Consider the following 55,997-nt stretch of genomic DNA (forward strand, 5'->3'; position numbering starts at 1 on the left):
TCTCCATGCTGGAAAGCCTGGTGGAGTGGATGGGCTACCCGCTCTACTACGCCTACGACGGCGCCCCGCCGCCGCCGCGTGCCGGTGCCGCCCACGCCACCATCTACCCCTACGGCCCGTTCCAGGTGGGCGACGGCGGCACCATCATGCTCGGTCTGCAGAACGAGCGCGAGTGGGTGCTGTTCTGCGAGAAAGTGCTGAAGCAACCCGAGCTCGCCCGTGACGAGCGCTTCGTCAGCAACGCGCTGCGCTCGGAGCATCGGACCGAACTGCGTGGGTTGATTCTCGACTGCTTCGCGCACCTGAGCTCGGAAGAGGTGATCGCAAGGCTGGATGGCGCGCCGATCGCCAATGCCCGGGTCAACGACATGCAGGCTGTCTGGAGCCACCCACAACTCACCGCGCGGCAAAGCTGGGGGGAGGTCGACAGTCCCGCCGGCAGGCTGCCGACCTTGCTGCCGCCAGGCCGAAACAACGCCTTTCAGCCGCGCCTGGATCCCGTACCGGCGCTGGGCGAGCACAGCGAGGCGCTGCTACGCGAGGTCGGCTACACCGACGCGGATATCCAGCGTCTGCGTGCCGCAAACGCGATCTGACAGGAGCTTTGACATGAATTCATCAATCATTCGAACAGCTCTCTTCGTTCCGGCATCGCGGCCGGAACGCATTCCCAAGGCCTTGGCTGCCGGAGCCGACGCGGTCATCGTCGACCTTGAGGATGCCGTGGAGGAAGCATTGAAGGAGCAGGCACGGGCTCATCTCGACGCGTTTCTCAACGCCTCGCCAGAAGCCCTTGTTCTGGTGCGAATCAACAGTGCCGGTCATCACGGCCATGATGCCGATCTGGCACTGTGTCGGCGCCATGCGGGCATAGCTGCAGTCTTGTTGCCTAAGGTTGAAAGCCCGGAGCAGGTGGCGAAGGTCGCCGCCACCGGGAAGCCGGTCTGGCCAATCATCGAGAGCGTCCAGGGGCTGCTGGCGTTGCAAGCCATCGCAGCGGCCCAAGGTGTCGAGCGGCTTTCGTTCGGCGCGCTCGACCTCGGCCTCGATCTCGGCCTCAGCAGCGGTACCGCGGCAGCCGAGCGGCTGCTCGATCAGGCCCGCTACGCAATCCTGGTAGCCACCCGTAGCGCTCAACTGGCGCCACCCTTGGACAGCGTTTTCCCCGTTATTGGAGACCATGAAGGGCTGCGCCAGGTAACTCGCAACGCCCGCGACATGGGCTTCGGCGGCCTGCTCTGCATCCACCCAGGCCAGGTCGGCGCGGTGCACGACACGCTGATGCCGAACCCCGAGGAACTGAACTGGGCACACCGGGTGCTCACTACAGGCGCCACTGGAAAAGGAGTCTTCGTGGTGGACGGCGCAATGGTGGATGCACCAGTGATCGGTCGTGCGCGTCGCCTGATCGAGAGGGCTGGAAGCGCAGCAACCTGAAAACGGAGCGGCGCCGAGGCGCCGCCCTGCCTGATTCGTTTCTGAACACCGATAAAAACAATGAGGTGAAACCCATGTTCAAGAAAACCGCCAAGGCCCTTGCCTACGCCCTTTCCATCTCCGTTGCCAGCTTTGTCCAAGCAGCCGATCCGATCGTCATAAAGTTTTCTCATGTCGTGGCAGAGAACACGCCGAAGGGCCAGGGGGCGCTGCTGTTCAAGAAGCTTGCCGAGGAGCGCCTGCCGGGCAAGGTCAGCGTCGAGGTCTATCCGAACTCGTCGCTGTTCGGCGATGGCAAGGAAATGGAAGCGCTTCTGCTAGGCGACGTCCATCTGCTGGCGCCTTCATTGGCCAAATTCGAACACTACGCCAAACCCATCCAGATCTTCGACTTGCCATTTCTATTCGACAGTCTCGAGGCGGTCGATCGTTTTCAGCAAGGTCCGCACGGCCAGGCACTTCTCAAATCCATGGAAAGCAAGAACATCCTCGGCCTGGCCTACTGGCACAACGGCATGCGTCAGATGTCGGCCAACAAGCCACTGCGTGAACCAAAGGACGCCCGCGGCCTGAAGTTCCGCGTGCAGGCCTCCCAAGTGCTGGAAGAGCAATTCAAGGCAGTACGCGCCAACCCGCGCAAGATGAGCTTTGCAGAGGTCTACCAAGGCTTGCAGACCGGCGTGGTCAATGGCACCGAAAACACCTGGTCGAACTATGAGAGCCAGAAGGTGCACGAGGTACAGAAATACATCACCGAGTCCGACCACGGGGTGATCGACTACATGGTGATCGCCAACGCCAAGTTCTGGAGCGGACTGCCGAGCGATATTCGTCAGGAGCTTGACCGGATCATGGTCGAAGTCGCAGTCGCGGTGAACGAGCAGGCGGCCGCGCTGAACCGGGAAGCCAAGGCGACGATTGCCGCCGCAGGGACCACGGAAATCATCACTCTGACTCCACAACAGCGGGCCCAATGGCGTGAAGCCATGCAACCGGTATGGAAGAAATTCGAGAACGATATTGGCGCCGACCTGATCAAGGCTGCCGAAGCCAGCAATCGCTGAGCCATAAAACCAGCGAGGCCGGCCAACCCGGCCCGCCTGGGTTCTCCTTCTTCACACTCTCACGAGCTGATGCCCATGTCTGTCCTGCGCCTGGTCTGGGACCGTTTCGAGGAGGGTTTCATCGCCTTCCTGCTGGCCACCATGACCCTAGTGACCTTCGTTTATGTGGTTCTCAACAACCTCTACACGGTTTTCTACAGCCTCGCCGAGCGCTTTCCGGCTGCAGAGGACTTCTTTTTCGCCATCGGCGACTTCATCATCAGCCTCGCCCAGGCGATGACTTGGAGTAGCGCGCTGACCAAGGCGCTATTCGCCTGGCTGATCTTTTCCGGCCTGGCGTACGGCGTGCGCACCGCCGGGCACATCGGCGTCGATGCGCTGGTGAAGCTGGCTCCACGGCACATCCAGCGCTACATCGGCATTCTCGCCTGCCTGCTCTGCCTCGGCTATGCGGCGCTGCTGACCGTCGCTAGCTACAACTGGATCTACGCGCTGTTCGTCGCCAACATCGGCGCCGAAGACCTGGGTCACATCGGTATCAAGCAATGGCATATCGGCATGATCGTGCCCTTCGGCTTCCTCATGGTGTTCATCCGCTTCGCGGAAATCTTCGTGCGCATCCTGCGTAACGAGCAGACCGGTCTGGGTCTGGCCGACGAAGCCGTGCAAGCCGCGAAGCTGGGCCTTGAGGAGCCGAAATAATGACGATCCTTTTCCTCTTCGTCGCACTGTTCGCGCTGATGCTCATCGGCGTGCCGGTGGCCGTGTCCCTCGGCCTCGCCGGCTCGCTGACCATCCTGCTGTTCAGTCCCGACTCGGTCACCTCGCTGGCGATCAAGCTGTTCGAGACCTCCGAGCACTACACCCTGCTGGCGATTCCGTTCTTCCTGGTGGCCGGCGCCTTCATGACCACCGGTGGCGTCGCCAAGCGCCTGATCGATTTCGCCAACGCGTCGGTCGGCCACATTCGCGGCGGCCTGGCCATCGGTGCGGTGATGGCGTGCATGCTGTTCGCCGCGCTGTCCGGGTCGTCGCCAGCCACCGTGGCGGCGGTCGGCTCCATCGCCATCGCCGGCATGGTCCGCTCCGGCTATCCGCAGGCCTTCGGCGCCGGCATCGTGTGTAACGCAGGTACTCTGGGCATCCTGATTCCGCCGTCGATCGTCATGGTGGTCTATGCCGCGGCCACCGAGCAGTCAGTGGGCAAGCTATTCATGGCCGGCGTGGTGCCGGGCATCCTGCTCGGCCTCGGGCTGATGGTGGCGATCTACATCGTCGCGGTTAAGAAAAACCTGCCGGCGATGCCGCGGGCGACCCTGCGCGAGTGGCTGTCGGCCGCGCGCCAGGCCGTCTGGGGCCTGCTGCTCATGGTGATAATCCTCGGCGGCATCTACTCTGGCATGTTCACGCCGACCGAGGCGGCGGCCGTTGCCGCGGTGTATTCGGCCTTCATCGCGCTGTTCGTCTACAAGGACATCACGCCGCGCGACTGCCCGAAGGTGCTGTTGGAGTCCGGCAAGCTGACCATCATGCTGATGTTCATCATCGCCAACGCCATGCTCTTCGCGCACGTGCTGACCACCGAACAGATCCCCCAGCAGATCACCGCCATGGTGCTCGAAGCCGGGCTGCAGCCATGGATGTTCCTGCTGGTGGTGAACATCGTGCTGCTGATCGCCGGTGCCTTCATGGAGCCTTCGGCGATCATCCTGATCCTCGCGCCGATCCTCTTCCCGATTGCCGTGCAGTTGGGCATCGATCCGATCCATCTGGGCATCATCATGGTGGTGAACATGGAAATCGGCCTGATCACCCCGCCGGTGGGCCTCAACCTGTTCGTCGCCTCGGCCGTGACCGGCATGCCGGTCACCCAGGTGATCCGCGCGGTCATGCCATGGCTGGCGTTGATGCTTGCGTTCCTGATGCTCATCACCTACGTGCCATGGATTTCGTTGGCACTGCCCAACTGGCTCGGGATGAACTGAGCCGTCCCAGAACTTCAGCCCTTCAGAGAAGTGAACTCGTGAAAATATTGGTATCCGTCAAACGAGTGGTTGATTACAACGTGAAGGTTCGCGTCAAGCCGGACAATTCCGGCGTGGACCTAGCCAATGTCAAGATGTCGATGAACCCCTTCTGCGAAATCGCCGTGGAAGAGGCGGTGCGCCTGAAGGAAAAGGGCCTGGCCAGCGAGATCGTGGTTGTTTCCATCGGCCCGAGCGCCGCCCAGGAGCAGCTACGCACCGCGCTGGCGCTGGGGGCCGACCGCGCGGTGCTGGTCGAGTGCGCCGAGGCGCTGAACTCCCTGGCCGTGGCCAAGCTGCTCAAGGCGGTGGTCGACAAGGAGCAGCCACAGCTGGTGATTCTCGGCAAGCAGGCCATCGACAGCGACAACAACCAGACCGGGCAGATGCTTGGCGCGCTGACCGGCTACGCCCAGGGCACCTTCGCCTCCAAAGTTGAAATGGCCGGCGACAAGCTGCGCGTCGACCGCGAAATCGACGGCGGCTCGCAGACCGTCGAGCTGGCGTTGCCGGCCATCGTCACCACCGACCTGCGCCTCAACGAGCCGCGCTATGCGTCGCTGCCGAACATCATGAAGGCCAAGAAGAAGCCGCTGGAAACACTGACCCCGGACGCCCTCGGGGTGTCCACCGCCTCCACCGTGAAGACTCTCAAGGTCGAGGCGCCCGCTACGCGCAGCGCCGGCATCAAGGTGAAGTCGGTGGCTGAACTGGTCGAGAAACTGAAGAACGAAGCGAAGGTGATCTGATGGCTATCCTGGTAATCGCCGAACACAACAATGCGGTCCTCGCAGCCGCGACCCTGAACACCGTGGCGGCTGCCGCGAGAACCGGTGGCGACATCCATGTACTGGTGGCCGGTAGTGACTGCGGCGCCATCGGCGAAGCTGCCGCGAAAATTCAAGGCGTAAGCAAAGTACTGGTCGCCGACGATGCCGCCTACGCCAACCAACTGCCGGAAAACGTCGCGCCGCTGATCGCGGGTCTCGCTACCGGCTACAGCCACGTGCTAGCCGCTGCGACCACCAACGGAAAGAACTACCTGCCGCGCGTGGCCGCACTGCTGGATGTCGACCAGATCTCCGAGATCGTCGCGGTGGAAAGCCCCGACACCTTCAAGCGGCCGATCTACGCCGGCAACGCCATCGCCACCGTGCAGTCGTCTGCATCGATCAAGGTCATCACCGTGCGCAGCACCGGCTTCGAGGCGGTGAATGCAGAAGGTGGCTCGGCCAGCGTCGTGCAGGTCCCCGGTACCGGTGACAAGGGCATCTCCGTCTTTGTCGGTGAAGAACTGGCCAAGTCCGACCGTCCGGAACTCACTGCCGCGAAGATTATCGTCTCCGGCGGTCGCGGTATGCAGAACGGCGAGAACTTCAAGCACCTCTACGCGCTGGCCGACAAGCTCGGCGCAGCGGTGGGCGCGTCCCGTGCCGCCGTGGATGCGGGCTTCGTCCCGAACGACATGCAGGTCGGCCAGACCGGCAAGATCGTTGCGCCACAGCTGTACATCGCTGTCGGCATCAGCGGTGCGATTCAGCATTTGGCGGGTATGAATGATTCCAAGGTGATCGTCGCGATCAACAAGGACGAGGAAGCGCCGATCTTCCAGGTCGCCGACTATAGCCTCGTGGGCGATCTGTTCGAGATCGTGCCAGAGCTGACCAGGCTACTCGGCTGACAATCCATGTGATCTAGCCTTGGCGCAGGATGTGGCGAAAGGTGATCGCGTAGCATCAGCTCGCATTCCCGGCACGCAACCAGCCCAGCATTGGGGCTGAAGGGCCTGGGTTTTCGGGTTCGACAGGCGCACTACCAGAACAACTTCAGCCGCGACGTCGATCACCTCCGGGTAAACATCGACTACACCCTCGCGCTCTGGTAAGCGATGTCAGGCCGGGCTGTTGAGCTTGGCCCGGCCTGTGACCCTGCTACGAACTCGAGTCAGAGCGCCCAGCGCAACTGCGTGGGCAGGGAGGAAGGGATTCCGCTTGGGGCGGTAGATCCGGCAGTGCAAGCACTCGCTTGAGTACCTGTGCCTCCAGCGCCGCGAGGGCCGCCCCGCCACGATTGCGCGGGCGGGGAATATCAACGATGAGGTCGAGGCCGATGCGCCCCTCCTCAATGAGAATGATCCGGTCGGCCATTGCCACCGCCTCGCTGACATCGTGGGTTACCAGCAGCACGGTGAAGCCATGCCGCTGCCACAAGCGTTCGATCAATTGCTGCATTTCGATACGGGTAAGTGCGTCCAGCGCGCCGAGCGGTTCATCGAGCAACAGCAGGCGTGGTTGGTGAATCAACGCTCGAGCCAGCGACACGCGCTGTTTCTGCCCGCCGGACAATGCCGCCGGCCAGTCAGTGGCACGCTCGGCCAACCCGACCGCCCCCAGAGCATCCGCGGCCTTCGGGCGCCAATCGCCGTTCAAGCCCAGGCCGACGTTATCGATCACCCGCTTCCACGGCAGCAGCCGCGCGTCCTGAAACATCAGACGAATGTCGTCCTGCGCAGCCCCGAGCGGACCATTACCAGCGTTCAGCGCACCATCGCTCGGCCGTTCGAGGCCGGCCAGCAGGCGCAGCAATGTGCTCTTGCCGCAGCCACTGCGGCCAACCACGGCTACGAACTGCCCGGCCGGGATTTGCAGATCGATACCTTTCAGGACAACGCGCGGGCCAAAGGCCTTGCCGATGCCTTCGATAGCCAAAGGGATGCCTGGGCGGATACTGTGCAGCGCGGTCATTGGGCACCTGCCTTTGCCTGGTAGGCCGGATGCCAGCGCAACCAGGCACGTTCCAATCCACGCGCAGCGACGTCGGCTAGTTTGCCGAGCATGGCGTAAAGCAGGATCGCCAGCACCACCACGTCGGTCTGCAGGAACTCGCGGGCATTCATCGCCAGATAGCCGATGCCGCTGTTGGCGGAGATGGTTTCCGCCACGATCAAGGTGAGCCACATGAAGCCCAGTGCGAAGCGCACACCGACCAGGATCGACGGCAGAGCGCCGGGCAGGATCACCTGGCGGAACAGCGCGAAGCCCGATAGCCCGTAGCTGCGCGCCATTTCCACCAGTGCCGGGTCGAGGTTGCGGATACCGTGGTAGGTGTTGAGGTAGATCGGGAACAGCGTGCCGAGCGCGACGAGGAAAATCTTCGCGCTCTCGTCGATGCCGAACCAGAGAATCACCAGCGGGATAAGCGCCAGGTGCGGCACGTTGCGGATCATCTGCACCGAACTGTCGAGTAGGCGTTCGCCCCATTTCGACAGGCCGGTGATGAAGCCCAGCAGCAGCCCAAGACCGCCGCCGATGGCAAAGCCGATGCCAGCGCGCCAGCCGCTGATGGCCAGGTGCGTCCAGATCTCGCCGGAGGCCAGCAGCCCCCATCCGGCCGCCATTACCGCGCTCGGAGCCGGAAGTATGCGGCTAGACAGCCAGCCGCTATCCACCGCCAGTTGCCAAGTCCCCAGTAGCGCCAGCGGTAAGGCCCACGGCGCGGCCCGCTGGGCCAGATTGTAGAAAGTCGTATTGCTCATCGCCTACCTCGAAATCCTTGTTCGCCCATAGCCATGGCCCCTTCCGTTCACGGAGGAGCGTTCGGGAGCGGGCTCGTCAACTGGCCGCAGCGGCCTTGGGCAAGATGTCACTGGAGATCATTTCGCCGAATGGGCTGACGTAGCCGCGGCTTTCAGGGCGCTGCGGCACGGCGACGTCCAGGTGCGGAAACAGCAACTCTGCCACCCGATAGCTCTCCTCCAGGTGCGGGTAGCCGGAGAAGACGAAGGTATCGATGCCCAGTGCGGCGTATTCCCTGACCCGCGCCGCTAGAGTCGGGCCGTCACCGACCAGCGCGGTACCGGCGCCGCCACGTACCAAGCCGACCCCTGCCCAGAGATTGGGGGCGACGACCAGCTTGTCGCGACGCCCCGCATGCAGCGCGGCCATCCGTTGCTGGCCGACCGAGTCGAAGCGCGCCAGCGAGGCTTGAGCCTTGGCGATGGTGCTGTCGTCCAGGTGGCTGATCAGCCGGTCGGCGGCGGCCCAGGCTTCTTCATTCGTTTCACGCACTATGACGTGCAGACGGATGCCAAAGCGCACCGTGCGCCCGTGTTGCGCAGCGCGAGCACGCACATCGGCGATCTTCTCGGCCACCGCTTCCGGCGGCTCGCCCCATGTGAGGTACAGGTCGACCTGCTCGCCGGCCAGCTCGTGGGCCGCCTCGGAGGAGCCGCCGAAATACAGTGGCGGGCGCGGCTGCTGGATCGGCGGATAGAGCAGCTTTGCACCCTTGACCTGGATGTGCCTGCCGTCGTAATCGACTGACTCACCCTCCAGTACTCGTCGCCAAATGCGGGTGAACTCTACCGAGGCTTCATAGCGCTCAGCATGGCTGAGATTGAGGCCATCTCCAGCCAGTTCGTCCGGGTCACCGCCTGTGACCAGATTGAACAGCGCACGCCCGTTGGACAGCCGATCAAGAGTTGCCGCCTGACGCGCAGCCACCGTAGGCGAGATGACGCCCGGGCGCAGGGCAACCAAGAATTTCAGCTTCTGCGTCACCGGAATCAACGAGGCAGCCACCAGCCAGGAATCTTCGCAAGAGCGTCCCGTAGGAATGAGCACGCCACCGTAGCCGAGTCGGTCAGCGGCCTGAGCGACCTGGGTGAGATAACCGTGGTCGACGGCGCGGGCGCCTTCGGCGGTGCCCAGATACTTGCCGTCGCCGTGGGTGGGCAGAAACCAGAAGATGTTCAGGCTCATGAGTATCAGCTCCGTATCGCTTTGGCCCGCCGCGGCGGGCGAGAAATGGATGACGTTTATTCCGGGTACTGCGCGATGCTCTTGGGCGCGGTCCAGATCATGTCCTGAATGACGAGCCTTTCCGGAATCAGCTTGAGCTCGGTGAAGGTGTCGGCGATGTCCTGCTGCGCACGCACCACGGCTGGGCTGATCGGCTTGGCACCGTAGCCTTGGCGAACGACGGCCTTGCGGGTGATCTCGCTGGAAAGGCCGAGCAGAGGTGCCACTTGAGCGGTCGCCTCGTCGACGTTGTCTTCGACCCAGTGACCGATATCACGGATCTCGTCGATCAGCGTGGTGATGACATCGGGGTTGCGATCAGCGAACGGTCTGGCGGCTAGATAGAACTGGTGATTGCTGACCAGACCCTGGCCGTCACGCAGTGTGCGTGCCTGCAGTTGTTCCTCGGCGGCGGCCTGGAAGGGATCCCAGATCACCCAGGCATCGACGCTGCCGCGCTCGAATGCCGCTCGGGCATCGGCCGGCGGCAGATAGACCGGCTGGATTTCGCTGTACTCGAGCCCGGCCGACTCCAGCGCGCGCACCAGCAGGTAATGCACGTTGGAGCCCTTGTTGAGGGCGATCTTCTTGCCCTTGAGTTCGCTTAGCGAGCGGATCGGCGAGTCCTTCGGCACCAGAATCGCCTCGCCACTCGGCGCCGGGGGTTCATGGGCGACGTAGAGCAGAGCGGCGCCGGCCGCCTGGGCGAACACCGGAGGGGTCTCACCGGTCACGCCGAAGTCGACGGAGCCGACGTTAAGCCCTTCGAGCAACTGCGGCCCTCCGGGAAACTCGGTCCAGCGCACCTCGAAACCCTGGTCGGCCATGCGCTTTTCCAGCGTGCCGCGGGCCTTGAGCAGCACCAGCGTGCCGTATTTCTGATAACCGATGCGCAGGACGTTGTCCTGCTTCGATTGAGCCTGAACCTGGGTGATGGCGCCGAAAGAAATGGCCGCGGCAAACAGGGCGACCAGTCCTCGACGCAAAGTGTTGGTGCGCATGGCACTCTCCTTTGCAGTCTGGATGTGGATTTACGGCCTGCTTGCCCGTTGACGGGCGAGTGAGACTGTAGAAAACCGCCGCAAGGCGGAAGTTGCGCAAGTAGCCCGGAGGCTATCCGGGAGTACGGGAGTAGATATTCAGCGTGCGCTGATCAGGCGCTCCAGCAACAGCTGCGGATCGAGCAGCGGAAATCCTCGGACAAGCGCGGCGTACGGATGCTGCTGCGACTCGTCCAGGCGCGGTTGCTTTGCATCAGCGATTGGGCTGAGGGGTGAGGCGCAGGTAAGGCTTCACGGCGCGGTAGCCTTTCGGGAAACGCTGCTTGATCTCTTCCTCGTCCTTCAGCGACGGCACGATCACAACCTCATCACCGTCCTGCCAGTTGGCCGGGGTAGCGACCTTGTGGTTGTCGGTCAGCTGTAGCGAATCGATCACCCGTAGAATCTCGTGGAAGTTGCGCCCGGTGCTCGCCGGGTAGGTGATGGTCAGGCGCACCTTCTTGTTCGGATCGATTACGAACAGCGAACGCACCGTCAGGGTGTCATTGGCGTTCGGGTGGATGAGGTCATACAGCTCGGAAACCTTGCGGTCGGCATCGGCCAGAATCGGAAAATTTACCCGGGTGTCCTGCGTCTCGTTTATGTCGTCAATCCATTTGATGTGCGAATCCACCGGATCCACCGACAAGGCGATGGCCTTGACGTTGCGCTTGGCGAACTCATCCTTCAACTTGGCCGTGAAGCCAAGTTCCGTGGTGCACACAGGGGTGAAGTCGGCCGGATGGGAGAACAGCACGCCCCAGCTGTCACCAAGCCACTCGTGGAAACGGATGCGGCCTTCACTGGAGTCCTGCTCGAAGTCGGGGGCGATGTCGCCGAGGCGGATGGTCATCTGTTTGCTCCTTTGTGATGTTGAGGCATCGGGTGGATTCACTATGCGCAGAATCGAACCGCCTTAAAAAGAATAAATAATGATTTATTTATATCTGTTTGATCTATTAAAAAAACCCAAGCGCACCCTGAAATCTCCAGACGCTCAATAGCGTCGCGACTCAGGCAGGATTGCAAGGCGTTGTGCCCGCGGCCCCCGGCCCACCTTGTTTCCCAAGGAGCAAGGTGTCATCGTCACGGCTGCCATCGAAAGCTGACCACCAGGAGAACCGCCATGTTCATCGCCATGAATCGCTTCCGGGTCAACCCCGAGAGGACGAACGAGTTCGAACAGATCTGGCTGGAACGGGAAACCCACCTGCAGGGCCTGCCCGGTTTTGTCGAGTTCCATATGCTGCGCGGCCCCAGGGAGGAAGATCACATGCTCTACGCCTCCCACACCATCTGGAAATCGCGCCAGGACTTCGAGGCCTGGACACACTCCGAGGCGTTCCGCGCCGCACACGCCAACGCCGGCCAGAGCCGCCGCGAGGGCCTTTACCTGGGCCCGCCGAAGTTCGAGGGTTTCGAGGTCATCCAGACGATCAGCGACGCGAGCGACGCCTGAACCTGGCCGTGCCCGCACGGGCGAAACGCTCCCGCCAATGCTTCGGTGACACGCCGAACCAACGGGTGAAGGCGTGAGAGAAGCCGGAGGTCTCCGGCGCGTGGATAAAGCCAACCTCCAGTAGCGACCACCGCTTTCCAGTGCGCGTCTCATGACATGCTGATCGGCCCAGGTATTACGACAATGCTGTGATGGCCCTGCCTGCGATTCTTCGAGGGAATATATCGCTTGAATCAAGAAATATTGGTGATCGACGCGGTCGCAAGGAGAACCAAGGAGAGCCGCCATGCAAGCCAGTATCAACCCAGGCAGCTGACCTGCAGGACATGGCTGATGCGTGAGCCGTCCCAGACATAGCGCAGGTGCCTGCCCTGTGTGGGGGTAGACAGGGCAGGCGGACGGAAAACCGCGGCGCATTCATGGCCTGGCGCCCGAACGCTGCGATAGAGGACGCCCCAGCTCCCCGCGTCTCTGAGTTCCCGACCGACACGCTGGGGGGCGGGGTAGCTGGCTGGGTCAGGGGAATGCAGCTCCTGTACCGACCGCACGTCATGCAGCGGTTGCACCACCTGGTTGACGTAGGTTCGCATCGTTATTTCGAGTGGCCCCTCCCCTGTTGCCGCGAGGAAGCGCTCCCGGTGAAAGCGGGTTTCGGCAATCGCTGCGCTTTCGCTGCTGGCGCAGTAATACACGCCGTAAGTGCCGTCCGTGAAGCGGCTCTGCCTCCCAATGTGAGTGAAAGCGGCCATGACCGGGCTGCTGCCGGGGCCGCTGATGCGGTCATGAGCCGGCACCCGCTCGATCACGCCGGCCTCTTCCAGCAGGCGCTCGTTGGTCAGGCTCTCGATTGCATACGCGACCTCAAGCTCTGACGGATCAAGCACATCCTCAAACAGCCGGATCGGCGGGAAGGCACTGGCGATGATGCGGTATGCCGCGCGCCAAGCGGTGTCGTGGTTCAATTCGATGGTGTCGAACGATTTCAGGCCCGCCGTGATCCCTTGCATCACCAGCCCCGTTGCGCGTCGAGATACCGGCGCACGTCGGCAAGATCGACGACCCGGCCAGCCAGCATGTAGTCCAGAGCACTGCGCCCGTTGAACGGAGCGGCGGCGTTGGGCCGCTTGATCCAGCCCCAGGCGGACTCGGGATGGTTGCTGAAAATGATGCTGAGCGCCTTGTGGATGCCCATCACATACGAGACCCGCTCAAGCGTGTCGTGAGGCAGCCGCACAGGCTCCAGCCGCTTGTACTTGTGATAGGTCGTTGTGCCGACCGAGCCGAGCAGCACGCGCTGCTGCGCCGGGGTGCAACCCCACTTGTCCGTCACGTTGAAGAAGAACTTCAGCGCCACCTTTCCAGCATCCGGAGTATTGGTCATGGCGATCTGGGCGGTCATGGGCACCTCCGCTGGAACCTTAGTCTGTGCCGTCAGTGTAATACTTTAGTGTACCAATACAAGAATATAAGCCACATGCGTAGTTCGCCCAGCCCAGCAGCGCCGACGCCCCAGTGCCGAACATCAGGCCGAACACCATTCCCACGCGACCCGGCACCGCTTCTAGGGCGTATACCGTGGCCGAGCAGCCCCCCGTTTTTTCACGACCAAAGATAGGCCCCGCATTTCGCCCGAAATGGGCCCGCTTTTCGTAGGAGCGACCCTGGTCGCGAAGGGCCCGGCGCCGGTGCCCACCCGATTCGCGAGCAAGCTCGCTCCTACGGGAGCAACTGCACGGCGGCTTTCGGGCGGGGGTTGCCGAGGCGTGTACATGTAGTTGTCGGGATTGCCGGCCAGGAAATCATCCACCTGCGCTAGCGAGTCATGGCCTGCTGGAGCGGGCCAAAGAGCAACCCTATCCATCGAGCCCTCGCAGCAAGGCCTCGTGAAACACGTCTGGCGACTCGACCTGCGGTGAGTGGCCAAGCTCGGGGAATGGCACCAGGGTTGCGTTGGGTATCATCGCGGCGGCCTGGCGACCCAGCTCGGGATAGTCGCCCAGGCGCTCGGCCACTTCCTTCGGCGCACGGTTGGCGCCCGGTGCGGTGCGGTCCTTGCCGCCGATCAACAGTACGGTGGGCACCTCGAGTTTGTCGAACTCGTGGATCACTGGTTGGGTGAAGACCATCTCGGAGGTCTGCGCCTGGTTCCAGGCCACGATTTCCTTGCCTTCACCGGCATACATCCCCGCCAGCATGGTCACCCAGCGTTCGTACTCCGGCTTCCAGTCGCCATCGTAATAGACCTTCTGCTGGTAGCCCTTGATCCTGTCGAAGTCGGTTTTCAACTCGCTCTGATACAGCTCGTCGATGGAAGCATAGGGCACGCCTTTGGCCTGCCAGTCTTCAAGACCGATGGGATTGACCAGCACCAGCTGCTCAACGCTCTCGGGGTAATTGAGCGCGAAGCGGGACGCCAGCATGCCACCCATGGAATGGCCGACCAGGGTGACCTCCTCGACATCGAGCGACTGCAGCAATGCCCGGGTGTTGTGCGCCAGTTGCGAGAAGCTGAACTGATAGCCCTCTGGTTTGCTGGAGCTGCAGAAGCCGACCTGGTCGGGTGCGATCACCCGATAGCCGTGCTCGGAGAGCACCTTGATGGTCTCTTCCCAGGTCGCTGCGCAGAAATTCTTGCCATGCATCAGCACCAGGGTGCGGCCATTGGCCTTGTCGGTCGGCGCGATGTCCATGTAGCCCATGAACAGCGGCTGGCGCTGAGACGAGAACTCATGGCGCTTGAGCGGGTGCGGGTAGCTGAACCCTTCTAGGTGTGGGCCATAGGTTGGCGGCTGCTCGGCATGCAGCGCCGGAGTCAGGACAATTCCGCTGGAGAGGATCAGGAAAGACAGACCTTTCATTACGCATCGGCTCCTTGTCGATCAAGTTGGCGTTGGGAAGCGCTGTTGCGTGCCGGCCCCTCTTGGTTACTTGATGGGCCACCGACGCATCAGCGCAGTTGCAACTATCTTGTAGTGCGAAACCGGGGCCAAAGGTTGCCTGGACTCCGACAGAATTCAGCCAAGCAGCGCTATAGGAGAGCGACAATGCTGAGCAAGAACAGGATCGGCCTGTGGTATGACGGCACCGCACTCGACTGACGGTCGAGTTCACCCTTCTGGGCCTCCCCTGCCTGGGCCTGAACGGCGGCCCGGCGTTCAGGCACAGCGAAGCCTTTTCGTTCCAGGTGGCGACCGACGACCAGGCCGAGACCGACCTCGAAGCGGCCCGCCGCAGCTGATGGGAACCGAGCGGCGATTCGCGGACCGACTGCATTCAAAGTAGCCGGCGCTACCGGTCAGTATCCGGAGTCGACGCGCAGCTGCCGCAGGCGACTGCGGGTTCGGGAAAAGTCGGTGTGCGCGCCTTCGCTGAGCAGCGTCTCGGGCGATGCCTCGCTCACCAGCAGCAGCTGGTTGCCGCCGTCATAGAGGATATCCACCAGATTCAGGAAGCGCTGCTGGACGTCGATGCCCTGCCCGTCCAGCGGCGGTACACCACTCACCGCCAGATGCCGGAAACCTTCGCTGAGCCAGAGGAAGTCAGCGCTGGCCCGGGGCAGTCGGCAGAGTTCGTCGAACGTCGCCCATGCCCGCTCGCCTTCGTGCGCCAGCAGCCGCAGCGGGCGATTGTGGACGTCCAGCGACACCTCACGTTCGGCCGCCTCGCTCAATGGCAATCCTTCGGCCACCGCATCAGCCTGAAGCTCGAACGGCGCCACCCGGTATTCACCCCAGACATGCCCCGGACGCTCGCGATAATCCTCGCCACCGTCGAGATTGACGACGGCAAAGCGCTTTTCGATCAGGGCGATGGCCGGCTCGAAACGATCGCGGTACAGCGGATTGGGACAAAGTCCGCGGGGCGGATAGTTGGACGTACAGACCAGCCCCACACCCTCCTCCACCAGGCAGGTCAAAAGCCGGCCCAGCAGCATGGCGTCGCCAATGTCGTGGACATGGAACTCGTCGAAACACAGCAGGCGGGTCTCGGCAGCGATCTCTCGGGCAACCAATGCCAGGGGATCGGCCCGGCCGGTGAGCTGGCGCAGATTCAGCTGGATCTCATGGAGAAAGGCATGGAAATGCACGCGTCGCTTGGCCACCAGGGGCGCGGCGTTGAAAAAGGCGTCCATGACAAAGCTCTTGCCACGCCCTACCCCGCCCCACAGATACATGCCGGCCGCAGGACGGCGCAGCCAGCTGCCCCGACCGCGCAGCCAGTCTTCACACCAGCCCGCCAGTTGCCTGATGGCGCCGCTCTGTGCAGGATCGGCCCGGTAACCCCGGGCCTCGAGCAGTTGATCGAAATGCTGCTCGATCCCCGGCGCGACAAGCTGCCGGGGCAACTCCCGACTGGACTTCAGCGCGTCAGAAGTCAAAGAACACCGTTTCCGACTCACCCTGCAGGTAGATATCGAACCGGTAGGCCAGCTGCCCGTTCACTTCACACCGCTTGGCAATCAGGGTGTCGCGGCGAGGAACCCACTCGATCATGTTCAGCACCGGGTCGCTGCCGTTGGCTTCAACCTCGTCTTCGAAATAGATCCGCGTATGCAGGTGAATGTTGATGCCCCGGGCGAACAGCGACACGTTGATATGTGGCGCCATCGGTGCCCCGGCGCGGTTGTTCACCACGCCGGGCTTGACGGTCTTCAGCGTCCATTCGCCAGCATCGAAGGTGGTCGCGGTGCGGCCGAAGCTGTTGAACGGCTGCTCCAGGTCGTAGCGGGTGTGGTAGCGGCCTTCGCTGTCGGCCTGCCAGAACTCCAGGAACGAGTCGCGCACCAGATGGCCGCCGCCATCGTAGACGTTGCCGATCAGGATGATGTGCTCGCCCGGCGCATCGGGCTTGGCCATTTCGTTCCAGATTTCCTGGTCACGGGGCGGGTTGCCGGCAGCGGCCAGTGCCAGGCCGATGTGTACGTAGGGGCCGGCGGTCTGGGAAGGGGTCTCCGGCAGCAGTTGAACAGGCATGGGGGTCTCCTTCTCAGCGGTTTTCAAAGTGGGTCTGGCGCTGGCCACGCAGCACGATGTCGAAGCGATAGGCCAGGCAGTCCATTGGATTGGCATTACCCATGTCCAGCCTGGCGACCAAGGTCTGGACCGCTTCGGGGTTGGCGATGGTCTTGACGATCGGGCACAGCGGGATCAACGGGTCGCCTTCGAAATACAGCTGGGTGATCAGGCGGGTCGAAATCGACGGGCCGCTGATGGAGAAGTGGATGTGCGCTGGCCGCCAGTCGTTCGGCCCGTTGCGCCACGGATAGGGGCCGGGCTTGATGGTGCGGAACATGTAGTTGCCGTCACGATCGGTCAGGGCGCGGCCCACGCCGCCAAAGTTCGGGTCCAGCGGCGCCACGTAACGATCGTTCTTGTGCCGGTAGCGGCCACCGGCGTTGGCCTGCCACATCTCCACCAGGGTATTGGGGATCGGCTTGCCGTACTGGTCCAGCACCCGGCCGGAAACGATGATCCGCTCGCCGATGGGCAGACCGCCGTTGTTGAAGTTCAGCAGCAGGTCGTTGTCATGCTCGCCGAATTTCAGGTGCGAGAAATCAGGGCCGGTGGTCTCGGAAACCGACGCCGGAATGCTGATCAGCGCCTGACGGGGCGAGCGGGCGACCGAGGTCTTGTAGTCCGGCGTGAAGGCTTTCGGATGCCAGTTGCGGTCACGGGCGACGAACAGGCTGGTGTCCAGATCGGACATGACAGTGCTCCTTGTTGGATTTGAATGAGCGCGTGCGATGCAGGCAGGGCCGAGTGTGCGTCAGGGTGCCGCAGCTGGAAATTGAAAGGATAAGAGCCATCCATAACCATATGGTTATCAAGATGTGCGGCCAGCCGATGCATTGATCAACTTCGTTCTTCGCTCGGCCGGGCTCTTCTTTCCCAGAAACGCCACCCTGGGCCGCCTACCCCATCACTGGCTTCAATAATGCCTGGGCTTCGAACAGCGGCATCAGGTAACGCAAGCGCATCTCCTCCAGGCTGACCCGTGAGGCGTGGGTTGTAAGCGAGAGTGTCGCGCGCAGCACGCCCGCGCGATCGTACAGCGGAACCGCGATCACCCGCATGCCCACCTCGAACTCCTGATCCACCAGGGCAAAGCCTTGCTCGGCGATTTCCCGCAGTCTTTTCCGAACGGCGTCCGGGTCGGTGATCGTGTGAGGCGTCAGCTGAACGAGGTCTGTCCGGGCGAAATAGTCGGCCTGGGCCTGCTGGTCGAGCGAAGCGAGCCACAGCCGTCCGCTCGCCGTGCAGTACAAGGGTACCAGCGAGCCGGGACGGATCGACATCGAGGCGATATGGCTATAGCGGCTGCGGACGATGTGGACGATGTCGTCGCCGTCACGCACCCCCACCGAGACATGCTCGCCCGTATTGCGCGCCACCTGTTCCACGATCGGCCGCAGCATGCGCGGCAGTTGCGCCGAATCGACGTAAGCCTGGCCAATACGCAATGCCCGGGCAGTGAGCCAGTAATGGCGTCCATCGGTCTCGGCAAATCCTTCATGCACAAGGGTGAGCAGAAAACGCCGGGTCGCGCTGGGTGTCATGCCGGAAAGCCGGGCCGCCAGCGGCACGCTGAGCCGGGGGCGTTGTTCGTTGAACAGCTGCATCAGCGCCAGCCCCTTTTGCAGGCCGGCAATCAAGTCCCGGTCGTGAATGCGCGGTTCTTTCATGAAGATGTCCAGTTCGCCTCATAAAGCGATTATCGCAACAAGAAAGCGATTATCAACAGATTCGCGCGCGTTTCGCTAGAGCCAGACGTGGACTGCTGCCATGCTCACCTGACAAGAACAACGCCAGGAAACCACCATGATCCGAGGCTCGACCGAACTGGTAGCCATCGTAGGCTCCCCCATCGCCCAGGTGAAATCGCCTGAGAACTTCAACGCCTGGTTTGGCCAGCAGAACCAGGACCGCGCCATGATTGCTATCGACCTGGCCCCCGACGCCCTGGAGGAATTCATTGCCACCCTGCGAGGCTGGCGCAACCTGCGTGGTTGCGTGGTCACCGTGCCCTACAAGCAGCAGCTCGCCGAATGGCTCGAGCATCTCAGCCCACGTGCGGCCGCGTTGCATTCGGTAAATGTCATCCGGCGCGAGGCGGATGGCAGCCTGAGCGGAGACAACGTCGACGGTGAAGGATTTATCAAGGCTGCCGCGCGTCAGGGTTTTGTCCCAGGAGGGCGTACCGCGCTGGTGATCGGCTCGGGCGGTGTCGGCAGTGCCATCGCCTACTCCATGGCCGAAGCAGGAATCGCCCAACTGACGGTGGTGGACGCTTCCAGGCAGCGCGCCGATTCTCTGGCCGGGATTCTGCGCGACGACTTTCCAGGGTTATCGATAAGCACCCACTACGAAACCCTGGCGGGCTTCGACCTGGTGGTGAACGCCTCGCCGGTGGGCATGGGCGACAGCGAGGAGCTACCGCTGCCCCCGGCACAACTCGACACGCTGTCGCCCGCCACGCTGGTGGCTGACGTGGTCACCCGACCCGAGATAACCCCTTTGCTCGCAGCTGCCCGCAGGCGCGGTTGCCGCATCCAGACCGGTGCCGAGATGGCCATCGCTCAGCTCGGCAACCTCGGCGCCTATCTCGGCGTCACCCCTTTGGACATTTGAGGAGCCTCTCATGTACTACGAACTTCGCACCTACACCATCAAGCCCACCCGGCTCGCCGACTGGCTGGCGCTCTACCAGAGCGATGCGCTCGCCGTGCAGACCGAGCACCTGGGCGAACTGGTGGGATTTTTCACCACGGAATTCGGCGAGGCCAATCAGGTGGTGCACATCTGGGCCTACCAAAGCCTCGATGACCGCGCGGCGCGGCGCGCACGCATGAGTGCCGACCCGCGCTGGGCAGCATTCTCGCGAAAGAACAGAGAGCTCGATGCTGTGGTGCGGCTGGAATCGCGCCTGATGAGGCCGACCGGCTTCTCTCCACTGCAATGATCGGGAGGTCGGCATGGACAGCACGGCACTGGACTGCGATGTTCTGGTCATCGGCTCCGGCGCAGCCGGCCTTGCCACAGCGGTGACCGCCGCACACCACGGACTGCAGGTGATCGTGGCGGAAAAGGCCGAGGTGCTGGGCGGCACCAGCGCCTGGTCCGGCGGCTGGATGTGGATTCCACGGAATCCACTGGCCGTTGAAGAAGGCTTTGTGGAGGAAGCGGGCGCGGCTGAACGCTATCTATGCGCCGAGCTGGGACGGGACAGGCTGGATGCCAGGCAACTCGCCTATCTGCACCACGGCCCCAGGATGGTCGACTTTTTCCGCCGGCATACCCGGGTTCAGTTCTTTTCCGGCAGCCGAATGCCGGACATGCGTGAGTCACCAGGTTTCGCCCCGGGCGGTCGCTCTCTGTGTGCGCGACCGTTCGACGGGCGTGCACTGGGGGACTGGATACACAAGCTGCGTCCTCCGCTCGATCTTATCAGCCTCGGTGGCATGGGCATCGCAGGCGGCGCCGATCTCACTCACTTCCTCAACGCCACCCGGAGGCCCCGCTCTGCAGTACATGCCGCCACGCGGCTGTACCGCCATGGGCGCGACCGGCTTCTGCGCGGACGTGGTCTGCACCTGGTCAACGGCAACGCGCTGGTGGCCCGGCTGTTGCGTAGCGCGCTGGATGCCGGCGTGACCCTGTTGACCGAACACGCAGCCATTGAACTGACCCGCTACGCAAACTCGGTCACCGGGGCGTGGCTGCAGCACCACGGCCGGCCGCTACAGGTGGTCGCCCGGCGGGGCGTGGTGCTCGCCTGTGGCGGCTATCCGCACGACAGGACACGCCTTGCGGAATTGGGCCAGCAACACCACTCGGCCGCGCCCGAGAGCAACAGCGGCGACGGCCTGCGTCTTGGCGAAGCCGTGGGTGCGCAGTTAGCCACGGATCTGGCGCAGCCCGCTGCCTGGGTGCCGGTCTCGCTGATGCCCAGGCGCGATGGCAGCACAGGCGCTTTCCCGCATCTGATGGAGCGCGCCAAGCCCGGCTTCATCGCGGTGCGCTCCGACGGTCGCCGCTTCACCAACGAAGCCGACTGTTATCACGATTTCATGCAGGATCTTTTCGCCTCGACGCCGGAAGGCGAGCAGCCCCACGCCTGGCTGATCGCCGAGGCGCCTGCACAGCGGCGCTACGGGCTCGGTGCGGCGCGCCCCTTCCCCTTTCCGTTGCGCCGGTTTCTGCGCACGGGCTATCTCCAGTGCGGCGCCACGCTGGCCGAGCTGGCCAAGCGCTGCGGAATCGATGCGCTACAGCTGCAACGCACCGTCGCCGAATTCAACCAGCACGCGCTCGTCGGAGAGGACCCGCTTTTCGGGCGCGGCGGCTCCGCCTATAACCGGGCCCAGGGGGAACCGCTGCATGGCCCGAACCCTTCACTTGGTCCGCTCACCCGCGGCCCCTTCTTTGCGGTGCGATTGCTGCCGGGTAGCCTGGGCACCTTCGCGGGCCTGCGCACAGATGCAAACGCACGGGTAATCGACCAGGGCAACCAACCCATCGCCGGATTGTTTGCAGTCGGCAACGACATGGCCAGCGTGATGGATGGCCATTACCCCAGCGGCGGCATCACTCTTGGTCCGGGCATGACGTTCGGCTACCTGGCCGGTCTGGCGCTGGCCGAACGCGAGCGGGCGTAGTCTGCAAGCGCCGCTGAACGCCCCTCGCTCGGGTGCATCCGCTTCGTGATCCTGAAAAGCATGGCCCTGCCCTGTGCAGGATCGAATCATCGCTCGTCCCGGCTCACCTGCGGCCTGGCAGGCGAGCCGGGGCTCAATTGGACTCTGTTGCGATCAAGGCTCTGCGATCCCCAGTTCTTCCGGAGAGCGCTGTGCAGCCCCTGCCCGATAGATCGACCAGGCTGTCACCGATTGCCAGCGGTTCAGGTAGGCACTCGCTTCCTCGCCGCTGAGGTTGAGCGGCCGGGCGCCAAAGCCGGCCAACGCCTGCTGGAATTCGGGCGACGCGGCAGCCTGCCGATAGGCGTCTTCCAGGGTCCGCTTGATCGCCTCGGGGGTGTCCTTGCGCACGAACACTCCCCAGAAAGTGCCCCAGGGCATGAAGGGCCGCATTTCCGGGATGCTTTCGGTGATGGCCGGCACCTCCGGGAGTTCTGGATGGCGTTCATCACTGAGCACCGCCAGGGCGCGAAGACGACCGGCCTGGATCTGCGACTTGGTCGGGCCGAGGCTGAGCGGCATGAAGTCGATATGATTGCCCATGAGTGCCGTGATGCCAGGCCCGTCCCCGCCAAAGGTCACCTCGCGTACCTTGAGTTCACGCACAGAGTTGACCATGGAGTGCACGGTGGCTGGTGCTCCGCCTACCCCGACCGTGCCCATGCGCAGCTGCCCCGGGTTGGCTCCAGCGTGGTCCAGCAACGCCTGCATGCTGTCGAAGGGGCTGTCCGGATGGACCGCAATGACCACTACGCTCTGGCCCAGAATGCTCACCGGATGCAGCACCCGGTAATCGAACTCGGCCAATCCGAGCAGGGGGTAAAGCTGGGGGTTCTCGGCGCCGTAAAGCATGGTGTAGCCATCGGCCCGCTGGCGCAGAACGTAGTCGGTGCCAATCAGACCGGTGCCTCCCGGGCGATTGCTCAGTACCAGACGACTCCCCAGGATTTTCTCGACATGCGGCGTGATTGCCCGAGCCACGCCGTCGGTGGCTCCCCCGGCACCCCAGGGCACCACTGCCTGGATATTGCGCTCCGGATATGCCGCGAGTGTCTGTGCGCCATAAAGGGCACCTGCCACCAGCGTACCGGCCAGCCATTTGTTGGTCATGCCTACCTCCAGTCTTGTTGTTGTTTGTCCTCATGACCGTACCGTCGTCGCCAGCTGTCATGCCTGCGGTCTGTATCGAGCCATGCCATTTCATGGTTGCACAAATTTCAATAAATGGAATACCGTTCCAATAACAAATCAGAACAAGATTCTGATTTCCGCCGGGCGGCTTCTCTCCGGTCAAGTGTCGTTATCGGGGCAGCCTGCGCAGACGTCCCCGGACATCGTCTTTCTCTCCAACAACAACAAGGGAAACAGCCCATGCACCAGACCTTGCAGGATTTCCAGCCGGATCAAACATTTGACATTGTGGTGGTCGGTGCCGGGGGGGCGGGCATGTCAGCCGCGTTGTTCGCAGCCCTGCGCGGCGCCAAGGTGCTGCTGTTGGAAAGCACCGAGTATGTGGGCGGCACCACCGCATTTTCCGCAGGCACCACCTGGATACCCAACAGTCAGCACGCCAGCAGCGTCGCGCCGGGTGGTGACAGCCTGGACAAGGCGCGCGGCTTTCTCGACCGTTCGGTGGGGGACTGCTCAGCGCAGGCGTTGCGTGAAACCTTTCTGCACGCCGGACCCCAAGCGGTCGCCGAGATCGAAGCACATTCGTCCGTGAAATACCGAGCTCGCCCGTTCCACCCGGACTACCTTTCGGAGCTGGAAGGCTCGACGCTTTGCGGGCGCGCGCTGGAGCCGCTGCCTTTCGATGGGCGGCTGCTGGGCAAACGCTTCGCGCTGGTCCGCCCGCCGATTCCCGAATTCACCGTGCTGGGCGGGATGATGGTGGATCGCGACGACGTCGCGCACCTGCTTGGCCTGACCAGAAAATGGGCGTCCTTCAAGTATTCTTGCAGCCTCCTCGCCCGCCACCTCCGCGATCGCCTTCGCCATCCCCGTGGTACCCGTCTGGTAATGGGCAATGCATTGGTGGCGCGGTTGCTGCATTCGCTGGATCAGCGCGAAGTCCCGATCCTGACCAGCGCCACGCTGGAGCGCATCGAGCGAGACGGCGGACGAGTCTGCGCCATCGAAGTCAGTCAGGCTGGAGTGCGGCGGCGCCTGCGCATCGAGGGCGGGCTGATCCTGGCAGGCGGCGGCTTCAATCGGCATCCCGAGCGCCGTCGGAAGCTGCTCGGTGAGATCGACCCTGGCTGGTGCCCGGCAGCGCCAGGCCATACCGGCGCGGCCCATGACTTGGCGGAAGCCGTCGGCGCGCGCTACGGGGAAAGCGGGCTGAGCAATGCCTTCTGGGCGCCCGTGTCGATCCGCAAGAGGCCTGACGGCAGCCAGGCGGTGTTTCCCCACTTCATCATGGATCGCGGCAAGCCCGGGGTAATCACCGTCGACTGGCGTGGCCGACGCTTTCTCAACGAGTCCACCTCCTATCATCTGTTCGGCCTTGGCATGCAGGCGGCGCATCGACAGGCGCCTGCGATCCCGGCGTTCCTCATCACCGATGCGGTGGGTCTGCGCAAGTACGGCCTTGGCATGGTGCGCCCGGGAGGCAGGGGCCTGAAGCCCTTCCTCCAGGATGGTTACCTCACCGCAGCCGCGACGCCTGGTGAACTGGCGAGCAAGCTGGGAATAGACCCGGCGGGTCTGGAGGACAGCCTGGCAAAGATGAACCGTTATGCCCGCGAGGGTCACGACCCAGAGTTCGGGCGTGGCAGCACCGACTACCAGCGCGCCAATGGCGACGCGACCAACCCGTTACCCAATCCCAACCTGGGTCCCATCGACAGCGCGCCCTTCTACGCCGTACGGCTCTACCCGGGCGACATTGGCGCTGCTACTGGCTTTGCCACCAACACCGAAGCTCAGGTACTTGACGCGGCCGGCGTGCCAATCGCCGGGCTGTACGCGGTGGGCAACGACATGCATTCCATCATGGGCGGCAGTTATCCCGGACCGGGCATCACGCTGGGGCCCGGCCTGGCTTTTGCCTGGGTTGCCGCAGGACATGCCGTGGCGGCTTCCAGTACGAACCGCCAACACAGACCGACCACCCAGCGCGCCAGCGTCTGATCCACACGCATACAGGTATTTCGTCATGCCTCGAGAATTGTCCCTCGCCTATCTGACCACCGAACAATCGCCCCCGCAGGCGCTGCAAACCGCGATGCGTACCGGCTACAGCTGTGCTGGCATCCGCCTGCTGCCTTCGTCACCGGGCGGCCAGGCCTATCCGCTGATGAACGATCCTCGCCAGCTCCGGGAAACCCTGGCCTGCCAGGCGGGTACCGGAGTGCGTATCGCCGATCTGGAAATGATCCGGCTGGACGAAGCCTTCAATCTTGAATCCTATCTGCGCTTTCTGGAAGTTGGCGGCCTGTTGCAGGCGCGAGCGGTGCTGGTAGCCGGGGACGACCATGACCCGTCCCGTCTCACTGCAAATTTCGCCGCCTTGTGCGAGGCCGCCCTTCCCTTCGGGCTGACCGCAGACCTCGAGTTCATGCCCTGGACCGCCGTCCCCGACCTCGCAAGCGCCTGGGGCATCGTCGAGGCTGCCAACCAGCCCAACAGTGGCGTGCTGATAGATGCCATGCACTTCGCCCGCTCCAACAGCACCTTGCAACAGCTAGCCCGTATACCCTTTCAACACCTTCATTACGCCCAACTGTGCGACGCTCCCCGAGCAGCACCAGATACGGTCGAGGGCCTGATCAATGCGGCGCGCTGCGAGCGGCTCCTGCCGGGCGAAGGTGGCCTGGCCCTGGCAGAACTGTGGAGTGGATTGCCGGCAGGGTTGCCGGTAAGCGTGGAGGTGCCCAATCACGCCGAGCGGGCCCGCCTGGGTGCCGACGGGTGGGCGCAACGGGCACGACTGGCAACCCTGGCCCTGCTCGAGGACTGCATAGCGGCATGATGCCCAAGGTCGAGTGTCGACCATTTCATCCGATTATCGCCCTATTCTTCGATCTGAGACCTTCATCCAGGCCGCCGGCCGCCAAGCCTTTTGATACTGTATTAACCAGTTAGTTACTAAAGGAGCGGTGCGGTGTCCCCTGTCATTCTCGTTCTCAACGGTCCCAATCTAAACATGCTTGGCACCCGTGAGCCTTCGACCTACGGCTACGAAACCCTGGCAGATATCGCAGAGTTGTGCCGCCGTACCGGCGAGTCCCACGGGCTGACGATCGAGTTCTTCCAGACCAACCACGAAGGCGAGCTGATCGAGCGCATCCACCATGCCCGTGGCCGCTGCGCCGGCATTCTGATCAACCCGGCTGCCTGGACCCACACCTCGGTGGCGATCCGCGATGCCCTCAGCGCAGCGGAGCTGCCGGTGATCGAAGTGCACCTCTCCAACGTGCACAAGCGCGAAGCCTTCCGCCATCACTCATTTGTCTCACCGATCGCCGTCGGGGTGATCGCCGGCCTCGGCAGCAACGGCTATCGCCTGGGCCTGGAACATTTCGCCCACCTGCTCGAAGGATTTTCCCATGAACAATAACAAGACCGCTTCCGTCCTTGCCGGCCTCATCGGCGCCGGCATCCAGCTGTCCCGTACCCCCGCGCTGCATGAACGCGAGGGCGACGCCCAGGGTATTCGCTACCTGTACCGGCTGATCGACCTGGATCAGCTCAAGCTGGACACGAACGCCCTGCCCGACCTGCTGAGTGCTGCCGAACGGATGGGATTCACCGGCCTCAACATCACTTTCCCGGCCAAGCAGGCGATCATTCCCCTGCTCGACGAATTGTCCGACGAAGCCCGTGGTATCGGTGCGGTGAATACCGTGGTCCTCAAGGACGGCAAGCGCGTCGGCCATAACACCGATGCCCTCGGTTTCGCCGAAGGGTTCCGCCGGGGTCTACCGGGGGTGGCCATCGGCCGGGTGGTGCAGATGGGTGGCGGCGGCGCCGGTGCCGCGGTGGCCCATGCGTTGCTCGCCGAGGGCGTCGAGCAGCTCAGCGTGTTCGAAGTGGAGCCGGCCCGGGCCCAGGGCCTGGTGGATAGTCTGAACGAGCGATTCGGCCAGGGTCGTGCAGTGGTTGGTCGTGACCTGGCGACTGCCATGGCCGAAGCCGATGGCCTGGTCAACACCACGCCGGTCGGCATGGCCAAGCTCCCAGGCGCCCCCTTGCCGGTCGAACTGCTGCGCCCGGCGCTCTGGGTGGCCGAGATCATCTACTTCCCACTGGAAACCGAACTGCTCAGGCATGCTCGCGCCCTGGGCTGCCGGACTCTGGATGGCGGCACCATGGCGGTGTTCCAGGCGGTCAAGGCGTTCGAGCTGTTCACCGGCGTGCAGGCCGATGCCGAACGGATGCAGGAGCATTTTCTCGGAATGTGAGGCCGGGGCCGGGGTTGCTGCTTCGGCCTTTCGCCTGGCTTTCGAGATTCGTGCCGCCACGTAAAGACTCTGCCCGGGTCAATCACGCCTGGAGGTAGCGCAGCACCGATTCGCAGATCATCGTCCTGTGGCGCTGCTTGACCGAAGGCTCATGCAGGTCGATCTGAAAGATCTCGCCGAAGGTGTGGCGGTTGGAGTTGCGGTAGAAGCAGAACGAGCTCATCAGCAGGTGAACGTCGACCGCCTGCAGGCCGGACCGGAATACCCCTTCAGCCTCGCCCCGGCGCAGAATCTGGTCCAGCAGGTGTGTGACGTTGCTGCTCATTGATCGAATGGTGTCCGATTCCTTGACGTGGTCGCCGTTGTGGATGTTTTCGATACAGACGATGCGCACGAAGCCTGGATTACGGTCGTGGTGATCGAAGGTGAACTCCACAAGTCGCCGGATGGCCACCGACGGGTCCAGCTCGCCGAGATGGAGTTCGCTCTCGGTGTGGCGAATATCTCCGTAGAGCTTTTCCAGCACCCGGAGGTAGAGCTGTTCCTTGTTACCGAAGTAGTAATAGATCATCCGCTTGGAAGTACGGGTGCGCTCGGCAATGGCATCCACCCGCGCACCGGACAACCCATACTCGACGAATTCGGCGATTGCCGCCTGGAGAATGTCCTCCCGGGTTTTTTCCGGATTGTTCTTGCGGGTTCTGCGATTGTCGGCCGGGTTCTCACCCGCCTGAGGGTCTGCGTAAGTCATTGTTGGAATCTGTCAGCCCTGGGTACGAAGAGAAACGATTATGAAGAATGGCTCCCGTACAGTGAAGACCAGTGCCTCTTCGTTCGCTCCCCAACCATTCATCGACGCGATCCATCCGAAGAACTGCCCCGAGCCTTGGCCAGCGCGGCCAGGCGCACGGCGACGTTAGCAGCCCCGTAGCCGGAGTAACCGTTCTTGCGCTGGATGATTTCAAAGAAGAAGCGGTCCTCGAATGGCTCGGTATAGACGTGAAAGAACTCGCCGCCCTGGGCGTCACGGTCGTAGAGGACGTTGTAGTACGCCAGTTCGCTGAGAAATTCGTCATCGAAGTCGAAACGCGCGGCCAGGTCATCGTAGTAGTTCAGCGGAATATCGAGCAGCGGCACGCCGGCATCCTTGGAGCGGTTCACTTCGGTGAAGATATCTTCACAAGCAAACGCAATGTGATGTACTCCAGAGCCCCGGTAGCTCGACAGCGCATGGGAGACCGCCGTGTTACGGTTTTCCGAGACATTCAACGGCAAGCGGATACTGCCACAGCGGCTGCGGACGGCACGGCTTTTCACCAGCCCGTAGGGATCGGGCAGGACGACTTCATCGTCGGCGCGAAAATCCAGTGCCGTCTTGTAGAACAGTACCCAGCTGTCGAGACTGTCGGCCGGCAGTGCCATGGCCATGTGATCGATACGCTGCAGGTTGCCCGGCTGGATCGCATCCGGTGCGAGAACGAAGTCGCTGTCGTAGATCGTATGGCCGGCTTCTCGCTGTTCCACCATGTAGATCAGGCTGCCATCGGGCGCTCGAACCGCCGGGATCTCCCGCTCGTTCGGCCCGACCAGCCCGCGATAAGGCTGAGCCTTGAAGGCCCGGGCACGCTCCAGCGCAGTAGCTTCATCGCGCACGCGAAAACCGGTGGCGCACAACGACGGGCCGTGGGCTTCGAAGAAACCATGGGCGAACGAATACGGCTCGGCATTGAGCACGATATTGACATCCCCCTGGCGCAACAGGCTGACGTTCTTCGAACGGTGCTCGCCAGCACGGGCAAATCCCAGACGTTCGAGCCAGGTACGCAGCTTGGCGGCGCAGGGCTCGTCAACGGCAAATTCGAGAAACTCCACGCCCTCGTAACGGCTCGCGGCCGGGGGGGCGAACAGCGCATCGAGATTGACCGGCGGTACGGTGTCCTGTTCGAGAATCTTGCGAGTCTTCTCCTCGAGATAGAGCAGAGAGCGCAGACCGTCGGCCGCGTTGGCCCGCGGTGGCGCGGCGCGGAATCCGTCGTTGAAGATCTCCAATGACAGCGGGCCGGTATATCCCGTGCGAAGGATCGGTGCGAGAAAATTCGGCAGATCGAATTCGCCCTGGCCTGGGAAGCAGCGGAAATGGCGGCTCCATTCCAGGACATCCATCTGCAGGATGGGCGCGTCGGCCATTTGCACGAAGAAGATCTTGTCACCAGGAATCTCGGCAATCGCGGACGGATCGCCCTTCAGCGAAAGCGTGTGAAAACTGTCCAGGATCACCCCGAGCGCAGAATGGTCGACCTGCTTCACCAGACGCCAGACCTGCTGGTAAGTGCTCACGTGGCGGCCCCAGGCCAGGGCTTCGTAGCCGATGCGCAGCCCCCGCTTGCCAGCCCGCTCGGCCAGGACCGCAAGGTCATCGACAAGAATGTCCTCATCGCCCAGGCTGTCTGCCGCCACGTTGCTGCACACCAGCACCAGGTCGGTTCCGAGCTCCTGCATCAGGTCGAACTTACGCTCGGCCCGGTCGAGGTTGCGCTGCAGGCGCTCACGCCCGCAGCCCTCGAAATCACGGAACGGCTGGAACAGCGTTATGGCGATGCCTAGATCGGCGCACATCCGGCGTATCTGGGTCGGGCTGCCCGAGTAGTAAAGCAAGTCGTTTTCAAAGATCTCCACCCCATCGAACCCGGCGGCAGCTACGGCCTCCAGCTTCTCGGGAAGAGTTCCGCTGAGCGAGACGGTGGCGATCGAACGGTGCATGAGGAGCTCCTTGTCGCTTGAGGCGCTGTCGGTGCGGCGTGGATTCGCAACGGGCGCCACAAGCGCAACGCCGCTGCGTCAACTATCCGAGGAGTATTGTCGTGCGATTAACGGCTGGCAAACGAAAATGTACGAACCAGTACGTTTGTCGTTCGATTATCGAGCGATACGATTTCCCAAGACCTCTGGGTGGACTGCCGTAAGACGCAGGAGGTGGCTTCATCAATGTCCGAAGGCGCTGGGCTGGCGGCGCGATGCACCGGCGAGGCGGGATCTTTCCACCCTACAGGCGGGCCAGTACAGCCAGGCTTCTTTCCAGCGCCATGCGTGCCCGGTCCAGTGCACTGACGCCCTGCTCCAGCAACTGACGGGTGGGAATCTCCAGACTCAGCGGAATGTTCTCCGGCAGGCAGCGCAACAGGCCGAGCAGGTCGCAGTCGCCTTCTCCGGGGAAACGTCGCTCCTGGCGAGCCTGGCGCAGGATTTCCTGCATATCGTCAGGACGCGGCCCCGCCACATCGCACAGCTGCATGTAACGCAGGCGCGAGGGCGGCACCCGCGCAAGGTCTTCCAGCCGGGAAGCAGAGCGGTCGAAGTGGAAGGCGTCCACCAGTACGCCTCCGTTGGCGCAGCCTGCCGCTTCGACGATACGCACGGCCTGGGCCAGGTCACGGGCGTCGGTCCAGGGCATGAACTCCAGATGTGGATGCAGTTCGTAGCCGGCCGACAGCTCGCACAGCGCGGCGAAGTTCTGGGTCTGCCGGGCTTCATCAGGATCGTTGCCGGCCACCAGCAATTCGGTGGCTCCCAGCTCCGCCCCGGCTGCAAGAATCGCCTCGAAATCAGCCACCCGGGTGTCGGGCTTCAGACGCAGGATCTCCACGTCCAGTACGCGGATTCCGGTGTCGCGCAGTCGTGCCAGAGTCTCCCGGCGCAGCGCGGCGTCGGCCACGAGGGGAAAGTGATGTTCTTCCGGCGTGGCCGGCACCAGGCGCAGCCCTACGTGGCTGTATCCCGCCTGAGCGGCCACCTCCACCATCTGAGGAGGCGATAGCTCGAGTACCGTGAGGGCAGCGAGGGAAAGAATACGGTCGGTCATGGGTGTCTCTGCAAGCGGTCGGATCAAAGGGTTTCGGGCGTCACGCAAACACCACTGCTGGCGGCGTGCCTGATCGCCTCGACCAGCGCCAGGGTGCGTCCGGCATCGGCCGCGTCCACCAGCGGACGGGCCTCGCCGCGAACGACCCGGACGAAGTGCTGGAGCTGAAGGGCCAGTGCATCACCGGCAGGCACGGGCTCACGGGTGCTTGACAGAGGTTGATGCCAGCCTGCGCCCGCCTCGGCATACCGCCAGTGCTGCAACTGCGGAACGGCGAGCGCACCCTGGGTGCCTGCCAGCAGGTAGCAGGGCTGATCCTGGCGCGGATAAACGGGGTTCTCCCCGGAGCCCAGCTCCCAGCTCCAGGGCGCCGCCACTGCGTCGGAGCCGGTCAGGGTGCCCAGCGCACCGTTCTCGAAGCGCAGCAGCACCGCTGCACTGTCCTCGTTGGGCAGGCCGCGGGCTCGATTGTCGGTCATCGCCTGCACGGACTGGACCTCTCCGCACAGATGGCGCAGCAGGTCCAGATCATGGATGAGATTGGTCAACAACATGCCGGCGCCCGGCTCGCGGCGCCACGCCTGCTCGAAATAGCTGGCCGGCTTCTGCAGCTGCCACAGCGCCGTCACCGTGGTCAGCCGGCCCAGAGCGCCCTCGCCGATCAGTTGCCGTGCCCGAGCGATCAGCGGATTGTGCCGCCGATGATGGCCGACAAGCACCGACACGCCACTTTTTGCGCTTGCCTCGACGAGTGTGCGGACCTCGTCAAGCCCGACCCCTACCGGTTTCTCCAGCAGCACGGGAATACCCCGTGCCAGGCAGTCCAGTGCCGTCGGCACGTGCAGCTTACTGGGGTTCGCGACGATCACGGCGTCCGGACGCGCCTGCTCCAGCATCTGCCGATGGTCGGCGAACCAGGGAACCGCCAGACCCGCGGCAAACTCGGCGGCGGCTGGACTGGGGTCAGCGATGGCTCGCAGGCAGGCTTCGTCGGATCGGGCAAGGTAGGTCTGGTGCTGGCGCCCCATCACGCCAGCGCCGATCAGGGCAATACGCAAAGGTAGATGCAAAGCGACTTCCTCGTCTGGAGGCTCAAAGGGCAGCCTCGAAACATAATCCGGAACACTGTTCCAGTTGTTATTGGGCCACTATCGTCCTTTGCGTTTGCGTTTTCCAGCGCCTTGACTCGATATGAGAGCGATCCGCGAGCAATAACGTTCGATTATCGGACGATTCGCGCGAAGGAAAAATCTCTACATTTCCAATGGCCGCTCCCTCGGGCCGAATACATCAGGTGAACAGCTCTGACGCCTGGCTGGCGCCCGAGAGCTCTTCGCTGGCTGATAGCAATCCCGGCGCCAACTCATGAAGGCGGGCCTCGGGCAGTCGGGCGGTGGGTCCGGCGATGCTCAGCACAGCGATCGCATGGCCTTCCACCGGATGCCGTACTACCGCGGCTACCGCGGACATACCCACGCTGGAGCTCTCCACCACCCAGGCATAACCGATCTGGCGTGCCAGCCGCAGTCTTTCGAGCAGGGCCGCTTCATCTCGTGGCGCATTTGGACCGCGTTCGTCGGCATCGCTGCGTTGCCCCTGGCAGCGCACCAGTTGCAGCGCCTGTTCATCATCCAGGCTTGCCAGCCAGGCATGTCCGGATGCGGTCGGAAACAGAGGCGCGTCCCGGCCCATGTCAGGGTCGTAGCGCAGTCCGGAACGAGCCCCCTGGGACTTGGCTATCCAGACCAGCCGACTGGCCTCGATCACCCCAAGGCGCACCAGCTCGCCGCTCTGCTCGGCCAGGCGATCCAGAATCGGCTGGACGATATCTGCCCCACTGTTGCCCAGATAGCGCAAGCCGATGGCGACCAGTCGAGTGGTCAACAGATAATGGCTACTGCGAGCGTCCTGACGGACATAGCCGAGCCGGGCCAGCTCCGCCAGCATCCGGTGAGCGGCGCTCTTGGGGATCTGCAGCGAATCGGCCAGGGCCTGCAGCGCCATGCCGCCAGGCTGGGAGGCCAGGCACTCCAATATGCCCACCGCGCGTTCAATCTGACTACCAGCCATGAAGAGGTCCTGTTCAAAAGAGGCCGGGTGATTCTAGAGAGCGGGGTCCGGCCGGGAAACCGCTGTTCCCTGCAGGACGACCTTCGTATATGTTCGAACTAGTTAGTTTTTGTGCGATTATCGACTACGCACAATTGCGAAAGCCCGAGAGTGCTCGCAAGATTGGCTCACCAGGTCGAACCGCCTGCAAACAACTACAACGTTCACATAACAAGAAGGTTCCTTGCATGTCCTACTGCAACCACACCTGTTTGCCCGCAGGTCGGCGTCCCCTCTTCGTCAAGTGGGCGTCTCTCTCCGCCACTCGCCCTTCTCCAGTCGCTCGAACCGGTGGCGACCATGCATAGTGCCCGGACGACTGCCGAGCGGTACATTCCGCAGGCTCAACCTCGTGTTACGGAGCGCCCCATGCCCCCGAAGCCCCGCCTCGTAGGCGAACTCGCCTTTGCCGTGGTGATGCTGCTACTGAGTTTCGCCGTCGGCTATCTCGCCTATCAGATCTCCGGCTTCTCCTCGATCAATTCAGCCGGCGCCTTTCCGTTGGGCGTGAGTCTGATCATGCTCGTGTCGAGCCTCTGGTGCGTGGTGGAAGCGCTGGCTCGTCGCGCTCCGGAAGAAAGGGGCTTCGCTGCGATACGGAAGTTCTGCAAGGATCACTTCCCGCCCCAGGTGCTCGGCTTCGTAGCGATGGCAGTGGGCTATCTGGTCTCGATGACCTGGGTCAGCTTCTATATCAGCACCTTTGTCTTCCTGGTCGCATCCATCCTCTATCTGCGCCGCGGAGGTATCGCGTTGTCACTGGCGGTCAGTGCCCTTGCCATTCTGATGGTGTATCTGCTGTTCACCCTCGTGTTCAGCGTCTACCTGCCCTGAGGCAACTGCCATGACTGAAGCCTTTTCCTATTTCACCATGGCCTGGTTTGATCCAGGCCTGCTGGCGCTGACTGCTCTCGGCACACTCGCCGGCATCTACATCGGCGCCATACCGGGCCTGTCGGTGACCATGGCGGTCTCCATCCTCGTTTCCTTTACCTTTGGCTGGGAGGTCAACCAGGCCCTGGCGCTGATCGTCGGCATCTACATCGGCGGCGTCTATGGCGGCTCGCGCAGCGCAATCCTGCTGAACATCCCGGGCGCCCCTTCGTCTGTGGCGACCGCCTTTGATGGCTACCCTCTGGCGAAGATGGGCGAGGCCGGACGCGCCATCGGCCTGAGTACAGTGATGTCGGTAATCGGTGGCCTGATCGGCGTGCTGGTACTGGCGACCGCCGCCCCGGTGATCGGTGACCTGGCACTCAAGTTCGCACCACGCGACTACTTTCTGATCGCGGGCATCGGCCTCCTGCTGGTGGGGAGCCTCGCCAAGGGCTCGCTGGCCAAGGGCATCTTCGCCGCAGCACTGGGCGCCATCATCGGCATGGTCGGCATGGACCCTGTAACCGCAGAAGGACGCTTCACCCTGGGCACCATCGAGCTGATGGGTGGCATCCATTACGTGGTGGTGATGATCGGCCTGTTCGGCGTCGCGGAGGCACTGGGCATGCTGCACAACATGCACGTCGCGTCGGTCAAGCAGAAGGTCGACAAGATCATCCCGTCCTTCGCCATGGTGCTGAAATTCCTTCCATTGTCGATCCGCACCTCGATCATGGGGACGGTGATCGGTGTGCTGCCGGGCGTCGGCGGCGACATCGCTGCACTGATGGCGTACGACCACGCCAAACGCTCGGTGAAGAACCCCACCCGCCCCTTCGGCGAAGGCGCTTACGAAGGACTGATCGCACCGGAAACGGCCAACAGTTCCGCTGTCGGTGGCGCCTATGTACCGATGCTGACCCTGGGCATGCCGGGTGACGCGGTCACCGCAGTGATCATCGGTGCACTCGTGATCCACGGACTGAACCCCGGGCCCATGCTGATGGTGGAAACACCGCATATCTTCTGGTTCACCGTAGGCAACCTGGCACTGGCCAACATCTTCCTGCTGATCTTCGGGCTGATGGGTATCAAGCTGTTCGCCAAGATGGTGGAGATCCCCAAGGCCATCCTGATTCCGCTGATTCTGATGCTGTGCACCGTGGGGACCTACTCGATCAACAGCAGCATGATGGAAGTGTTCTGGATGCTCGGCTTCGGCGTTGCAGGCTATTTCCTCAAGACTTTCGGTTTTCAGATGGGGCCGATCATCCTCGGTGTAATCCTGGGCCCGATGATGGACACCTCGTACCGCCAGGCCATGTCCTCGGTGGGCGATGACTGGCTGGCATTCCTGGCCTCGCTTGTCAGCAACCCGCTGTCGCTACTGCTCACCACCGGCCTGGTCCTGATTCTTCTTGGCAACACACCGCTCAAGAGCAAGATCATGAAACGCCGGGCCCCCTCTGCCAGCGCCTCATCATCGCAGCATGCCGACAACAAAAAGTAATGGAGTCATCCAGATGATCAAGAAATTCCTCGCCAGCCTCACCCTCACTGCAGTCGCCGTCGGACTGGCTCTGCCGGCCCACGCGCAGTATCCGCAGCGCAACATCCAGGCGGTGGTGCCCTGGGGCGCCGGCGGTGCCACTGACATCGTCATGCGCAGCCTTATCCCCCATGTCGAGCAGGAGCTTGGCGGCAAGTTCATCATCAACAATCGTACCGGTGGCACGGGTGTAATCGGCAGCAACTATGTCCTGCAGCAGCGCCCGGATGGCCACACGGTGCTGCTCGCTGCAGAAAACGCCCAGCTTTATCCGCTGCTGGGCCTGGCGAAATTCGATTACAGCGATTTCCATACCATCAACGTCATAGGCCAGAACGTTGCGGTCATCGCCGCACCAGCCAACAGCCCTTTTGACAGCCTCGAAGAGCTGCTTGCCGCAGCGAAAGAGAAGCCCAACACCCTGCGCATGGGCGTGACTGGCGCGGGCGGCCTGCCGGGTTCGGTGCATGCGATGATCGAAGCGGTCGATGAACTGAAGGTTCGCGAAGTGACCTTCGCCGGCGACGGCCCGGGGATCACCGCGATGCTTGGTGGCCATCTGGACTTCATGCCGCTGAGCCTGATTGCCGGCCGCGAGATGATTCGCAGCGGCAAGCTGAAGGGCCTGGCAGTGGTATCGGCCGAGGAAGTTCCCGCGCTGCCAGGCGTTGCGCCCATCACCGATGCCCTGCCGGCAATGGAGAAGTTCCTGCCGTGGGGGCCGTTCTGGGGCGTCTGGGTGCGCCCGGATGTACCTGAAGAAGCCAAGCAGAAGCTGACCGAGGCTTTTTCCAAGGCCGTCGCCAAGGAAGAGTTCCAGACCTTCCTGACGGAGTTGGGCGCCCTCCCGTTGAACATGACGGGTGATGAAACCAAAGAGTATCTGGATCGCTGGCAGTCGGTGACCACCTGGTCGCTGTACGAAGCGGGTGCCACCGAGACGTCCCCGGACAGCCTGGGCATCCCCAAACCCTGAGTTCCACCGGGCCCCTCCCGGGCCCGGCCCCCTCCTTCTCTGTTGAAAGCGTCCGCCCAGGCGGAGTGGGAGTCTTGTGCCTGTAAAAAACGTCGAGCCACCCAGGGAAAAACAACAACATGACGATCTTCAACCCTCGCCGCGCCGTTCTCACTCCGTTTGCCATCGCCATCACCGGCGGGCTGTCCATCGGTGCCCTGAGCACAGGCGCCCAGGCCGCTTTCATCGACGACAGTACCAACGCCCTGTTGCTGCGCAATTTTTACATCAACCGCGATTTCGATGACGACGCCTCCCGCAGCAAGGCCGAGGAATGGACCCAGAGCTTCATCTACAACTTCAAGTCCGGCTACACCGAAGGCACGGTAGGCTTCGGTCTGGACGTACTGGCCATGACCTCGATCAAACTCGATGGCGGCGGCGGAACCGCAGGGACCCAGCTACTGCCGGTGAACAACGGCCAGCCGGCCGATGATTTTGGCCGCTTCGCGGTGGCGGCCAAGGCAAAATTGTCCAACACCGAAGCGCGGATCGGTGAGTGGGTGGTGGCGTTGCCGATTCTGCGCTCCGACGACGGCCGATCCCTGCCCCAGACCTTCCGCGGCGCGATGGTGACGTCAAGCGAGCTCGATGGCCTGACCCTGCATGGCGGCCAGATGCGCCAGAACAGCCCCCGTGAAAGCGCGAGCATGGACGACATGACCCTGTTCGGCGACGCCAATGCCTGGTCCGATCGCTTCAACTTCGTCGGAGCCGAATACCAACTCACGCCGCAGACCCGGGTCGGCGCCTGGCATGCGCGCCTGGAAGACGTGTATCAGCAGAGCTACCTGCAACTGCTGCATACCCAGCCGTTTACCGAAAATGTGGCACTGACCGCCAACCTCGGCTACTTCACCGGCAAGGATGAAGGCGCCGCCCGCGGTGGGGAACTGGATAACCGTACCTGGTCAGGCCTGTTTGGGTTGCAAAGCGGTGGCCATACCGTCTACCTCGGCCTGCAGAAGGTCAGTGGCGATACCGGGTGGATGCGCGTCAATGGCACCAGCGGCGGCACGCTGGCCAACGACAGCTACAACTCAAGCTATGACAACGCCAACGAGCGCTCCTGGCAGGTGCGCTACGACTACAACTTTACCGCCATGGGGGTTCCCGGTCTGACCTTCATGACCCGCTACATCAGTGGCGACAACGTGCAGAACGCTGCCACCGATGACGGCAAGGAGTGGGGTCGCGAATCCGAACTGGCCTATGTGTTCCAGAGTGGCGCGATGAAAGACCTGACCCTGCGCTGGCGTCAGTCGAGCATGCGTCGGGACTGGAACCCCAACGCCAGCTTTGACGAGCACCGCCTGATCGCGCAGTACCCGCTCAACCTGTTCTGAAGCATCGCCCCGTTTCACCCTCCCAGAATTTGGCCCGCCTGATGGCGGGTCTTTTTTTGCGACCCGCCGGCGTCTCTGCTGGCATCGGAAAGCCCCTTTCGATATTATTGGAACAGCGTTCCATAACAATTATCAGGAGTGTGTTCATGCCAGATAGCCAAACATGCGATGTGCTGGTGATCGGCTCCGGTGCAGCCGGGCTTGCCGCCGCGGTGACCGCCGCCTGGCATGGCCAACGGGTGATTCTGGCTGAAAAGGAGCCGGTTTTCGGTGGCGCAACCGCCTGGTCTGGCGGCTGGATGTGGGTCCCCGGCAACCCCCTCGCCCGCCGAGCCGGCATCCACGAGGATCCCCAGCAACCCCGTACCTTTCTAAAACATGCGGTGGGTGAGCGATACGACAGCGAGCGGGTCGAGGCCTTTCTCGATCACTGTGGCCCGATGGTGGCATTCTTCGAGCAGCATACTCGACTACAGTTCGCCGACGGCAACGGCATCCCGGACATTCATGGCCACTTGCCTGGCGCCGGCACCCAAGGCCATCAGGTCATCGCAGCCCCCTATGATGGGTGCGAGCTGGGCCCGTTGATTCGCCGTCTGCGCACCACCATGGCGGAAACCTCGTTTCTGGGCATGCCTATCATGGCCGGTGCAGACCTGACCGCCTTCCTGACGATGACCCGCTCTCCGCGCTCCGCCGTACATGTGGCCCGCCGCTTCGGCCGGCACCTGTACGACCTGGCACGCCATGGCCGAGCCATGCAACTGGTCAACGGCACCGCACTGGTCGCCCGCTTGGCCAAGTCCGCCGAGGAGCTGGGCGTGCAGCTGTGGGAATCCTCCCCCGCCCAGCGCCTGTTGATGGAAAACGGCAAGGTCGGTGGCGCCGTGCTGGGCAGGCCCGACGGCGAGGTGCAGGTTCGCGCCGGCGCGGTGATTCTCGCCGCCGGCGGCTTTCCCAACGACATTGCTCGTCGCAAGGCGCTGTTCCCCCGAACCCCCACCGGTCACGAGCATCTGGCCCTGCCGCCCCTGGCCTGCAACGGCGAAGGCATAAACCTTGGCGAATCGGCTGGCGGCGTGCTGGAAACCGACCTCGCCTCGCCGGTCGCTTGGGCGCCAGTTTCGCGGCTGCCCATGGGCCACGGGCGGACCGGCCATTTCCCCCACATCATCGACCGCGCCAAGCCGGGCGTAATTGGCGTGCTGGCCAATGGCAAACGCTTCTGCAACGAGGCCGATGGTTACTACGATTATGTCTCGGCCATGGTCGAGGCGGTGCCCGAAGGGCAGCCGGTGGAGTCCTGGCTGGTCTGCGACCATCGTTGCCAGCGCCGCTTCGGCCTGGGCTTTGCCCGCCCCTTCCCGGTGCCGCTCGGCCCGGTGCTGCGCTCGGGATATCTAAAGCGTGGCCGCACGCTGGAGGCGCTGGCCCAGGCATGCGGCATCGACCCGACCGGACTCGCCGACACCATCACCGCTTACAATCGCCACGCACGGCATGGCGAGGACCCGGCTTTCGGCCGAGGCTCCACCCTCTATAACCGCAAGATGGGCGCCCCTCAAGCGCTGCATGATGGCCCGAACCCCTGCGTCGCGCCCATCGAACAGGGCCCCTTCTATGCCGTGAAGGTGGAGCCCGGCTGCTTCGGCACCTTTGCCGGGTTGCGCACCAATGGTCATGCCCAGGTGCTGAACGCTTCTGGCGAGCCGATTGTCGGGCTCTACGCGGCGGGCACCGACATGGCCAGCGTGATGGGTGGCCACTACCCGTCCGGAGGGATCAATCTGGGGCCGGCGATGACCTTCGGTTACGTCGCGGGTCGCCACGCCGCCGGGGTATCAGCTGCGCCCCTGCCGACTGACCAGCGCCCCGGCGTCGGCGGGTAAACGCAACAGATCGAGCAGCGACAGGACGGTAAGGACGGCCAGTACCAGCCAGGCCAGCAGGAACTCCCCACCGGGAATGCCCAGCCAGCCCTCGCCCAGACGCAGCGACACCGCCGTCAGCGCCACGCCGATGGCCACCGCCAGGTGGTGGCTCATGCTGAACAGGATGTTGGCAGTAGCCATCTGCTGGGTGGGCACATCGGCGAACGCGAGAGTGGCGTAGCCTGTGTAGCCCATGGAGCGTGCCATGCCGGCGATGACCAGCAGAGCCACCACCACTGCCAGCGGTGTCTCTGCGCTGATCATCGCGCAGCCCATCACGGCCGCCAGCAGCACCAGCCCGCTGCCAGCCAGCGCACGGCGAAAGCCGTAGCGCCGCAACACTGCGCCCGTCATCGCTTTCATGCCGATATTGCCGGCGAACACCGCCAGTACCAGCATCCCTGCCGTGAAGGCGTCGTAGCCGAAGCGCAGCTGGAACATCAGCGGCAGCAGGAACGGCAGCGCGCCAACCACCGCACGAAACACCAGGCCACCCCCCATGGTCACGCCGAGCGTCCGGATGTGCAGCACTTCCAGGCGCAGCAACGGCAACGGGCTGCGCCTGCAATGGCGATAGCACATGCCCAGCGCCAGCACGCTCAGCCCCAGGCCCAGTGCAGGCCATACCGCGTCACCGGCCCCATGTCCCAGTATTTCCAGCGCACAGAGTCCAACGAGCAATCCGCTCGCGGCCCATAGAAAACCCGCACGGTCGAAGCGACGCTGGTCGGGTTCCCGGTGCGCCGGGATCAGCCGCAGGGCCAACCAGAAGGCCAGGAACCCGAGGGGCAGGTTCAGCAGGAAGATCCAGTGCCAGGTCGCGTAGGTGGCAATCGCCCCGCCCAACGGCGGTCCTATCACCGGCGCCACCAGCCCGGGCCAGGTCAGCAGCGCGATGACCCTGACCAGATCGCGCTTGTCGGTATGCCTGAGCACGGTGAGTCGCCCTACCGGCACCATCATCGCGCCCGCCATGCCTTGAAGCGCCCGGGCGGCGGTGAATTGCCAGAGCGAAGTCGACAAGGCGCAGCCCAGCGAAGCCAAGGTAAAAACCACGAGAGCCGCGCAGAACACCCGACGGTGGCCGAAGCGGTCGGCCACCCAGCCGCTGGCCGGAATGAACATGGCCATCGCCAGTACGTAAACGGTAATGCCGATGTTCACGTCGACCGGTGCCACGCCGAAGGACGCGGCGATTTGCGGCAGCGCGGTCACGATTACCGTGGCATCGAGGTTTTCCATGAAGAACGCCCCGGCCACCAGCAGGGCGGTATGGGGTGACAGTGGGGCCGCCGGAGCGGATGGTTCAGGAGTGGCCACGGATTTTTCTCCCAACGCGTCGCCTAATGCAGCAGCCACAGGAACAGGCTGATGCTGAGAAAGGACACCACGGTGGTCGCCACCAATGCCGCGGCGCATCGGCCTTCCAGCCCGTAGCGGGCCCCGAGGATCGGGAAGATGCTCATCATCGGAGCGGCCGCCATCAGCACCCCCGCCATGCGCAGCCCGGGATCGTCTACCGGGAACAGCAGGAAGCAGGCCATCACCAGCAACGGGTGGAACAGCAATTTGCCCACTGCAAGCTGGGCCATGTCGGTATACATCGCGCCGACCTTGAGGCCGGTCAGGCTGGCCCCGATGACGAACAGGGCCACAGGAGCAGATGCCATGGCAAGCATCTCGATGACCCGCATGAGCACCGCTGGCGGACGGATATCGAGGATGGCCAGGACCATGCCGATGGTGATGGCAATCAATACCGGGTGGCGTACGAGATTGCGAAGGGTGCCGCCGAGAGCCTGCCAGACCGAGCCATCCTGCCTCCGCCCAAGCTCCGCAATCGTCAGCGCCAGCGGGATCATCAGCAGGTTCTCGATCATCATGCCCAGGGCCAGCGCCACCGCCGCAGGTGAGCCGATCACCATCACGACGATCGGGTAGCCGACGAATCCGCTGTTGGAGACGGAGCTGCCGAGCCCGGCCAGGGCTGCTCCGCCAGGGCTGTCCCGGCGCCCCCAGCGGGCAATGGCATAGCCGACGGCAAAGGACGCCAACGAACCCGCACCGTACGCCAGCATGTAGTTCCAGTTGATCACCGCCTCGAGCGGATGCTCCAGCAGCGCCTTGATGACCAGGGCCGGAAGCGCAAGGGTGATCACGAAGCGTCCCATGCCGCCGGCCTGCTCGCGGCTGACGATCCCCCCGGAGCAGCAGAGAAAGCCGATGCCGATCAGGATGAAGATCGGAGCCGTAATACCGAGGATCGCCAACATGGAGGGCTCACAGACAGAGGGGTTCGGGATGCGCGGCAGGCTGGCGCCAGCGCAACCGCCCGCAGCGGGATGCAAAGGCGTCCCGCACCCTGCACCTGTCCGCACGAGGGCCCGGGCAGGTGCAGGCAAGACAGCACAGCAGAGTGTGCGGCACCCTGCCGCAGGATAAAAATGAAATGAATGCCGACGTTCATAACCACCCGGTTATGAGCAAAGCAATTACAAGCAGGCGAATAGTGGTCGACCGCCAGCGCCGGTGGTCAGAGCCGGCTACGACGGTCTTGCCTGCCATCCGGATTCCGGTGGCAGACGAGCTCTGTCTGGAGAAGGGCTGCGTTGCCGCTTCAGGACCGTCTTCGCAATCCGCCCGGCGCCGCCATAGCCATCAGTTGGCCCGGTAACGCTCAAGCCAGTGCGCGTAAGGCGCCGGCAGCACCCAGGTGGGTTTCTCGACCTTCAGCGCCTGGGCGGCTTCCAGCGACCAGTGCGGGTTGGCCAGGTGGCGGCGGCCCACCATCACCAGATCCATCTGCCCGGCGGCGATCACCCCCTCGGCCAGCGCCGGGGTGTCGATGCCCCAGGACGTGGCCACCGGCAGCTCCGCTTCGCGGCCGACCCGTTCGGCGATGGGAGCGAGGAACGCGGGCCCCCAGGGAATGTTCGTCTCGGCGATGGTGAAGCCGACGCTGACATTGAGCAGGTCGAGCCCGCCGCGGCGCATGGCGCGTACCAACTCGATGGACTCGGCCAGGGTCTGTTCGTCGCGTCCGTCGTACTCGATCACCCCGAAGCGGGCGGTCAGTGGCAGGTGCTCGGGCCATACCTCGCGCACCGCAGCAAGGGTTTCCAGGAGGAAACGGCTACGCCCTTCGAAGCTGCCGCCATAGGCATCGCTGCGCCGGTTGCTGTGGGCCGAGAAGAAGCTCTGGGCCAGGTAGCCGTGGGCGAAATGCAGCTCCAGCCACTCGAATCCGGCATCGCGGGCACGGCGGGCGGCGGCGACGAAGTCGTCCCTGACCCGGGCGATGTCGTCCAGCGTCATGGCCTGGGGCACCTTGGGCAGGTGGTGACCGAAGGCGACCGCCGAGGGCGCGAGGGTCTGCCAGCCGCTCGGCTCACCCTCTGCGATGTGGTCGTCGCCTTCCCACGGACGGTTGGCGCTGGCCTTGCGTCCGGCATGGGCGATCTGGATGCCCGGCACCGCACCATAGGACTTGATGGACGCGGCGATGCGCGCCATGCCTTCGGCCTGGGCGTCATCCCACAGGCCGGTGCAGCCGGGGGTGATGCGGCCTTCCGGTGACACGGCGGTGGCCTCGACGATCACCAGCCCGGCGCCGCCGCGAGCGAGCCCGGCGTAGTGGTCGAAGTGCCAGGCGTTGGTGTAGCCGTCCACGGCGCTGTACTGGCACATCGGCGGGATGGCGATGCGGTTGCGCAGGGTGACGTCTTTCAGGTGAAACGGGGAAAACAGGGCGGGCATGGATGCTCCTGGGGTCTGAAGGGATTGGGAATGGCGACAGGGTAGGCGTATCTATTCATAATGAGAACCACGGCCGCGTTATCGACTTGATAAGAGATGCTTATGCTAAACCCCCAATGGCTGCGCACCTTCACCACGCTTGCCGAGGTCAGGCACTTCACCCGCAGCGCCGACCGGCTCGGCCTGACCCAGGCGGCGGTGAGCCAGCACGTTCGGCATCTGGAAGCCGAACTCGGGCCGCTGCTGATCCGCCGGCCGCGGCAGCTGGAACTGACCCCGGCCGGCGAGGCGCTGCTGGCCTATGCCCAGGAGGTGGCGGCGGCCGAGCAGCGCCTGCGCCTGCAACTGAGCGAAAGCGACGCCGAGCACGGCGAGATCAGCCTGATCAGTCCGGGCAGCATCGGTCTGGTGCTCTACCCCGCCCTGCTGGACATCCAGCAGGCCAGCCCCGGGCTGTCGGTGCGGCACCGCTTCGCACCCGACCGCGAGGTCGTCGACGCGATACTTGGCAACCGCTACGAGCTGGGCCTGACCAGCAGCAAGCCCGACGACCCGCGGCTGACGGCGCGCCTGTTCGCCGAAGAGCCGCTGGAGCTGGTGGTGCCGGCCGGATACGAGGCCCACGCATGGGCCGACCTGGTGCGCCTGGGCTTCATCGACCACCCCGACGGCCAGGCCATGGCCGGCCGCCTGCTGAGCCGGCGCTTCCCAGGCCATCCGGGGATCCGCAGCCTGCCCATGCGCGGCTTCAGCAACCAGGTCGGGCTGATCCTCGAACCGGTTGCCCGCGGCCTCGGCTTTACCGTCCTGCCTCGCTACGCCCGCCAGGCATTCGCCCGGCAGGAGGCGATATCGGTCATCGAATGCGGTCGCCCTGTGGTGGACAAGCTCTGGCTGATCCACCGCGCCGAATGGCCGCTCTCCAGCCGGGCCCGGCAGGTCGCCGAAACCCTGGCGGCACGCCTGCAGCGCCTTGCCCCATAGCCAAGGAGCCGCGTCAGCGGACGCCCTGCCCCGGGCTACTCGTCATGCTTGCCGGGCCCCGGCTATGATCAACCTGTACCCTTCAACCAGGACCGCCACCATGCGCCGTTTCACCGCCCTGATCGCCGGGCTCGCGCTCAGCGCCAACGCCCTTGCCCTGTCCCTCGCCGACCTGACCCAGAGCGACGCCAACGCTGGACTGCGCGATGCCCTGAGCCAGGGCGCCCAGGTTGCCGTGCAGCAGCTCGGCCGGCCGGGCGGCTTCAGCGACGATCCTGCGCTACGCATCGGACTGCCGGGAAATCTCGGCAAGGTAGCAGGTACCATGAAGCGGATGGGCATGGGCGCGCAGGTCGAACAACTGGAAGCCAGCATGAACCGCGCAGCGGAGGCGGCGGTTCCCGAAGCCGAGGCGCTGCTGCTGGACGCGGTGCGGCAGATGACCCTCGCCGATGCCAAGAGCATCCTCTCCGGCCCGCCGGACGCGGCCACGACGTACCTTTCCCGCACCAGCCGCGAGCAGATCCGCACGCGCTTTCTGCCCATCGTCAAACAGGCGACCGACCAGGTCGGCCTGGCCCAGCAGTACAACACCTTCGCCGGCAGAGCCGCCTCCTTCGGCGCGCTGGATGCCAAAAGCGCGAACATCGAAGGCTACGTCACCGAGCAGGCGCTGGACGGCCTGTTCGAGGTGATCGCCAGGCAGGAGGCGACCATCCGCGAGAACCCGGCGGCCGCCGCGACCGGGCTGGCGAAAAAGGTGTTCGGGGCGCTTTGAACGCGACGTCATTCAATGCGCCTCCGGCGACTCATACATCACCCTGCTTCCTTTCTCCTCAAAAGACGCCCCTGCAAGGAGACACCATGGTTCGCCTGACCGCCAAAGATTTCGATCCCGAGCTGCTGGAGCTCTACGACTTCTATGCCCACGGCAAGCTCAGCCGCCGGGAATTCCTCGACCGGGCCGCGGCCTTTACCCTGTGCGGGCTCACCGCCACCACGCTGCTCGACAGCCTGCTGCCAGACTACGCACTGGCCCGGCAGGTGGACTTCACCGACCCGGAGATCATTCCGGAATACATCGCCTACCCCTCCCCCAACGGCCATGGAGAGGTCCGAGCCTACCTGGTACGCCCGGCCAACGTCAGCGGCAAGGTCCCGGGCGTGGTGGTCGCCCATGAGAACCGAGGGCTCAACCCCTACATCGAGGATGTCGCCCGGCGTGTGGCCAAGGCCGGGTTCGTCGCCCTCGCCCCGGATGGGCTGTCATCGGTAGGCGGTTATCCGGGCAATGACGACAGGGGCCGCGAACTGCAGCAGACCGTCGATCCCGAGAAGCTGATGAACGACTTTTTCGCCGCGATCGAATGGCTGCTGGCCCATGAGTCCACCACCGGCAAGGTCGGCATCACCGGGTTCTGCTATGGCGGCGGCGTGGCCAATGCAGCAGCGGTGGCCTATCCGGAGCTGGGTGCCGCGGTGCCCTTCTATGGCCGTCAGGCCAGGATCGAGGACGTTCCGCGCATCAAAACGCCACTGCTGCTGCACTACGCCGAAACCGACCCCAGGATCAACGAAGGCTGGCCCGCCTATGAAAAGGCCCTGAAAGACGCAGGGATCACCTACGAGGCGTACCTCTATCCCGGCACCCACCATGGCTTCCACAACGATTCCACGCCTCGCTATGACGAAGCCGCTGCCAAGCTGGCCTGGGACCGAACCCTGGAGTGGTTTCGCCGCCATCTGGCCTAGGCTCTGTACGAAAAGTGCCTGCGCTCGGTCATGCTGCGTTGAAAAGCGGCTCGGAATGCTCATTTACGACTAGTAAACTCCGCTTCCTCGCCGTTTTTCGCCTTGCCTGACCTTCGCTCGGCTGACTTTTCGTACAGGCCCTAGGGGCGCTGCAGCGAGCTAGGCGGGCTCATCCAGGTTGTGACGGATGCGATCCAGCAGTGACACCAGCGTCCGGCATTCATCCTCGCTCAGACCGGACACCGCGATGCCCGACAGGAAGCGGCCCTGCTCCTGCAGCGCGCGGTGCACCGCTTCCCCTGCCGCCGTCAGGCGCAGCATGACGCTGCGCCTGTCGCTCTTGGCGGCCTGGCCTTCGAGAAAGGCCCGGTCCTTCAGGCTCTTGATCAGGCGTGCCACCTGCGCCTTGTCGCGGCCTGAATAAATGACCAGGTCGCTGAGGGTAGCGCCAGGGTGTCGATGGAAGAACCCCAGCACCTTGTTTTCCATGTGGGTCAGTTCATGGGGGCCATCGCGCAGGATGCGGTATTGCCGCGAGCGGTACAGATGCATGACGGCATGGATGGATTCGAAAACGTCTTCGGCGAGGTCGGTCATCTTGTTGACTTTATCAACTGTTACATTAAAATTGGTTGACCTGATCAACCATATACAGGAGCCCAGTATATGCAAGTTTCCAACCCGATGCGCCGTGTCCAGCGGGTTCGCCACGAGCTGCACCGGCGCGAGGTGACGGTGAGCCGCGTCGCGCCACTGGGTGACAGTTTTGTTGCCGTCACCTTTACCGGCGAGACGCTCGATGGCTTTCTCTCCGCCTCGTTCGACGACCACGTCAAGTTCATGTTCGAGGATGCCACCGGTGAAACCATCCGCCGCGACTACACCCCACGCCACTTCGACCCGGCCAGACGGGAACTGACCATCGAATTCGCCCTGCACGGCGACGGCCAGGCTTCCACTTGGGCACAGCGCGCCGCGGTGGGTCAGCCTGCGGTGATCGCTGGTCCGCGGGGCTCGATGATCATCCCGGCAGACTACGACTGGCACCTGCTGATCGGCGACGCCACCGCCCTTCCAGCCATTACCCGGCGCCTGGAAGAACTGTCCGCCGGCACCCGCGCCATCGTGCTGGCGTTGCAGGAGGGCGCTGCCGACAGGCGCGACCTGCACAGCCGCTCCGAGCTGCAGGTGCAGTGGCTGGAGAACCCCGACGCGCTGGTCGAAGCCGTTCGCAGCCTGGAGCTGCCCTCCGGCGAGGGCTTCGCCTGGGGCGCCGGTGAAGCCTCGATCATGGCCCGGGTACGCGCCGTACTGGCCGACGAGAAAGGCCATCCGAAGGAGGCCATGCGGGTCGCCGCCTACTGGCGACTGGGCGTCGCCGATCACCACGAAGACCTGACTGCCTGAGCAGCCTAGGAAGCCTGGACCGCAAACTGTCCAGCCGCTGGACAACGCCCTGCGCATCGTCCAGGCGGCTCAGAAGGCTGGAGCCCGTCTGGAAACCGGCGGCGAATACCAGGGTCTGCTCTTTCAGCCCACGGTGCTCAGCAGCGCTCGGTATTTCATGAAGAGGTCTTTGACTACCAGGAGATATAGTAATGAGCGATACCACCTTTCGTGACATCAAGGCAGCCGTCACCCGCGCCAAGGGCGCGCCATTCACCATCGAGCCAGCCCGCATCCGCGCGCCGAAGGACGACGAGGTGCTGGTTCGCGTCGTCGCGACCGGCATGTGCCATACCGACATGATCGTACGCGATCAGTATTACCCCGTTCCCCTGCCAGCCGTGCTCGGCCATGAGGGCGCCGGGGTGGTCGAGGCCGTGGGGCCGCTGGTTCGCGGGTTGTCGGTCGGCGACCATGTGGTGATGTCCTATGGCTACTGCGGTCATTGTCTCCCATGCGCCGGCGGCCATGCGGCCTACTGCAAGGAATTCTTCGACCGCAACTTCAGCGGTACCGATCCCCAGGGTGATACGGCCCTGCAGGATGCCAGCGGCGAGGCGCTGCACGATCACTTCTTCGCGCAATCGTCGTTTGCGACCTACGCCATCAGCCGGGAGAACAATGCGGTCAGGGTCACCAAGGAAGCACCGCTGGAGCTGCTGGGCCCGCTGGGCTGCGGCATCCAGACCGGTGCCGGCGCGGTGATCAATTCGCTGAAAGTCACGCCTGGAAGCTCTTTCGCCACCTTTGGCGCCGGTGCGGTCGGGCTTTCCGCCGTGCTGGCGGCCAAGGTGGCGGGCGCCACCACCATCGTCGCCGTCGATGTGGTGCCCTCTCGCCTGGAGCTCGCCCTGGAGCTGGGCGCTACCCATGTGATCAACAGTCGCGAGAACGATCCGGTTGCGATGATCCGCGAGATCACCGCCGGTGGCGCCAATTTCGCCCTGGAATCCACGGGTCGCCCGGAGGTGCTGCGCCAGGCAGTCGACGCGCTGGGCGGGCTGGGCTGTGTTGGTGTGGTGGGTGCGCCACCGCTGGGCACCACCGCCGAATTCGACGTCAACGACCTGCTGCTCGGCGGCAAGAGCATCCGTGGAATCGTGGAGGGCGACAGCGTGCCCCAGCGGTTCATTCCGCAACTGGTGGATCTTTACCTGCAGGGACGATTTCCGTTCGACAAGCTGGTGAAGTTCTACCCCTTCGAGGCGATCAACCAAGCCGCAGAGGACAGTGAAAAGGGCGTCACCCTCAAACCCGTTCTCCGTATCGGCGCCTGACCCGACCTGGAGGGGGCGCCTGCCCCCTTCAAGTCCCCGAGAATAAGAAAGGCCCAACCCCATGCGTATTCAGGCCTTGCAGGCGGCCGCCCTGGTTGCCGGTTTCCTGCTGCCCGACAGGCGCTGGCCGTGGCGTCGATGCCGGTGACTACACCGCCTCGTACGGCAGCCCCACGTAGTTTTCGGCAATGGTGGTCAACCCCGCCGGCGTGCTGGTGAAGTAGTCCTGCTCGCTCTGCTGAATGCGCCGGGCAAAATCGTCGTTATCCGGGAAGCGGTGCAGCAGGCTCGTCATCCACCAGGAAAACCGCTCGGCCTTCCAGACCCGCCGCAGGCAGATCGGTGAGTAACGTTCCAGCAGGTCGCTGCGGCCTTCGCGATAGACCTTCAGCAGAATGCGATACAGGGTGCTGACATCGCTGGCCGCCAGGTTCAGCCCCTTGGCGCCTGTCGGCGGGACGATATGCGCGGCGTCGCCGACGAGGAACAAGTGGCCATACTGCATGGGCTCGACCACGAAGCTGCGCAGCGGCGCGATGCTTTTTTCCAGCGACGGGCCGGTGACCAGCCGAGCGGCGACGTCTTCGGGTAGACGGCGCTTGAGCTCGTCCCAGAAGCGCTCATCGGACCAGTCCTCCACCTTCTCTTCCAGCCCCACCTGCACGTAATAACGCGAGCGAGTGGCCGAGCGCATGCTGCACAGGGCGAAGCCGCGTTCATGGTTGGCGTAGATCAGCTCCTCGGCGACCGGTGGGGTGTCAGACAGCATCCCCAGCCAGCCAAAGGGGTAAACCCGCTCGAACTCGTTCAGCGATTCGGCCGGGATGCTCTTGCGCGAGACCCCGTGGAAGCCATCGCAACCGGCAATGTGGTCGCAATCGAGGCGCACGGACTCGCCGTTCAGGGTAAAGGTGACCCAGGGTTTGTCGTCCTTCAGGCCGTGCAACTGCGCGTCCTGCACAGCGTAGAAGGTACTGGCACCGCTGGCCTTGCGCGCCTCCATCAGGTCGCGGGTGACTTCGGTCTGGCCGTAGACCATCACCGTGTCGCCGCCGGTCAGCGCCTTGAGATCGATCCGCACGCGACGGTCACCAAAGGCCAGTTCCACGCCCTCGTGGACCTGCCCTTCCCGGTCCATGCGCTCGGCCACACCGGCCTCACGCATCAGATCGGCCATGCCCTGCTCCAGCACGCCGGCGCGAATGCGGCTCAGCACGTATTCCGGGGTCTGGCGTTCGATGATCACGTTGGGAATGCCGGCGTTGTGCAGCAACTGGCCGAGCAACAGGCCAGACGGGCCGGCACCGATGATGGCGACACCTGTTTTCATGGGGTGAGTCCTCGCTTGTTGTTGTCGGGGCGGCGGCTTGCCACACCCTGTCGAGACACCCCCATGGTCGTCCTCCAACACCTGGGCGATAATGGATCCAGCCAAGCAATACTTGGACTTATACAAACTCCGTTCGGTAATCGAACAACAGGAGCGCAACGCTTGAAACCCTCTGTTCCCCGCCCCGCGATCCCGGTGTTCAAGCTCTACGGTGACAGCCTCGACTGGCCCACCCCGGACCTGCTGCACTGCGAATCCATCGCCGACCGCAGCCGCCTGCACGACTGGGAGATCCGCCCGCATCGCCACGCCGACCTGACCCAGCTGCTCTACATCCGGCGCGGCTGGGCCGAGGTTGAAGTGGAAGGCGTGCGCACCCGCATCGACGGGGCGGCAGTCCAGGTGGTGCCGCCTTTGTGCATCCACGGGTTTCGCTTTTCCGAACGGGTCGAAGGTTATGTACTGACCCTGGCCAACCCGCTGCTGGCTCAATTGGAAACCGCGCTCGATGGGCAACAAGCGGCGTTGCGCAGTGCGGGGCTGCACCGGTCCGGGCCGGACCGGCGGTACCTGAATACCCTGTTCGAGGCGATCGACCGCGAATACCGCACCCCCGCTCCGGCCCGCGACCTGCTGCTGCAGTCCCTGGTGGGTGTGCTGGCGGTGTGGGTGAGCCGGCAGATGCTGGTACGCCAGGAACAACGGCCGAGCCGCGCACAGGCTTTACTGGCGACCTTTACTCGTCTTGTGGAGCAGGACTTCTGCCGGCAACCCTCGGTGGAGGAGTATGCCGCGCAGCTCGACATTACTCCGGTCTATCTGAACACCCTGGCCCGCCGCTTCACCGGCCACACAGCCCAGGGCGTGCTGCACCAGCGGCTTTTGCTCGAGGCCAAGCGACAGCTGATCTACACCGCGATGACGGTCAGCCAGATCTCGGACGGACTTGGATTTTCCGAACCGGCTTACTTCTCCCGCTTTTTCAGGCGGCTGACCGGGATGTCGCCGCGCGACTTTCGCAGCGGACGCTAGGGCCTGTACGAAAAGTCAGCCGAGCGAAGGTCAGGCAAGGCGAAAAACGGCGAGGAAGCGGAGTTTACTAGTCGTAAATGAGCATTCCGAGCCGCTTTTCAACGCAGCATGACCGAGCGCAGGCACTTCTCGTACAGAGCCTAGAGAACCGGACCAGCCCGGCTCCCGTCAGGCTCAGGCGGCGCTAAAGGTCCGGTGTGGATCATGACAAATTCAGACCGAGCACTGGCGCAGGGCTTCAGCCCGGAATCAGCTCCGCGATGTCCGCCAGGACGGCTGCCCACTCCTGCTCGTCGATCTCCATCAGGCGGAAGAAGCGCAGGGTGAAGATGCCCTCGGTGGCGTAAAAGGCGAGACGGGCGCGGCGGCCCTCCTCGGTCGAGGTGTCGAGCCCGGCAAGACGCTCCCGGTACCACGCCTGGGTCGATTCGAGGTGTTCCGGCGTCTGCAGCAGGGCTGCCATCAGGCTCGCCGCCTTGGCGTGGGAGCCGGTGTCCGAGGCCCGGGTGGCTTCCACATGGGCGCGTACTGAAGTCAACGGGTCGGGATCATCCCCGGCGATGCGCCGGAACAGCTCGGTATAGCCCTTGCCCCAGCGCTCGAACATGGCGTTGATCAGCTCGTCCTTGGTGCCGAAGCTGTACTGCACGCCACCCTTGGTGATCCCCGCCGCCTTCGCCAACGCATCGATGGTCAGGGCCGCCGCGCCCTGCCGGTTGACGATACCTTCCGCCACGTCCAACAGCGCCTCACGGTCGATGGTCGGTTTTCGGCCCATGCCTGCCTCTTTTAATTAAATACGTATGTATTTATATTTTGCCCCATGGCTGATCACCAGCCAAGCGCGCTGAAACCGTCTCCGAGGGAAAAGCATTGCAATCACATCTACGCTGGCTTGTGCTGGCGATCCTGTCCAGTGCCCTGCTGCTCATCGTCATCGACATGACCGTGATCTACCTGGCCCTGCCGAGCCTCACCTACGAGCTGCGCGCTTCGGCTACCGAGAAGCTATGGATCGTGAACGCCTATGCCCTTACCGTCGCCGGGCTGCTACCTGGGATGGGGGCGCTGGGTGACCGTTTCGGTCACAAGCGAATGTTCGTTTCCGGGCTCGTGGTCTTTGGCGTGGCCTCCCTGGCGGCGGCCTTCTCACCCACTGCCGGAGCGTTGATCGCGGCCCGGGTGGCGTTGGCCATCGGTGCGGCGATGATGATGCCAGCCACCCTGGCGATCATCCGTCATGTGTTCGAGGACGCCCGCGAGCGCGCCCTGGCGTTCGGCATCTGGGCGGCCATCGCCTCGGGCGGCGCGGCGTTCGGGCCGGTGGTGGGCGGGGTGCTGCTGGAGCACTTCTGGTGGGGCTCGGTGTTTCTCATCAACTTGCCCATCGTGGCGCTGGCCCTGCTGGGGGCGCTGGCCTGGTTGCCCACCCGGCCGGGCAATCCGGGCCGGCCATTCGACCCCCTCTCCTCGCTGCTGGTCATGGGTGCGCTGGTCGGCCTGGCCCTGGCGATCAAGGAGGCGGGCAAGACGGACCCTTCGGCGCTGCAGGCCGTGGCGGCAGCGGTGACGGCCCTGTTGTGCGGCCTGGCCTTCCTGCACCGGCAGCGCCAGGCGACGGTGCCGATGATCGACTTCACGCTGTTTCGCGATCGCACCTTCTCGGCCGGTGTGGTCGCCGCGTCGGTCGCCTCCGCCGCGCTGATGGGCATGGAACTGGTGCTCAGCCAGCGGCTGCAGCTTGTCGTCGGCCTGTCGCCGCTGCAGGCCGGGTTGACCATCCTGCCGATCCCGCTGGCGGCCTTCATTGCCGGCCCTCTGGCCGGGCTGGCGTTGCCGCGCCTCGGTGCGGAACGCATCCTGAGCATGTCCCTTGCCCTGTCGGCCGCAGGGATGCTGGTCTACCTGCTGGGATACGGGACCGAGCGATGGGTCCAGATCCTGTCGTTCAGCCTGCTCGGCTTTGGCGTCGGGGCGGCGATGACCGCCGCGTCCAGCGCCATGCTGCTGCATGCACCGCCGGACCGGGCGGGCATGGCGGCATCGATCGAGGAAGTGTCCTATGAACTGGGCGGTGCGCTGGGTATAGCCGTGCTCGGCAGCCTGATGTCGGCGGTGTATGCAGCGGCCTTTGTCAGCTCGGAGGGAATGGCGGTGTCGGACCTGGCCCGGGACAGCCTCGACGGCGCGCTGATCGCCGCCGAAGCCCTGCCCGATGCCCTCGCCGCCCCGCTGGTCAGCCTGGCGCGAAGCGCCTTCGACAGTGCCTTCGTGATGGTGATGACGGTGGTGTTCGCCCTGCTGAGCGCGGCGGCGGCCGGAATCGCATTGACCACTCGCCGGGCTCGCTGAGGCCGCCCCCCAGGGTCACAATGAGCCAGCTCAAACCGGATCGCCGGTGTCCGGGATCAGCTCGATGGCTCGCACCCCAGAGATGGCACAGAGCTCGTCGTTGTCGGAGGTGTCGCCGCTGATGCCCACGGCGCCGAGAAGCTCCCCGGCCGGATCGCGGATCAGCACTCCGCCCGGCACCGGCACCATGTTTCCGCCGGCCAGATCCGACAGCGCATTGAAGAAGGCCGGCATCTTCGCCGCGCGGCGTACCAGCTCGCGGCCGCCAAAGCCCATGCCGAGCACGCCCGCGGCCTTGCCGATGGCGATCTGCGGGCGCAGCAGGCTGGCGCGCTCGTCGCGTTGCAGGGCCAGCAGGTGGCCGCCCGCATCCAGCACCGCCACGCACAACGGCGCCAGTTGCAGCCGTTGGCCTTCGGCCAGCGCCGCCTCGATCAGGCGATTGGCCAGGTTCAGGGTGAGTCGAGTCATGGCGTCCTCCTCTCAGTTTGCCAGGTGCAGGGACCCCGGGGACGCCGGCCGCTTGCCCAGTTCGACGGCGCGTTGGCGGGTGTGCAACTCGGACCACTTCACCGTGTTGAAATCGCTGACCCGGTTGGGGTCGTAGCCCGGCACCGCGGTCTGCATGCGCTGTCCGCCCTGGAATACGGCGCGGATACGCTCGCGCTCCTGCAGGAGGGCGACGTTCTCCAGCGGCGAGCCGTCGATAAACAGGAAGTCCGCCGGCCGCCCGACCTCGATTACCCCGGCACGCCCGGCTGCCGGCATCATCCGCGCCGCCACCGAGGTGGCCGCGCGCAGCGCCTCGGCCGGGGTGAAGCCAAGCCAGTCGACGAAGATTTCCAGCTCGCGGGCGTGCCACTCGCCGTAGGGCGTGATGGCGAAGCCGCTGTCACTGCCAGTCATGAACGGCACGCCAGCCTCACGGGCGCAGCGCAGGTTACGGCAGCCGATGTCGATCACTCGACGCTGCATGGCGGCGTAGCCGGATTTGGTCGAGGCCTCGTAGAGCTCGGCGAACTCGACGTTGTTGGCCAGCATCGTCAGGGTCGGCGCCAGGTGGCTGCCGGAGACGAGCATCGCCTCGATGCAGGCGTCGTCGAGGAAGAACGCATGAAAGATCACGTCCACGCCGGCCTTGGCCGCGTACAGCACCGCTTCGGCCCCATAGGCATGCACCGCCACCTTTTTCCCGAGGCGATGGATCTCGTCCACCATCACCCGGGTCTCCTCCTCGGTGAAGGCGGCGATGATCTCGCCGTTGTCGCGGCGGTGGGTGCCGTCCATGGCGATCTTGATCACGTCGACGCCGTCCTTGGCCTGGCGGCGGATCTCGGCGATCTGGTCCTCGCGGGTGGCGCACAGCCGACCGGTGAAGTACTCCGGCGTGCCGACCCAGCTGGGAAACCAGTCGTTCAGGCTCTGCCGGTTGGCGATCACGTTGCTGCTGGCGGCAATGCGTGGCCCGGGGAACATGCCGGCATTGATGGCGTTGCGCACGGCGATACTGCACTGGCCGGCATCGCCCGGCACCACCACCGAGGTATAGCCGGCGGCCATCACGTGCTGGGTGAAGAACAACCCGCGCAGGGCGCGAAATTCCGGCGAGACGTGCAGGTCGATGTCTTCCTCGCTCTTGGCGTTGCCGAACACCAGGTGGGTATGCACGTCGATCAGGCCCGGCATGACAAAGTCGTCACCGGCTTCCACCAGGGCATCGCCGACAGCGCGGGCCGGGGCGTCGGCTGTATCACCAACCCAGGTAAACAGCCCATTCTCGACGACCAGGGTCTGCTCGCAGCGGGCCTCGTCTTCCAGGCCAGTGAAAAGCGTCTTGCAGCGAATGAAGGTGCGGGACATGGCTGCCTCCAGTTGTTGTTGTGGTGCTTCATGCTGCCGACTGCAGCGTGCCGGCAGAAGTGAAACCGCATGCGCCGCCCTCTCCAGCCTATTCCTCGAAGATCGCCACGGCGCGGGTGAAACCGGCCGAGGCCCGCTTGATCTTGTAGGGAAAGCAGGAGACCAGGAAGCCGTTGGCCGGCAGGCTTTCCAGGTTGGCGAGCTTTTCCATCTGCCCATAGCCGATGTCGCGCCCGGCCTTGTGCCCTTCCCAGATGATCGAGGCATCGCCGCTCTCGGCGAAGCGCTCGCGGGTGTACTTGAAGGGCGCGTCCCAGCTCCAGGCATCGGTGCCCACCACCCGCACGCCCCGCTCAAGCAGGTAAAGCGTGGCTTCGCGGCCCATGCCGACGCCCGCTTCCAGATAGCCGGGCTGGCCGAACAGCGCACCGGCGCGGGTATTCACCAGCACGATATCCAGCGGCTTGAGCTCATGGTCGATGCGGGCCAGTTCGGCCTCGACCTCGGCGGCGGTCACCACATGGCCATCGGGGAGATGGCGGAAATCAAGCTTCACACCCGGCTGCAGGCACCACTCCAGCGGCAGTTCGTCGATGCCGAA

General features: G+C 64.0%; 53 protein-coding genes and 2 pseudogenes (1 of these 55 running past the window's edge). 28 read left to right on the forward strand and 27 right to left on the reverse strand.

What is annotated here, in order from left to right; translation table 11 throughout:
- The 7 genes from ACFOMF_RS05355 to ACFOMF_RS05385 form a co-directional block, all read left to right on the forward strand.
- Positions 1–596, forward strand: a 596-nt coding sequence (locus tag ACFOMF_RS05355; protein WP_386361964.1) for a CoA transferase, incomplete at its 5' end; no start/stop codon positions are given.
- 13 nt (positions 597–609) lie between these two features.
- Positions 610–1,437 (forward strand): HpcH/HpaI aldolase/citrate lyase family protein, encoded by an 828-nt coding sequence (locus ACFOMF_RS05360; RefSeq protein ID WP_386361966.1) that lies wholly within the window; start codon positions 610–612, stop codon positions 1,435–1,437.
- 74 nt (positions 1,438–1,511) lie between these two features.
- Positions 1,512–2,501, forward strand: coding sequence for a TRAP transporter substrate-binding protein (locus tag ACFOMF_RS05365; RefSeq protein ID WP_386361968.1), 990 nt, complete (start codon positions 1,512–1,514; stop codon positions 2,499–2,501).
- 75 nt (positions 2,502–2,576) lie between these two features.
- Positions 2,577–3,203, forward strand: coding sequence for a TRAP transporter small permease (locus ACFOMF_RS05370; RefSeq protein WP_386361970.1), 627 nt, complete (start codon positions 2,577–2,579; stop codon positions 3,201–3,203).
- Positions 3,203–4,486: a C4-dicarboxylate TRAP transporter large permease protein DctM gene (gene dctM, locus ACFOMF_RS05375; RefSeq protein WP_386361972.1), complete on the forward strand. Its 1,284-nt coding sequence runs from the start codon at positions 3,203–3,205 to the stop codon at positions 4,484–4,486. The genes ACFOMF_RS05370 and dctM overlap by 1 nt, the downstream gene beginning before the upstream one ends.
- A 38-nt stretch (positions 4,487–4,524) precedes the next feature.
- Positions 4,525–5,274, forward strand: a complete 750-nt coding sequence (locus tag ACFOMF_RS05380; RefSeq protein WP_386361973.1) for an electron transfer flavoprotein subunit beta/FixA family protein — start codon at positions 4,525–4,527, stop codon at positions 5,272–5,274.
- Positions 5,274–6,206 carry an electron transfer flavoprotein subunit alpha/FixB family protein gene (locus ACFOMF_RS05385; RefSeq protein WP_386361975.1) on the forward strand — a complete coding sequence of 311 codons (933 nt, stop codon included), beginning with the start codon at positions 5,274–5,276 and terminating at the stop codon, positions 6,204–6,206. The genes ACFOMF_RS05380 and ACFOMF_RS05385 overlap by 1 nt, the downstream gene beginning before the upstream one ends.
- A 263-nt stretch (positions 6,207–6,469) precedes the next feature.
- Here ACFOMF_RS05385 and ssuB read toward each other — a convergent pair.
- The 5 genes and pseudogenes from ssuB to ACFOMF_RS05410 form a co-directional block, all read right to left on the reverse strand.
- Positions 6,470–7,269, reverse strand: a pseudogene (gene ssuB / locus ACFOMF_RS05390) (aliphatic sulfonates ABC transporter ATP-binding protein).
- The gene (gene ssuC / locus ACFOMF_RS05395) at positions 7,266–8,060 is read right to left on the reverse strand and encodes an aliphatic sulfonate ABC transporter permease SsuC (RefSeq protein ID WP_386361977.1); all 795 of its coding nucleotides are present in this window, start codon (positions 8,058–8,060) and stop codon (positions 7,266–7,268) included. The pseudogene ssuB and the gene ssuC overlap by 4 nt, the downstream one beginning before the upstream one ends.
- 76 nt (positions 8,061–8,136) lie before the next feature.
- Entirely contained in the window at positions 8,137–9,285 is a 1,149-nt protein-coding gene (gene ssuD / locus ACFOMF_RS05400; RefSeq protein ID WP_386361979.1) for an FMNH2-dependent alkanesulfonate monooxygenase, read from the reverse strand.
- Positions 9,286–9,341: 56 nt separating this feature from the next.
- Positions 9,342–10,325 carry a sulfonate ABC transporter substrate-binding protein gene (locus ACFOMF_RS05405; protein ID WP_386361981.1) on the reverse strand — a complete coding sequence of 328 codons (984 nt, stop codon included), beginning with the start codon at positions 10,323–10,325 and terminating at the stop codon, positions 9,342–9,344.
- 253 nt (positions 10,326–10,578) lie between these two features.
- On the reverse strand, positions 10,579–11,217 hold the full coding sequence (locus ACFOMF_RS05410) for a peroxiredoxin (protein ID WP_386361983.1): 639 nt from the start codon (positions 11,215–11,217) through the stop codon (positions 10,579–10,581).
- Positions 11,218–11,490: 273 nt separating this feature from the next.
- On the opposite strand from ACFOMF_RS05410, the gene ACFOMF_RS05415 reads away from it, so the two are divergent.
- Positions 11,491–11,823 carry an antibiotic biosynthesis monooxygenase family protein gene (locus ACFOMF_RS05415; protein ID WP_386361985.1) on the forward strand — a complete coding sequence of 111 codons (333 nt, stop codon included), beginning with the start codon at positions 11,491–11,493 and terminating at the stop codon, positions 11,821–11,823.
- 299 nt (positions 11,824–12,122) lie between these two features.
- On the opposite strand, the gene ACFOMF_RS05420 is transcribed toward ACFOMF_RS05415, so the two are convergent.
- From ACFOMF_RS05420 to ACFOMF_RS05430, 3 genes are all read right to left on the reverse strand, one after another.
- Positions 12,123–12,830 (reverse strand): RES family NAD+ phosphorylase, encoded by a 708-nt coding sequence (locus ACFOMF_RS05420; RefSeq protein WP_386361987.1) that lies wholly within the window; start codon positions 12,828–12,830, stop codon positions 12,123–12,125.
- Complete coding sequence (locus ACFOMF_RS05425; protein ID WP_386361989.1) at positions 12,830–13,222, reverse strand: MbcA/ParS/Xre antitoxin family protein; 393 nt, start codon at positions 13,220–13,222, stop codon at positions 12,830–12,832. Before ACFOMF_RS05425 ends, ACFOMF_RS05420 begins: the two co-directional genes overlap by 1 nt.
- A gap of 454 nt (positions 13,223–13,676) precedes the next feature.
- Positions 13,677–14,681: an alpha/beta fold hydrolase gene (locus tag ACFOMF_RS05430; RefSeq protein ID WP_386361991.1), complete on the reverse strand. Its 1,005-nt coding sequence runs from the start codon at positions 14,679–14,681 to the stop codon at positions 13,677–13,679.
- Positions 14,682–14,917: 236 nt separating this feature from the next.
- Here ACFOMF_RS05430 and ACFOMF_RS05435 point away from each other — a divergent pair.
- Positions 14,918–15,037, forward strand: a pseudogene (locus tag ACFOMF_RS05435) (VOC family protein); the annotation flags it as partial.
- A gap of 81 nt (positions 15,038–15,118) precedes the next feature.
- On the opposite strand, the gene zapE reads toward ACFOMF_RS05435, so the two are convergent.
- The 4 genes from zapE to ACFOMF_RS05455 all read right to left on the reverse strand — a co-directional run bounded on the left by zapE (position 15,119) and on the right by ACFOMF_RS05455 (position 18,505).
- Positions 15,119–16,201, reverse strand: coding sequence for a cell division protein ZapE (gene zapE / locus ACFOMF_RS05440; RefSeq protein WP_386361993.1), 1,083 nt, complete (start codon positions 16,199–16,201; stop codon positions 15,119–15,121).
- Positions 16,191–16,796, reverse strand: coding sequence for a protocatechuate 3,4-dioxygenase subunit alpha (gene pcaG, locus ACFOMF_RS05445; protein ID WP_386361995.1), 606 nt, complete (start codon positions 16,794–16,796; stop codon positions 16,191–16,193). Before pcaG ends, zapE begins: the two co-directional genes overlap by 11 nt.
- Positions 16,797–16,809: 13 nt before the next feature.
- Positions 16,810–17,529: a protocatechuate 3,4-dioxygenase subunit beta gene (pcaH, locus tag ACFOMF_RS05450; protein ID WP_386361997.1), complete on the reverse strand. Its 720-nt coding sequence runs from the start codon at positions 17,527–17,529 to the stop codon at positions 16,810–16,812.
- Between the two features lie 205 nt (positions 17,530–17,734).
- Entirely contained in the window at positions 17,735–18,505 is a 771-nt protein-coding gene (locus ACFOMF_RS05455; protein ID WP_386361998.1) for an IclR family transcriptional regulator domain-containing protein, read from the reverse strand.
- A 136-nt stretch (positions 18,506–18,641) separates the two neighbouring features.
- On the opposite strand from ACFOMF_RS05455, the gene ACFOMF_RS05460 reads away from it, so the two are divergent.
- Genes ACFOMF_RS05460 through ACFOMF_RS05470 form a run of 3 tightly spaced genes read left to right on the forward strand, consistent with a single transcriptional unit; the run spans position 18,642 to position 21,478 of the window.
- Complete coding sequence (locus ACFOMF_RS05460; protein WP_386362000.1) at positions 18,642–19,451, forward strand: shikimate dehydrogenase family protein; 810 nt, start codon at positions 18,642–18,644, stop codon at positions 19,449–19,451.
- A 10-nt stretch (positions 19,452–19,461) separates the two neighbouring features.
- The gene (locus ACFOMF_RS05465; RefSeq protein WP_386362002.1) at positions 19,462–19,782 is read left to right on the forward strand and encodes an NIPSNAP family protein; all 321 of its coding nucleotides are present in this window, start codon (positions 19,462–19,464) and stop codon (positions 19,780–19,782) included.
- Between the two features lie 13 nt (positions 19,783–19,795).
- Complete coding sequence (locus ACFOMF_RS05470) at positions 19,796–21,478, forward strand: FAD-dependent oxidoreductase (RefSeq protein WP_386362004.1); 1,683 nt, start codon at positions 19,796–19,798, stop codon at positions 21,476–21,478.
- 153 nt (positions 21,479–21,631) lie between these two features.
- On the opposite strand, the gene ACFOMF_RS05475 is transcribed toward ACFOMF_RS05470, so the two are convergent.
- Positions 21,632–22,627 carry a tripartite tricarboxylate transporter substrate binding protein gene (locus ACFOMF_RS05475; RefSeq protein WP_386362006.1) on the reverse strand — a complete coding sequence of 332 codons (996 nt, stop codon included), beginning with the start codon at positions 22,625–22,627 and terminating at the stop codon, positions 21,632–21,634.
- A gap of 261 nt (positions 22,628–22,888) precedes the next feature.
- Between ACFOMF_RS05475 and ACFOMF_RS05480 the strand changes: the two genes are divergently transcribed.
- The 4 genes from ACFOMF_RS05480 to ACFOMF_RS05495 all read left to right on the forward strand — a co-directional run bounded on the left by ACFOMF_RS05480 (position 22,889) and on the right by ACFOMF_RS05495 (position 26,922).
- Complete coding sequence (locus ACFOMF_RS05480) at positions 22,889–24,649, forward strand: FAD-dependent oxidoreductase (RefSeq protein ID WP_386362008.1); 1,761 nt, start codon at positions 22,889–22,891, stop codon at positions 24,647–24,649.
- Between the two features lie 25 nt (positions 24,650–24,674).
- Entirely contained in the window at positions 24,675–25,490 is an 816-nt protein-coding gene (locus ACFOMF_RS05485) for a sugar phosphate isomerase/epimerase family protein (RefSeq protein WP_386362010.1), read from the forward strand.
- 132 nt (positions 25,491–25,622) lie between these two features.
- Positions 25,623–26,078, forward strand: a complete 456-nt coding sequence (aroQ, locus tag ACFOMF_RS05490) for a type II 3-dehydroquinate dehydratase (RefSeq protein WP_386362013.1) — start codon at positions 25,623–25,625, stop codon at positions 26,076–26,078.
- The gene (locus ACFOMF_RS05495; RefSeq protein WP_386362016.1) at positions 26,068–26,922 is read left to right on the forward strand and encodes a shikimate dehydrogenase; all 855 of its coding nucleotides are present in this window, start codon (positions 26,068–26,070) and stop codon (positions 26,920–26,922) included. Before aroQ ends, ACFOMF_RS05495 begins: the two co-directional genes overlap by 11 nt.
- An 82-nt stretch (positions 26,923–27,004) precedes the next feature.
- Here ACFOMF_RS05495 and ACFOMF_RS05500 read toward each other — a convergent pair whose 3' ends face one another.
- From ACFOMF_RS05500 to ACFOMF_RS05520, 5 genes are all read right to left on the reverse strand, one after another.
- Entirely contained in the window at positions 27,005–27,673 is a 669-nt protein-coding gene (locus ACFOMF_RS05500) for a TetR family transcriptional regulator (RefSeq protein WP_386362019.1), read from the reverse strand.
- Positions 27,674–27,771: 98 nt separating this feature from the next.
- Entirely contained in the window at positions 27,772–29,682 is a 1,911-nt protein-coding gene (quiC, locus tag ACFOMF_RS05505; protein ID WP_386362022.1) for a 3-dehydroshikimate dehydratase QuiC, read from the reverse strand.
- Positions 29,683–29,965: 283 nt separating this feature from the next.
- On the reverse strand, positions 29,966–30,781 hold the full coding sequence (locus tag ACFOMF_RS05510) for a sugar phosphate isomerase/epimerase family protein (protein WP_386362025.1): 816 nt from the start codon (positions 30,779–30,781) through the stop codon (positions 29,966–29,968).
- 23 nt (positions 30,782–30,804) lie between these two features.
- Positions 30,805–31,851: a Gfo/Idh/MocA family protein gene (locus ACFOMF_RS05515; protein WP_386362028.1), complete on the reverse strand. Its 1,047-nt coding sequence runs from the start codon at positions 31,849–31,851 to the stop codon at positions 30,805–30,807.
- Between the two features lie 220 nt (positions 31,852–32,071).
- On the reverse strand, positions 32,072–32,851 hold the full coding sequence (locus tag ACFOMF_RS05520; RefSeq protein WP_386362031.1) for an IclR family transcriptional regulator: 780 nt from the start codon (positions 32,849–32,851) through the stop codon (positions 32,072–32,074).
- Positions 32,852–33,259: 408 nt separating this feature from the next.
- Between ACFOMF_RS05520 and ACFOMF_RS05525 the strand changes: the two genes are divergently transcribed.
- The 5 genes from ACFOMF_RS05525 to ACFOMF_RS05545 all read left to right on the forward strand — a co-directional run bounded on the left by ACFOMF_RS05525 (position 33,260) and on the right by ACFOMF_RS05545 (position 39,565).
- On the forward strand, positions 33,260–33,724 hold the full coding sequence (locus tag ACFOMF_RS05525) for a tripartite tricarboxylate transporter TctB family protein (RefSeq protein WP_386362034.1): 465 nt from the start codon (positions 33,260–33,262) through the stop codon (positions 33,722–33,724).
- 10 nt (positions 33,725–33,734) lie between these two features.
- Entirely contained in the window at positions 33,735–35,276 is a 1,542-nt protein-coding gene (locus tag ACFOMF_RS05530) for a tripartite tricarboxylate transporter permease (RefSeq protein ID WP_386362037.1), read from the forward strand.
- A gap of 13 nt (positions 35,277–35,289) precedes the next feature.
- Entirely contained in the window at positions 35,290–36,291 is a 1,002-nt protein-coding gene (locus ACFOMF_RS05535) for a tripartite tricarboxylate transporter substrate binding protein (RefSeq protein WP_386362039.1), read from the forward strand.
- 119 nt (positions 36,292–36,410) lie between these two features.
- A complete protein-coding gene (locus ACFOMF_RS05540; RefSeq protein WP_386362042.1) occupies positions 36,411–37,676 on the forward strand; it encodes an OprD family porin in 1,266 nt (421 codons plus the stop codon).
- Between the two features lie 146 nt (positions 37,677–37,822).
- Positions 37,823–39,565 (forward strand): FAD-dependent oxidoreductase, encoded by a 1,743-nt coding sequence (locus ACFOMF_RS05545; protein ID WP_386362045.1) that lies wholly within the window; start codon positions 37,823–37,825, stop codon positions 39,563–39,565.
- Here ACFOMF_RS05545 and ACFOMF_RS05550 read toward each other — a convergent pair.
- From ACFOMF_RS05550 to ACFOMF_RS05560, 3 genes are all read right to left on the reverse strand, one after another.
- Positions 39,518–40,927 carry an MFS transporter gene (locus ACFOMF_RS05550; RefSeq protein ID WP_386362048.1) on the reverse strand — a complete coding sequence of 470 codons (1,410 nt, stop codon included), beginning with the start codon at positions 40,925–40,927 and terminating at the stop codon, positions 39,518–39,520. The two genes, ACFOMF_RS05545 and ACFOMF_RS05550, sit on opposite strands and share 48 nt — an antisense overlap.
- 23 nt (positions 40,928–40,950) lie before the next feature.
- Entirely contained in the window at positions 40,951–41,880 is a 930-nt protein-coding gene (locus tag ACFOMF_RS05555) for an AEC family transporter (RefSeq protein WP_386362051.1), read from the reverse strand.
- A 385-nt stretch (positions 41,881–42,265) separates the two neighbouring features.
- Positions 42,266–43,363, reverse strand: a complete 1,098-nt coding sequence (locus ACFOMF_RS05560; RefSeq protein WP_386362054.1) for an NADH:flavin oxidoreductase/NADH oxidase — start codon at positions 43,361–43,363, stop codon at positions 42,266–42,268.
- A gap of 102 nt (positions 43,364–43,465) precedes the next feature.
- Here ACFOMF_RS05560 and ACFOMF_RS05565 point away from each other — a divergent pair, with 102 nt between their 5' ends.
- From ACFOMF_RS05565 to yghX, 3 genes are all read left to right on the forward strand, one after another.
- A complete protein-coding gene (locus tag ACFOMF_RS05565) occupies positions 43,466–44,347 on the forward strand; it encodes a LysR family transcriptional regulator (RefSeq protein ID WP_386362057.1) in 882 nt (293 codons plus the stop codon).
- 100 nt (positions 44,348–44,447) lie between these two features.
- Positions 44,448–45,125 carry a DUF4197 domain-containing protein gene (locus ACFOMF_RS05570; RefSeq protein WP_386362060.1) on the forward strand — a complete coding sequence of 226 codons (678 nt, stop codon included), beginning with the start codon at positions 44,448–44,450 and terminating at the stop codon, positions 45,123–45,125.
- An 86-nt stretch (positions 45,126–45,211) separates the two neighbouring features.
- On the forward strand, positions 45,212–46,099 hold the full coding sequence (yghX, locus tag ACFOMF_RS05575) for a YghX family hydrolase (RefSeq protein WP_386362063.1): 888 nt from the start codon (positions 45,212–45,214) through the stop codon (positions 46,097–46,099).
- A gap of 159 nt (positions 46,100–46,258) precedes the next feature.
- On the opposite strand, the gene ACFOMF_RS05580 is transcribed toward yghX, so the two are convergent.
- Positions 46,259–46,696: a MarR family winged helix-turn-helix transcriptional regulator gene (locus ACFOMF_RS05580; protein ID WP_386362065.1), complete on the reverse strand. Its 438-nt coding sequence runs from the start codon at positions 46,694–46,696 to the stop codon at positions 46,259–46,261.
- Between the two features lie 69 nt (positions 46,697–46,765).
- On the opposite strand from ACFOMF_RS05580, the gene ACFOMF_RS05585 reads away from it, so the two are divergent.
- Complete coding sequence (locus ACFOMF_RS05585) at positions 46,766–47,506, forward strand: siderophore-interacting protein (protein ID WP_386362068.1); 741 nt, start codon at positions 46,766–46,768, stop codon at positions 47,504–47,506.
- 191 nt (positions 47,507–47,697) lie between these two features.
- On the forward strand, positions 47,698–48,822 hold the full coding sequence (locus ACFOMF_RS05590) for an NAD(P)-dependent alcohol dehydrogenase (protein ID WP_386362070.1): 1,125 nt from the start codon (positions 47,698–47,700) through the stop codon (positions 48,820–48,822).
- 148 nt (positions 48,823–48,970) lie between these two features.
- Here ACFOMF_RS05590 and pobA read toward each other — a convergent pair whose 3' ends face one another.
- Positions 48,971–50,152, reverse strand: coding sequence for a 4-hydroxybenzoate 3-monooxygenase (gene pobA / locus ACFOMF_RS05595; protein WP_386362073.1), 1,182 nt, complete (start codon positions 50,150–50,152; stop codon positions 48,971–48,973).
- Between the two features lie 162 nt (positions 50,153–50,314).
- On the opposite strand from pobA, the gene ACFOMF_RS05600 reads away from it, so the two are divergent.
- Positions 50,315–51,184: a helix-turn-helix domain-containing protein gene (locus ACFOMF_RS05600; protein WP_386362076.1), complete on the forward strand. Its 870-nt coding sequence runs from the start codon at positions 50,315–50,317 to the stop codon at positions 51,182–51,184.
- A gap of 238 nt (positions 51,185–51,422) precedes the next feature.
- Here the strand turns inward: ACFOMF_RS05600 and ACFOMF_RS05605 are convergent, their stop codons facing one another.
- Positions 51,423–51,962 carry a TetR/AcrR family transcriptional regulator gene (locus tag ACFOMF_RS05605; RefSeq protein WP_386362078.1) on the reverse strand — a complete coding sequence of 180 codons (540 nt, stop codon included), beginning with the start codon at positions 51,960–51,962 and terminating at the stop codon, positions 51,423–51,425.
- A 95-nt stretch (positions 51,963–52,057) separates the two neighbouring features.
- On the opposite strand from ACFOMF_RS05605, the gene ACFOMF_RS05610 reads away from it, so the two are divergent.
- Positions 52,058–53,536, forward strand: a complete 1,479-nt coding sequence (locus ACFOMF_RS05610) for an MFS transporter (RefSeq protein ID WP_386362081.1) — start codon at positions 52,058–52,060, stop codon at positions 53,534–53,536.
- 30 nt (positions 53,537–53,566) lie between these two features.
- Here ACFOMF_RS05610 and ACFOMF_RS05615 read toward each other — a convergent pair whose 3' ends face one another.
- The 3 genes from ACFOMF_RS05615 to ACFOMF_RS05625 form a co-directional block, all read right to left on the reverse strand.
- On the reverse strand, positions 53,567–54,007 hold the full coding sequence (locus ACFOMF_RS05615; RefSeq protein WP_386362083.1) for a GlcG/HbpS family heme-binding protein: 441 nt from the start codon (positions 54,005–54,007) through the stop codon (positions 53,567–53,569).
- Between the two features lie 12 nt (positions 54,008–54,019).
- Positions 54,020–55,396 (reverse strand): metal-dependent hydrolase family protein, encoded by a 1,377-nt coding sequence (locus ACFOMF_RS05620; protein WP_386362086.1) that lies wholly within the window; start codon positions 55,394–55,396, stop codon positions 54,020–54,022.
- An 88-nt stretch (positions 55,397–55,484) separates the two neighbouring features.
- Positions 55,485–55,997 carry the 3' portion of a cyclase family protein gene (locus ACFOMF_RS05625; RefSeq protein WP_386362089.1) on the reverse strand. 276 nt of this gene lie beyond the right edge of the window, so the window shows 513 of its 789 coding nt (coding positions 277–789); its start codon lies off the right edge, out of view; its stop codon occupies positions 55,485–55,487.

Source organism: Stutzerimonas tarimensis (genome assembly GCF_042648805.1).
In the GTDB taxonomy this organism is placed as follows: domain Bacteria; phylum Pseudomonadota; class Gammaproteobacteria; order Pseudomonadales; family Pseudomonadaceae; genus Azomonas; species Azomonas tarimensis.

Coding starts and splice junctions, on each gene's coding strand:
- ACFOMF_RS05570 (WP_386362060.1), top strand. CDS start 44,448: ATGCGCCGTTTCACCGCCCTGATCGCCGGGCTCGCGCTCAGCGCCAAC.
- ACFOMF_RS05410 (WP_386361983.1), bottom strand. CDS start 11,217: ATGACCATCCGCCTCGGCGACATCGCCCCCGACTTCGAGCAGGACTCC.
- ACFOMF_RS05385 (WP_386361975.1), top strand. CDS start 5,274: ATGGCTATCCTGGTAATCGCCGAACACAACAATGCGGTCCTCGCAGCC.
- ACFOMF_RS05525 (WP_386362034.1), top strand. CDS start 33,260: ATGCCCCCGAAGCCCCGCCTCGTAGGCGAACTCGCCTTTGCCGTGGTG.
- ACFOMF_RS05460 (WP_386362000.1), top strand. CDS start 18,642: ATGATCCGAGGCTCGACCGAACTGGTAGCCATCGTAGGCTCCCCCATC.
- ACFOMF_RS05470 (WP_386362004.1), top strand. CDS start 19,796: ATGGACAGCACGGCACTGGACTGCGATGTTCTGGTCATCGGCTCCGGC.
- ACFOMF_RS05520 (WP_386362031.1), bottom strand. CDS start 32,851: ATGGCTGGTAGTCAGATTGAACGCGCGGTGGGCATATTGGAGTGCCTG.
- ACFOMF_RS05530 (WP_386362037.1), top strand. CDS start 33,735: ATGACTGAAGCCTTTTCCTATTTCACCATGGCCTGGTTTGATCCAGGC.
- ACFOMF_RS05405 (WP_386361981.1), bottom strand. CDS start 10,325: ATGCGCACCAACACTTTGCGTCGAGGACTGGTCGCCCTGTTTGCCGCG.
- ACFOMF_RS05535 (WP_386362039.1), top strand. CDS start 35,290: ATGATCAAGAAATTCCTCGCCAGCCTCACCCTCACTGCAGTCGCCGTC.
- pcaH (WP_386361997.1), bottom strand. CDS start 17,529: ATGTCCGATCTGGACACCAGCCTGTTCGTCGCCCGTGACCGCAACTGG.
- quiC (WP_386362022.1), bottom strand. CDS start 29,682: ATGCACCGTTCGATCGCCACCGTCTCGCTCAGCGGAACTCTTCCCGAG.
- ACFOMF_RS05415 (WP_386361985.1), top strand. CDS start 11,491: ATGTTCATCGCCATGAATCGCTTCCGGGTCAACCCCGAGAGGACGAAC.
- dctM (WP_386361972.1), top strand. CDS start 3,203: ATGACGATCCTTTTCCTCTTCGTCGCACTGTTCGCGCTGATGCTCATC.
- ssuC (WP_386361977.1), bottom strand. CDS start 8,060: ATGAGCAATACGACTTTCTACAATCTGGCCCAGCGGGCCGCGCCGTGG.
- ACFOMF_RS05485 (WP_386362010.1), top strand. CDS start 24,675: ATGCCTCGAGAATTGTCCCTCGCCTATCTGACCACCGAACAATCGCCC.
- ACFOMF_RS05565 (WP_386362057.1), top strand. CDS start 43,466: ATGCTAAACCCCCAATGGCTGCGCACCTTCACCACGCTTGCCGAGGTC.
- ACFOMF_RS05370 (WP_386361970.1), top strand. CDS start 2,577: ATGTCTGTCCTGCGCCTGGTCTGGGACCGTTTCGAGGAGGGTTTCATC.
- ACFOMF_RS05495 (WP_386362016.1), top strand. CDS start 26,068: ATGAACAATAACAAGACCGCTTCCGTCCTTGCCGGCCTCATCGGCGCC.
- ACFOMF_RS05580 (WP_386362065.1), bottom strand. CDS start 46,696: ATGACCGACCTCGCCGAAGACGTTTTCGAATCCATCCATGCCGTCATG.
- ACFOMF_RS05360 (WP_386361966.1), top strand. CDS start 610: ATGAATTCATCAATCATTCGAACAGCTCTCTTCGTTCCGGCATCGCGG.
- ACFOMF_RS05540 (WP_386362042.1), top strand. CDS start 36,411: ATGACGATCTTCAACCCTCGCCGCGCCGTTCTCACTCCGTTTGCCATC.
- ACFOMF_RS05430 (WP_386361991.1), bottom strand. CDS start 14,681: ATGAAAGGTCTGTCTTTCCTGATCCTCTCCAGCGGAATTGTCCTGACT.
- ACFOMF_RS05365 (WP_386361968.1), top strand. CDS start 1,512: ATGTTCAAGAAAACCGCCAAGGCCCTTGCCTACGCCCTTTCCATCTCC.
- pobA (WP_386362073.1), bottom strand. CDS start 50,152: ATGAAAACAGGTGTCGCCATCATCGGTGCCGGCCCGTCTGGCCTGTTG.
- ACFOMF_RS05420 (WP_386361987.1), bottom strand. CDS start 12,830: ATGCAAGGGATCACGGCGGGCCTGAAATCGTTCGACACCATCGAATTG.
- ACFOMF_RS05500 (WP_386362019.1), bottom strand. CDS start 27,673: ATGACTTACGCAGACCCTCAGGCGGGTGAGAACCCGGCCGACAATCGC.
- pcaG (WP_386361995.1), bottom strand. CDS start 16,796: ATGCCTGTTCAACTGCTGCCGGAGACCCCTTCCCAGACCGCCGGCCCC.
- ACFOMF_RS05590 (WP_386362070.1), top strand. CDS start 47,698: ATGAGCGATACCACCTTTCGTGACATCAAGGCAGCCGTCACCCGCGCC.
- ACFOMF_RS05615 (WP_386362083.1), bottom strand. CDS start 54,007: ATGACTCGACTCACCCTGAACCTGGCCAATCGCCTGATCGAGGCGGCG.
- ACFOMF_RS05620 (WP_386362086.1), bottom strand. CDS start 55,396: ATGTCCCGCACCTTCATTCGCTGCAAGACGCTTTTCACTGGCCTGGAA.
- ssuD (WP_386361979.1), bottom strand. CDS start 9,285: ATGAGCCTGAACATCTTCTGGTTTCTGCCCACCCACGGCGACGGCAAG.
- ACFOMF_RS05480 (WP_386362008.1), top strand. CDS start 22,889: ATGCACCAGACCTTGCAGGATTTCCAGCCGGATCAAACATTTGACATT.
- ACFOMF_RS05585 (WP_386362068.1), top strand. CDS start 46,766: ATGCAAGTTTCCAACCCGATGCGCCGTGTCCAGCGGGTTCGCCACGAG.
- ACFOMF_RS05510 (WP_386362025.1), bottom strand. CDS start 30,781: ATGACCGACCGTATTCTTTCCCTCGCTGCCCTCACGGTACTCGAGCTA.
- ACFOMF_RS05560 (WP_386362054.1), bottom strand. CDS start 43,363: ATGCCCGCCCTGTTTTCCCCGTTTCACCTGAAAGACGTCACCCTGCGC.
- ACFOMF_RS05465 (WP_386362002.1), top strand. CDS start 19,462: ATGTACTACGAACTTCGCACCTACACCATCAAGCCCACCCGGCTCGCC.
- ACFOMF_RS05455 (WP_386361998.1), bottom strand. CDS start 18,505: ATGAAAGAACCGCGCATTCACGACCGGGACTTGATTGCCGGCCTGCAA.
- ACFOMF_RS05425 (WP_386361989.1), bottom strand. CDS start 13,222: ATGACCGCCCAGATCGCCATGACCAATACTCCGGATGCTGGAAAGGTG.
- yghX (WP_386362063.1), top strand. CDS start 45,212: ATGGTTCGCCTGACCGCCAAAGATTTCGATCCCGAGCTGCTGGAGCTC.
- ACFOMF_RS05555 (WP_386362051.1), bottom strand. CDS start 41,880: ATGTTGGCGATCCTCGGTATTACGGCTCCGATCTTCATCCTGATCGGC.
- ACFOMF_RS05605 (WP_386362078.1), bottom strand. CDS start 51,962: ATGGGCCGAAAACCGACCATCGACCGTGAGGCGCTGTTGGACGTGGCG.
- ACFOMF_RS05475 (WP_386362006.1), bottom strand. CDS start 22,627: ATGACCAACAAATGGCTGGCCGGTACGCTGGTGGCAGGTGCCCTTTAT.
- ACFOMF_RS05545 (WP_386362045.1), top strand. CDS start 37,823: ATGCCAGATAGCCAAACATGCGATGTGCTGGTGATCGGCTCCGGTGCA.